Annotated in this window: 48 protein-coding genes, 1 tRNA gene and 1 pseudogene (2 of these 50 only partly in view); 17 read left to right on the top strand and 33 right to left on the bottom strand. The window is 72.6% G+C overall.

From position 1 onward, the window contains the following. The 8 genes from AB0K17_RS04160 to AB0K17_RS04125 all read right to left on the bottom strand — a co-directional run. Positions 1-930, bottom strand: the 5' portion of a protein-coding gene (locus AB0K17_RS04160; RefSeq protein ID WP_365968943.1) for a DNA polymerase III subunit delta'. 261 nt of this gene lie to the left of the window's left edge; only the first 930 of its 1,191 coding nucleotides appear in the window; it begins with the start codon at positions 928-930; its stop codon lies off the left edge, out of view. A 466-nt stretch (positions 931-1,396) separates the two neighbouring features. Next, the gene (gene tmk, locus AB0K17_RS04155) at positions 1,397-4,651 is read right to left on the bottom strand and encodes a dTMP kinase (protein WP_365982029.1); all 3,255 of its coding nucleotides are present in this window, start codon (positions 4,649-4,651) and stop codon (positions 1,397-1,399) included. Between the two features lie 168 nt (positions 4,652-4,819). After that, positions 4,820-7,651 (bottom strand): type I DNA topoisomerase, encoded by a 2,832-nt coding sequence (topA, locus tag AB0K17_RS04150; protein WP_365982028.1) that lies wholly within the window; start codon positions 7,649-7,651, stop codon positions 4,820-4,822. A gap of 329 nt (positions 7,652-7,980) precedes the next feature. Next, on the bottom strand, positions 7,981-9,519 hold the full coding sequence (locus AB0K17_RS04145) for a methyltransferase (RefSeq protein WP_365982027.1): 1,539 nt from the start codon (positions 9,517-9,519) through the stop codon (positions 7,981-7,983). Positions 9,520-9,590: 71 nt separating this feature from the next. Then, positions 9,591-10,163 (bottom strand): small secreted protein, encoded by a 573-nt coding sequence (locus AB0K17_RS04140; protein WP_365982026.1) that lies wholly within the window; start codon positions 10,161-10,163, stop codon positions 9,591-9,593. Between the two features lie 228 nt (positions 10,164-10,391). Next, positions 10,392-12,824, bottom strand: coding sequence for a sodium-translocating pyrophosphatase (locus tag AB0K17_RS04135; RefSeq protein ID WP_365982025.1), 2,433 nt, complete (start codon positions 12,822-12,824; stop codon positions 10,392-10,394). Positions 12,825-13,399: 575 nt separating this feature from the next. Continuing rightward, positions 13,400-13,912, bottom strand: coding sequence for an ATP-binding protein (locus AB0K17_RS04130; protein WP_365982024.1), 513 nt, complete (start codon positions 13,910-13,912; stop codon positions 13,400-13,402). A gap of 166 nt (positions 13,913-14,078) precedes the next feature. Further along, positions 14,079-14,420: an STAS domain-containing protein gene (locus AB0K17_RS04125; protein WP_344433233.1), complete on the bottom strand. Its 342-nt coding sequence runs from the start codon at positions 14,418-14,420 to the stop codon at positions 14,079-14,081. Positions 14,421-14,474: 54 nt separating this feature from the next. On the opposite strand from AB0K17_RS04125, the gene AB0K17_RS04120 reads away from it, so the two are divergent. After that, a complete protein-coding gene (locus tag AB0K17_RS04120; RefSeq protein ID WP_365982023.1) occupies positions 14,475-16,982 on the top strand; it encodes a DEAD/DEAH box helicase in 2,508 nt (835 codons plus the stop codon). Positions 16,983-16,995: 13 nt separating this feature from the next. On the opposite strand, the gene AB0K17_RS04115 is transcribed toward AB0K17_RS04120, so the two are convergent. From AB0K17_RS04115 to ssd, 7 genes are all read right to left on the bottom strand, one after another. Beyond that, on the bottom strand, positions 16,996-17,325 hold the full coding sequence (locus tag AB0K17_RS04115) for an Rv3654c family TadE-like protein (RefSeq protein WP_365982022.1): 330 nt from the start codon (positions 17,323-17,325) through the stop codon (positions 16,996-16,998). A gap of 28 nt (positions 17,326-17,353) precedes the next feature. Continuing rightward, positions 17,354-17,698, bottom strand: coding sequence for a TadE family type IV pilus minor pilin (locus AB0K17_RS04110; protein ID WP_365968933.1), 345 nt, complete (start codon positions 17,696-17,698; stop codon positions 17,354-17,356). Beyond that, entirely contained in the window at positions 17,685-17,882 is a 198-nt protein-coding gene (locus tag AB0K17_RS04105; RefSeq protein WP_365968953.1) for a DUF4244 domain-containing protein, read from the bottom strand. The genes AB0K17_RS04110 and AB0K17_RS04105 overlap by 14 nt, the downstream gene beginning before the upstream one ends. A gap of 139 nt (positions 17,883-18,021) precedes the next feature. Then, positions 18,022-18,633 (bottom strand): type II secretion system F family protein, encoded by a 612-nt coding sequence (locus AB0K17_RS04100; protein ID WP_365982021.1) that lies wholly within the window; start codon positions 18,631-18,633, stop codon positions 18,022-18,024. A 182-nt stretch (positions 18,634-18,815) separates the two neighbouring features. Further along, positions 18,816-19,622: a type II secretion system F family protein gene (locus AB0K17_RS04095; RefSeq protein ID WP_365982020.1), complete on the bottom strand. Its 807-nt coding sequence runs from the start codon at positions 19,620-19,622 to the stop codon at positions 18,816-18,818. A gap of 98 nt (positions 19,623-19,720) precedes the next feature. Beyond that, positions 19,721-20,878, bottom strand: a complete 1,158-nt coding sequence (locus AB0K17_RS04090) for a TadA family conjugal transfer-associated ATPase (RefSeq protein ID WP_365982019.1) — start codon at positions 20,876-20,878, stop codon at positions 19,721-19,723. After that, the gene (gene ssd / locus AB0K17_RS04085) at positions 20,875-21,984 is read right to left on the bottom strand and encodes a septum site-determining protein Ssd (protein WP_365982018.1); all 1,110 of its coding nucleotides are present in this window, start codon (positions 21,982-21,984) and stop codon (positions 20,875-20,877) included. Before ssd ends, AB0K17_RS04090 begins: the two co-directional genes overlap by 4 nt. A 449-nt stretch (positions 21,985-22,433) precedes the next feature. Here ssd and AB0K17_RS04080 point away from each other — a divergent pair, with 449 nt between their 5' ends. Beyond that, on the top strand, positions 22,434-23,345 hold the full coding sequence (locus AB0K17_RS04080; protein WP_365982017.1) for an HAD family hydrolase: 912 nt from the start codon (positions 22,434-22,436) through the stop codon (positions 23,343-23,345). 238 nt (positions 23,346-23,583) lie between these two features. On the opposite strand, the gene AB0K17_RS04075 is transcribed toward AB0K17_RS04080, so the two are convergent. Beyond that, positions 23,584-24,405 (bottom strand): oxidoreductase, encoded by an 822-nt coding sequence (locus tag AB0K17_RS04075; RefSeq protein ID WP_365982016.1) that lies wholly within the window; start codon positions 24,403-24,405, stop codon positions 23,584-23,586. Positions 24,406-24,506: 101 nt separating this feature from the next. On the opposite strand from AB0K17_RS04075, the gene AB0K17_RS04070 reads away from it, so the two are divergent. From AB0K17_RS04070 to AB0K17_RS04040, 7 genes are all read left to right on the top strand, one after another. Then, positions 24,507-25,496, top strand: coding sequence for an ATP-binding protein (locus AB0K17_RS04070; protein WP_365968926.1), 990 nt, complete (start codon positions 24,507-24,509; stop codon positions 25,494-25,496). 243 nt (positions 25,497-25,739) lie between these two features. Then, complete coding sequence (locus AB0K17_RS04065) at positions 25,740-27,257, top strand: carbonic anhydrase (protein ID WP_365982015.1); 1,518 nt, start codon at positions 25,740-25,742, stop codon at positions 27,255-27,257. Positions 27,258-27,350: 93 nt separating this feature from the next. Then, positions 27,351-29,336 carry an acetate--CoA ligase gene (gene acs / locus AB0K17_RS04060; RefSeq protein ID WP_365968924.1) on the top strand — a complete coding sequence of 662 codons (1,986 nt, stop codon included), beginning with the start codon at positions 27,351-27,353 and terminating at the stop codon, positions 29,334-29,336. 271 nt (positions 29,337-29,607) lie between these two features. After that, the gene (nhaA, locus tag AB0K17_RS04055; RefSeq protein WP_365982014.1) at positions 29,608-31,005 is read left to right on the top strand and encodes a Na+/H+ antiporter NhaA; all 1,398 of its coding nucleotides are present in this window, start codon (positions 29,608-29,610) and stop codon (positions 31,003-31,005) included. Between the two features lie 108 nt (positions 31,006-31,113). Beyond that, the gene (locus AB0K17_RS04050; protein WP_344433219.1) at positions 31,114-31,572 is read left to right on the top strand and encodes a phage holin family protein; all 459 of its coding nucleotides are present in this window, start codon (positions 31,114-31,116) and stop codon (positions 31,570-31,572) included. Next, complete coding sequence (locus AB0K17_RS04045) at positions 31,569-32,567, top strand: alpha/beta hydrolase (protein ID WP_365982013.1); 999 nt, start codon at positions 31,569-31,571, stop codon at positions 32,565-32,567. The genes AB0K17_RS04050 and AB0K17_RS04045 overlap by 4 nt, the downstream gene beginning before the upstream one ends. 115 nt (positions 32,568-32,682) lie before the next feature. Then, positions 32,683-32,901 carry a hypothetical protein gene (locus AB0K17_RS04040; RefSeq protein WP_365982012.1) on the top strand — a complete coding sequence of 73 codons (219 nt, stop codon included), beginning with the start codon at positions 32,683-32,685 and terminating at the stop codon, positions 32,899-32,901. A gap of 51 nt (positions 32,902-32,952) precedes the next feature. On the opposite strand, the gene AB0K17_RS04035 is transcribed toward AB0K17_RS04040, so the two are convergent. From AB0K17_RS04035 to nth, 3 genes are all read right to left on the bottom strand, one after another. Beyond that, complete coding sequence (locus AB0K17_RS04035) at positions 32,953-34,152, bottom strand: MarP family serine protease (protein ID WP_365968920.1); 1,200 nt, start codon at positions 34,150-34,152, stop codon at positions 32,953-32,955. Between the two features lie 82 nt (positions 34,153-34,234). Beyond that, complete coding sequence (locus AB0K17_RS04030; RefSeq protein WP_365968952.1) at positions 34,235-34,942, bottom strand: CoA pyrophosphatase; 708 nt, start codon at positions 34,940-34,942, stop codon at positions 34,235-34,237. Between the two features lie 56 nt (positions 34,943-34,998). Then, positions 34,999-35,931 carry an endonuclease III gene (gene nth / locus AB0K17_RS04025; RefSeq protein ID WP_365982011.1) on the bottom strand — a complete coding sequence of 311 codons (933 nt, stop codon included), beginning with the start codon at positions 35,929-35,931 and terminating at the stop codon, positions 34,999-35,001. A 378-nt stretch (positions 35,932-36,309) separates the two neighbouring features. On the opposite strand from nth, the gene AB0K17_RS04020 reads away from it, so the two are divergent. Beyond that, positions 36,310-36,984 carry a Crp/Fnr family transcriptional regulator gene (locus AB0K17_RS04020; protein WP_004939715.1) on the top strand — a complete coding sequence of 225 codons (675 nt, stop codon included), beginning with the start codon at positions 36,310-36,312 and terminating at the stop codon, positions 36,982-36,984. Between the two features lie 73 nt (positions 36,985-37,057). Here the strand turns inward: AB0K17_RS04020 and AB0K17_RS04015 are convergent, their stop codons facing one another. The 4 genes from AB0K17_RS04015 to AB0K17_RS04000 all read right to left on the bottom strand — a co-directional run bounded on the left by AB0K17_RS04015 (position 37,058) and on the right by AB0K17_RS04000 (position 39,514). Next, positions 37,058-37,888: an MBL fold metallo-hydrolase gene (locus tag AB0K17_RS04015; protein WP_365968918.1), complete on the bottom strand. Its 831-nt coding sequence runs from the start codon at positions 37,886-37,888 to the stop codon at positions 37,058-37,060. Then, the gene (locus AB0K17_RS04010) at positions 37,885-38,790 is read right to left on the bottom strand and encodes an NUDIX hydrolase (protein WP_365982010.1); all 906 of its coding nucleotides are present in this window, start codon (positions 38,788-38,790) and stop codon (positions 37,885-37,887) included. Before AB0K17_RS04010 ends, AB0K17_RS04015 begins: the two co-directional genes overlap by 4 nt. 92 nt (positions 38,791-38,882) lie before the next feature. Further along, entirely contained in the window at positions 38,883-39,359 is a 477-nt protein-coding gene (locus AB0K17_RS04005; RefSeq protein WP_365968916.1) for a RidA family protein, read from the bottom strand. Then, complete coding sequence (locus AB0K17_RS04000) at positions 39,356-39,514, bottom strand: DUF4177 domain-containing protein (RefSeq protein ID WP_003991873.1); 159 nt, start codon at positions 39,512-39,514, stop codon at positions 39,356-39,358. The genes AB0K17_RS04005 and AB0K17_RS04000 overlap by 4 nt, the downstream gene beginning before the upstream one ends. Positions 39,515-39,585: 71 nt before the next feature. Between AB0K17_RS04000 and AB0K17_RS03995 the strand changes: the two are divergent. Continuing rightward, positions 39,586-40,563: pseudogene (locus tag AB0K17_RS03995) on the top strand (ArsA-related P-loop ATPase); the annotation flags it as partial. Positions 40,564-40,807: 244 nt separating this feature from the next. Then, positions 40,808-42,178 carry an ArsA family ATPase gene (locus tag AB0K17_RS03990; protein WP_365982009.1) on the top strand — a complete coding sequence of 457 codons (1,371 nt, stop codon included), beginning with the start codon at positions 40,808-40,810 and terminating at the stop codon, positions 42,176-42,178. A gap of 245 nt (positions 42,179-42,423) precedes the next feature. Here the strand turns inward: AB0K17_RS03990 and AB0K17_RS03985 are convergent, their stop codons facing one another. Next, positions 42,424-42,759 (bottom strand): WhiB family transcriptional regulator, encoded by a 336-nt coding sequence (locus AB0K17_RS03985; RefSeq protein ID WP_344433209.1) that lies wholly within the window; start codon positions 42,757-42,759, stop codon positions 42,424-42,426. A 386-nt stretch (positions 42,760-43,145) separates the two neighbouring features. Here AB0K17_RS03985 and AB0K17_RS03980 point away from each other — a divergent pair, with 386 nt between their 5' ends. Next, positions 43,146-45,476 carry a transglycosylase domain-containing protein gene (locus AB0K17_RS03980; protein ID WP_365982008.1) on the top strand — a complete coding sequence of 777 codons (2,331 nt, stop codon included), beginning with the start codon at positions 43,146-43,148 and terminating at the stop codon, positions 45,474-45,476. An 83-nt stretch (positions 45,477-45,559) separates the two neighbouring features. On the opposite strand, the gene AB0K17_RS03975 is transcribed toward AB0K17_RS03980, so the two are convergent. Further along, positions 45,560-46,024 (bottom strand): GatB/YqeY domain-containing protein, encoded by a 465-nt coding sequence (locus tag AB0K17_RS03975; protein ID WP_365968912.1) that lies wholly within the window; start codon positions 46,022-46,024, stop codon positions 45,560-45,562. A 151-nt stretch (positions 46,025-46,175) separates the two neighbouring features. Here AB0K17_RS03975 and AB0K17_RS03970 point away from each other — a divergent pair, with 151 nt between their 5' ends. The 3 genes from AB0K17_RS03970 to AB0K17_RS03960 all read left to right on the top strand — a co-directional run bounded on the left by AB0K17_RS03970 (position 46,176) and on the right by AB0K17_RS03960 (position 48,008). Beyond that, on the top strand, positions 46,176-47,102 hold the full coding sequence (locus tag AB0K17_RS03970) for a metallophosphoesterase (RefSeq protein WP_365982007.1): 927 nt from the start codon (positions 46,176-46,178) through the stop codon (positions 47,100-47,102). Positions 47,103-47,139: 37 nt separating this feature from the next. Next, complete coding sequence (locus AB0K17_RS03965; protein WP_365982006.1) at positions 47,140-47,889, top strand: Pr6Pr family membrane protein; 750 nt, start codon at positions 47,140-47,142, stop codon at positions 47,887-47,889. A 45-nt stretch (positions 47,890-47,934) separates the two neighbouring features. Further along, positions 47,935-48,008, top strand: a tRNA-Pro gene (locus AB0K17_RS03960). A gap of 113 nt (positions 48,009-48,121) precedes the next feature. Here the strand turns inward: AB0K17_RS03960 and AB0K17_RS03955 are convergent. Continuing rightward, positions 48,122-48,532: a MazG nucleotide pyrophosphohydrolase domain-containing protein gene (locus AB0K17_RS03955; RefSeq protein ID WP_365965144.1), complete on the bottom strand. Its 411-nt coding sequence runs from the start codon at positions 48,530-48,532 to the stop codon at positions 48,122-48,124. Next, entirely contained in the window at positions 48,529-49,713 is a 1,185-nt protein-coding gene (locus tag AB0K17_RS03950; RefSeq protein WP_365965143.1) for an FAD-dependent monooxygenase, read from the bottom strand. The genes AB0K17_RS03955 and AB0K17_RS03950 overlap by 4 nt, the downstream gene beginning before the upstream one ends. A 267-nt stretch (positions 49,714-49,980) precedes the next feature. On the opposite strand from AB0K17_RS03950, the gene AB0K17_RS03945 reads away from it, so the two are divergent. Beyond that, complete coding sequence (locus AB0K17_RS03945) at positions 49,981-51,795, top strand: prolyl oligopeptidase family serine peptidase (RefSeq protein WP_365965154.1); 1,815 nt, start codon at positions 49,981-49,983, stop codon at positions 51,793-51,795. Here the strand turns inward: AB0K17_RS03945 and AB0K17_RS03940 are convergent. The 6 genes from AB0K17_RS03940 to AB0K17_RS03915 form a co-directional block, all read right to left on the bottom strand. Continuing rightward, complete coding sequence (locus AB0K17_RS03940; RefSeq protein WP_365965142.1) at positions 51,710-52,561, bottom strand: SURF1 family protein; 852 nt, start codon at positions 52,559-52,561, stop codon at positions 51,710-51,712. The genes AB0K17_RS03945 and AB0K17_RS03940 overlap by 86 nt on opposite strands. Positions 52,562-52,649: 88 nt before the next feature. Then, entirely contained in the window at positions 52,650-53,768 is a 1,119-nt protein-coding gene (locus AB0K17_RS03935; protein ID WP_365965141.1) for a hypothetical protein, read from the bottom strand. After that, positions 53,765-54,412 (bottom strand): SigE family RNA polymerase sigma factor, encoded by a 648-nt coding sequence (locus AB0K17_RS03930; RefSeq protein WP_365965139.1) that lies wholly within the window; start codon positions 54,410-54,412, stop codon positions 53,765-53,767. Before AB0K17_RS03930 ends, AB0K17_RS03935 begins: the two co-directional genes overlap by 4 nt. Before the next feature lie 454 nt (positions 54,413-54,866). Beyond that, the gene (locus AB0K17_RS03925; protein WP_365982005.1) at positions 54,867-55,985 is read right to left on the bottom strand and encodes an aspartate-semialdehyde dehydrogenase; all 1,119 of its coding nucleotides are present in this window, start codon (positions 55,983-55,985) and stop codon (positions 54,867-54,869) included. Beyond that, positions 55,982-57,253 carry an aspartate kinase gene (locus tag AB0K17_RS03920; RefSeq protein WP_365965137.1) on the bottom strand — a complete coding sequence of 424 codons (1,272 nt, stop codon included), beginning with the start codon at positions 57,251-57,253 and terminating at the stop codon, positions 55,982-55,984. Before AB0K17_RS03920 ends, AB0K17_RS03925 begins: the two co-directional genes overlap by 4 nt. Before the next feature lie 100 nt (positions 57,254-57,353). Further along, positions 57,354-57,671 carry the end of an alpha/beta fold hydrolase gene (locus AB0K17_RS03915; RefSeq protein WP_365982004.1) on the bottom strand. Its footprint extends 513 nt past the window's final position, so only the last 318 of its 831 coding nucleotides appear in the window; its start codon lies beyond the right edge, outside the window — the gene reads right to left on this strand; it ends in the stop codon at positions 57,354-57,356.

The raw sequence follows: 57,671 nt of genomic DNA, 5'->3' as shown, positions 1-57,671 counted from the left end.
ACGCGTCGCCCGCCGCTTCTGGCGGTCCTGCAGCTCCTTCATCGCCCCCGCCGTACCGCGCGGCAGCCGGCCACCGGTGCCGGCCGCGGCACCGAGCGCCGCCCGCAGCTCCTCGGTCTCCTTGACGTCGACCTCCTCCGCCACCTGCTTGGCGTCCTCGGCAGCCGCGTCGATCAGCTCCTGGGCGGCCTTCAGGCAGCCCCCCACGTCCGTCACCCGCAGCGGCACCCGCAGCACGGCCTCCCGGCGGGCGCGCGCCCGCTCGTCCGTCGCCAGCCGGCGCGCCCGGCCGATGTGGCCCTGCGTCGCCCGCGACACCCGCGCGGCCAGCTCCGGCTCCACCCCGTCCCGGCGCACCAGCACGTCCGCCACCGCGGCGGTCGGCGGCGTCCGCAGCGTCAAGGACCGGCACCGCGAACGGATCGTCGGCAGCACGTCCTCCAGCGACGGCGCGCACAGCAGCCACACCGTCCGCGGGGCCGGCTCCTCCACCGCCTTGAGCAGCACGTTGCCGGCGCCCTCCGTCAGGCGGTCCGCGTCCTCCAGGACGATCACCTGCCAGCGGCCGCCCGCCGGCGACAGCTGCGCGCGCCGCACCAGGTCACGGGTCTCCTTGACGCCGATCGACAGCAGATCGGTACGGACGATCTCCACGTCGGCGTGCGTACCGACGAGTGTGGTGTGACAGCCCTCGCAGAAGCCGCACCCCACATCACCCGTGGGAGTGACGCACTGCAGCGCGGCGGCGAAGGCACGGGCGGCGGTGGCCCGGCCGGAACCCGGCGGACCGGTGAACAACCAGGCATGCGTCATGCGGGAAGCGCCTTCGGGCGCACCGCCCGCCGAGACGAGGGCGCCGGCGTCGTGCGCGGCAGCGGCGAGCTGCTCGATCACCCGGTCCTGGCCGACCAGGTCCTCCCACACGCTCATGCGCCGCCTCCCTCATGGTTCACTCACGCCGCCGTCCCATTGTGGGCCACGGCACTGACACGCCGGGCGGGCCCGTCCGGCCCGTCCGGCGTTCGAGGACACCGCGCGAAGCGCGGTCCGGGGATGCGAGGGGGCGAAGCCCCGCCCGCCGGAAGCCCCGCCCGCCGCAGGCGCCGCCCAGGCCGTGTCCGGCGGATCATGCAGTGCCCCGTAGGGGCGCGGGGCGGTGTCGATCTGCGGCTGCGCCGCGTGGGCGCGATCGGCCGACGACGGCCCGCAGCTGACACGCCACCCCGGGGTCCGGGCAATCTGCGGGCCCGTCGTGGCTTGTCGCGCAGTGTCCCGCGCCCCTACGGGGCGCCGTGGCGGCTTGTCGCGCCCGCGCGGCGGCACCCGCACATCGACACCGCCCCGCGCCCCTTCGGGGCGCCGTGGTGGCGCGTGACGACGATCCGCCGGACAGGCCCTAACCGCGCCGCTTGCCGTCGTCCTCGCCGTCCCGGCGGCGGCCGAGCAGCTCGTCCGCCAGCGTCGGCGCATCCTCCGCCCACTCCGGGCGACGGCGACGCGGCTGCGGCTGCGGCGCCTCGTCCTCGATCCGTGGCAGCTCCCGCGTCGCGTCGACCCCGTCGGCGTCGGCGTCGGCCGCGCCCTCCGGCTCGCGCTCGAACAACCACTGCGGCACCCGGTCCGCCGGGTTCTCGGGTCGGCCCTGCGGCCCCACCGGCTTCGGCAGCACCGCCGTCTCCTCCGCATCGGAGGAGGAGGACGAGGGCGCGGGCGGCTCGACGCCCCACGTCACCCGCTGGTTCGGCGGAAGCACCGGCACCGGCGGCAGCAGTGCCGTCTCGTCGTCCGGGTTGGACCGCGGCGCCGGCGGCGGGGCCGGCGTCTCGACGGTCGGCGCGTCCGCGGCAAAACCCTCCCGCCGCTTGCGCAGCGCATGCGAAGGAGTCCCGACCACGGGGGCGCGCCCCGCGTCCTTGTCCGCCACCGCGGCCTCCGCGGCCCTCGCGGCCTCAGCAGCCTCAGCGGCCTTCGCGGCTTCCGCGGCCCTCGCGGACTCCGCGGCCCTCGCGGCCTCAGCCGCCTTCGCGGCTTCCGCGGCCTCCGCCGCGATGCGTGCCCGTTCGGCGCGCAGGAGTGCCTCCTCGGCCTCCCGCTGCTTCTCGCGGCGCCGTTCCTCGGCCTCGGCGCGCTCGCGCGCCTCCTCCTCGGCCCGGCGGCGCAGGCGCTCCTGTTCCTCGGCGCGGGCGCGCTCCTCCGCCTCGCGGCGGCGGCGCTCCTCCTCCGCGGCCTTGGCGGCGGCTTCGGCGGCGGCTGCTGCGGCCGCTTCGGCGGCCTTGCGCGCCTCCTCGGCCTCGCGCCGCTTGCGTTCCTCCTCGTCGGCGCGCAGCTTGGCGAGCTGTTCCTGCCGCTCGCGTTCGAGGCGCTCCTGTTCGGCCTTGCGGGCGGCCTCCTCGGCCCGGCGCCGGGCCTCTTCCTCCGCCTTGCGGCGGGCTTCCTCCTCGGCCGCCTTGCGGGCGGCTTCCTCGGCGGCCTTGCGGGCGGCCTCGCGTTCGGCCTTCTCGGCCTCGGACAGCGGCAGGACCTGGCCGAGCCGGTGGCGGACGACGGCCGTGATCGCGTCCGGTTCCTGGGCGGCGTCGACGACGAGGTAGCGCGCCGGGTCGGCGGCGGCCAGGGTGAGGAAGCCGGTGCGCACGCGCTGGTGGAACTCGGCGGGCTCCGACTCCAGCCGGTCCGGGGCCTCGGTGAACCGTTCGCGCGCGGTCTCGGGCGAGACGTCGAGCAGCACGGTCAGGTGCGGGACGAGCCCGTCGGTGGCCCAGCGGGAGATGCGGGCGATCTCGGTGGGCGACAGGTCGCGTCCGGCGCCCTGGTAGGCGACGGAGGAGTCGATGTAGCGGTCGGTGATGACGACGGCGCCGCGGGCGAGCGCGGGCCGGACGACGGAGTCGACGTGTTCGGCGCGGTCGGCCGCGTACAGCAGGGCCTCGGCCCGGTCGGACAGGCCGGCGGAGGAAACGTCGAGGAGGATGGCGCGCAGCCGCTTGCCGATGGGCGTGGCGCCCGGCTCGCGGGTGACGACGACCTCGTGGCCCTTGGCCCGCAGCCATTCGGCGGCCGCCTGGACCTGCGTGGACTTCCCGGCGCCGTCGCCGCCCTCGAAGGCGATGAAGAAGCCGGTCGGGGAGGTGCCCTCGCGGGCGTCGCCGCCGCGCACGACGTCCATCAGGTCGCGGTGGAAGGGCACGCCGTGCCGGTCGTCGGTGCGGCCGAGGACGATCGCGCCGACGGGCAGCAGCAGGGCGCCGACGAGCATGAGCGTGAAGGCGGCGCCGCCGTGCGCGAAGACGAAGCTGCCGGACTGCACGCGGTGCGGGCCGATGGCGGCGGCGAGGACGGGGGCGGCGACGGCGCCCAGCGCCACGGTGACGCGGACGACCGCGTGCAGGTGCTCGGTGGTGGCGGCCCGGCGCTCCTCCTCGGTCTCCTGGTCGAGCAGGGTGTGCCCGGTGTTGGCGGCGACGCCGGCGGCCACGCCGGCCAGCGCGACGAGCAGCAGCACGGTGGTGGCGTCGGGCACCAGGCCGGCGGCGAGCAGGGCGGCGCCGGTCAGGGCGAGTGCCAGGGCGAGCAGGCGGCGGCGGGAGAAGCCGGGGAGCACCTTGCGGGCGCCGCGGATGCCGAGGACGGGTCCGCCGGCGAGGGCGAGGACGAGCAGCCCGAAGGCGACGGGACCGCCGCCCAGGTCGACGGCCTGCAGGACGGCCACGGCGACGGCCGCGGCGACCGCGCCGGCGATGGCGGCGCAGGCCAGGACGAGGACGGGGACGGCCCCGGTGCGGCCGCGGTCGGCGGCGCCGTGGGCGTCCTTGGGGCGGCGCAGGCCCTCCAGCGGGGAGCGCACGTGCGGCGGCTTGGCGCCCTGGGGCGGCTGCGGCAGCTCGAAGCGGTGCAGGATCGCCGCGGAGACGGCGAACAGCGCGGCGGCGAGGTAGGAGCCCAGGGCCGCCTGGTGCGTGTGGAACCAGCCGATGCCGGCGCCCAGCAGGTTGCCGACCAGCGTGACGGCCACGAACGCGGCGGCCGCGACGGGCAGCGCGACGTACGCCGTGCGCAGCGACAGGCGCCGCAGCGCGTCCTCGTGGTCCGGCAGCGGCCGGACCGCGGCGCCCTCCGGCGGCGGGGCCGGCAGCAGGGCGGGGACGACGCCGTCCTTGGCGACCGTCCACACGCGCTCGGCGGCGCCGGTGACGAAGGCGGTGACCAGCAGCCAGACCAGGGCCCTGCTGCCCGTCCAGTCGATCCAGGTGGGTGCGACGGCGAGCAGTGCCAGCCGTACGCCGTCCGCGCCGATCATCGTCCAGCGGCGGTCGAGCCGGCCGGCCGGGGCGAGGAGCGAGGACAGCGGACCCAGCAGGACCGCGCCGGCGAGCAGGGTGGCGAGCAGGCGTACGCCGATGACCGCGGCGACCGCGAGGGCCGCGCCGCGGTATCCCCCGCCGAAGGACCCCGCCACGACCGCCGCCTGCAGTGCCAGCAGCAGCAGGACGAGGACGGCGAGGCTGTCGCCGACACCGCCCGTGAACTGGGCGTTCCACAGCCGTCGCAAGGGGCGGAAGCGCAGCAGGGCGCGGACGGCACGCTCGCGGGAGTCCGCGGCCAGTGCTCCGGAGGTGGGGCTCTCCACTGGTGGCTGCTCGGCTCGCGTCATCCTGCCAGCCTATCCGGAACGCCCGGATAGTGACTGTCAATACGAACGCACAAGCGAACACACAGACGGGTGGATGTTCCGGAGCGAATGCGACAAAGTGCCGCGGTACGACGAGAAGGGGCGGTGGACCGGAACCCGGTCCACCGCCCCTGTCCTGGATGCAGTGCGTCAGTCGGCGGCGTTCGCGGCGGCCGTCTTCTTCGCGGTCGCCTTCTTGGCCGTCGTCTTCTTCGCGGCGGTCGTCTTCTTCGCCGCCGTCTTCTTCGCGGTCGCGGTCTTCGCGGTCGTGGTCTTCTTGGCGGCGGTCTTCTTCGCCGGCGCCTTCTTGGCCGTCTTCTTGGCCGGACCCTTCGCCCGCTTCTCCGCCAGCAGCTCGTAGCCGCGCTCCGGCGTGATCGTCTCGACGTCGTCGTCCCGGCGCAGCGTCGCGTTGGTCTCGCCGTCGGTGACGTACGGGCCGAAGCGGCCGTCCTTGACCACGACCGGGCGCTCGCTGACGGGGTCGGTGCCGAGCTCCTTCAGCGGCGGCTTGGCCGCGGCCCGCCCGCGCTGCTTGGGCTGCGCATAGATGGCGAGGGCCTCCTCCAGGGTGATGGAGAAGATCTGGTCCTCGGTCTCCAGGGAGCGCGAGTCCGTGCCCTTCTTCAGGTACGGACCGTAGCGGCCGTTCTGCGCGGTGATCTCGACACCTTCGGCGTCCTTGCCCACGACGCGCGGCAGCGACATCAGCTTGAGCGCGTCCTCAAGGGTCACCGTGTCGACGGTCATCGACTTGAAGAGCGAGGCCGTACGCGGCTTGACCGCGTTCTTGCCCGTCTTCGGGGTGCCCTCGGGGAGGATCTCCGTGACGTACGGGCCGTAGCGGCCGTCCTTGGCGACGATCTCGTGACCGGTGGCGGGGTCGGTGCCCAGCTCGTAGTCGCCGGTCGGGCGGGCCAGCAGCTCCTCGGCGTACTCCACCGTCAGCTCGTCCGGCGCCAGGTCGGTCGGGACGTCGGCGCGCTGGTGGCCCTCGGCGTCCTTCTCGCCGCGCTCGACGTACGGCCCGTAGCGGCCGACGCGCAGCACGATGTCGTTGCCGACGGGGAAGGAGGACACCTCGCGGGCGTCGATCGCGCCCAGGTCGGTGACGAGCTCCTTCAGGCCGCCCAGGTGGTCGCCGTCGCCGTTGCCGGCGTCGGCGGCGCCGCCTTCCGGCCCCTCGCCGAAGTAGAAGCGGCGCAGCCACGGCACGGCCTGCGCCTCGCCGCGGGCGATGCGGTCGAGGTCCTCCTCCATGGAGGCGGTGAAGTCGTAGTCCACCAGCCGGCCGAAGTGCTTCTCCAGCAGGTTGACGACGGCGAAGCTCAGGAAGGACGGCACGAGGGCCGTGCCCTTCTTGAAGACGTAGCCGCGGTCGAGGATCGTGCCGATGATCGACGCGTACGTCGACGGACGGCCGATCTCGCGCTCCTCCAGCTCCTTGACCAGCGAGGCCTCGGTGTAGCGGGCCGGGGGCTTGGTGGCGTGGCCGTCGGCGGTGATCTCCTCGGCCGTCAGCGCGTCACCCTCGGTGACCGACGGCAGCCGGCGCTCGCGGTCGTCGAGCTCGGCGTTCGGGTCGTCGGCGCCCTCGACGTAGGCCTTCATGAAGCCGTGGAAGGTGATCGTCTTGCCGGACGCGCTGAACTCGGCGTCCCGGCCGTCGGCTGCCCGGCCGCCGATCTTCACGGTGACGGAGTTGCCGGTCGCGTCCTTCATCTGGGAGGCGACGGTCCGCTTCCAGATCAGCTCGTAGAGCCGGAACTGGTCGCCGGTCAGACCGGTCTCGGCGGGCGTGCGGAAACGATCACCCGAAGGGCGGATCGCCTCGTGCGCCTCCTGGGCGTTCTTGACCTTCCCGGCGTACGTGCGCGGCTTCTCCGGCAGGTAGTCGGCGCCGTACAGCTGCGTCACCTGCGCCCGGGCGGCGGTGATCGCCGTGTCCGACAGCGTGGTGGAGTCCGTACGCATATAGGTGATGAAGCCGTTCTCGTACAGCTTCTGCGCCACCTGCATGGTCGCCTTCGCACCGAAGCCCAGCTTGCGCGAGGCCTCCTGCTGCAGCGTCGTCGTGCGGAAGGGGGCGTACGGGGAACGGCGGTACGGCTTGGACTCCACCGAGCGCACCGCGAAGGACGCGTCGGCCAGGGCCGCGGCCAGCGCGCGGGCGTTCGCCTCGTCCAGGTGCAGCACCTGGGCACTGTCCTTGAGCTGCCCGTTCGCACCGAAGTCACGGCCCTGGGCGACCCGCTTGCCGTCGACGGCGGCCAGGCGCGCGGTGATGCTCGCCGGCTCGGCGGCGTCGCCGGCGCGGCCGGTGCCGAAGGTGCCGGTCAGGTCCCAGTACTCGGCGGAGCGGAACGCGATGCGCTCGCGCTCCCGCTCGACGACGAGACGGGTCGCCACCGACTGCACGCGGCCCGCCGACAGCCGCGGCATGACCTTCTTCCACAGCACCGGCGAGACCTCGTAGCCGTAGAGGCGGTCGAGGATGCGGCGGGTCTCCTGGGCGTCGACGAGCTTCTTGTTCAGCTCGCGCGGATTGGCCACGGCGGCCTGGATCGCGTCCTTGGTGATCTCGTGGAAGACCATCCGGCGGACCGGGACCTTGGGCTTGAGCACCTCCTGCAGGTGCCAGGCGATGGCCTCGCCCTCGCGGTCCTCATCGGTGGCGAGGAAGAGCTCGTCGGACTCGGCCAGCAGCCCCTTGAGCTTCTTGACCTGGTCCTTCTTGTCGGCGTTGACGACGTAGATGGGCTGGAAGTCCTTCTCGACGTTCACGCCGAGGCGCGCCCAGGGCTCGCCCTTGTACTTCGCCGGAACCTCGGCGGCCCCGTTCGGCAGGTCACGGATGTGCCCGACGCTCGCCTCGACGACGTATCCGGGGCCGAGGTAGCCCTTGATCGTCTTCGCCTTGGCAGGCGACTCGACGATGACGAGTCGGCGGCCGCCCTGTGCGGTCTCGCTGGTCGGGGACAACTTCGCTCTTCTTCCGGTCGACACTCGGTGTGGGCGTTTCGGTGTGGGCGTTGCGTGACGCTGCGGAGTGTGACGGTACATCCCGCCCCCGTGTCAAACGGAAAAAGCCCGCAACGCCACTCGAACGGTAACCCGACAAGCGTCCTGTCTGCCGCCCGGACCGTCACACCACCGGCCCGGAGGCCCCGCGGTCACATTCGGGCCGCGGTGCCGGGCCCGTCAAGACGGGCGGCGGGGGACACCCCTCGTCAAACATGACGCGAACCCGCCCCCTCTTTCTTCCCCTCTCGCGCGTCGTCCGGCCCCTTCCCCCCTCCCACCTGCGGCGATCAGGAACCGGCCGGTGCCAGGAAGCCCTGTTCGACGAGCATCCGGATGGCCTCCGGCGTACGGTCCCGCAGCAGGACCGGGTCCTCGTCCACCAGCTGGGCGATGGCGTCCAGGATCCGGCCGGCGGGCAGTGTGCCGTCGCACACGCCGGCGAAACCGGCACCGACCGTGTCCACCTTGGTGGCGCGGCGCATCCCGCGGTTCTGCCGCAGGACGACGTGCTCGGGGTCCTCCGCGCCCGGCAGCCCCACCTGCTCCTGGACGACCTCGTCGGCCAGCCGGAAGCGGGTGGCCAGCAGCGCCGCGTCGTCGTGCGTGCGCAGGAAGTCCTGGCGCTCGAAGTGCGCGCGCACCGTCTCCCCCAGCGGCTGCTCGACCGGGTGCGGCCACTCCTCCGCGATCACCGACGGGCGCTGCGAGCCGGTACGGCGCAACGTGATCCAGCCAAATCCGACGCCCTTGGTCCGCCGCGCCTCGAACTCCGCCAGCCACGCGTCGTAGCGGGCGGCGTACTCCTGCGGGGACGTACGGTGGTCGCCCGCGTCGCGCAGCCACAGCTCCGCGTACTGCGCGACGTCCTGGACCTCGCGCTGCACGATCCACGCGTCGCAGCCGCGCGGCACCCAGGAGGACAGGCGCTCGCGCCAGTCCTCGCCCTCGACGTGCTGCCAGTTCGCCAGCAACTGGCAGTAGCCGCCCTCGTTCAGCCGGTCGGCCGCCTGCTCCACCAGCGTCCGGCACAGGTCGTCGCCGCCCATGCCGCCGTCGCGGTACGTCAGACGGGCGCCCGGGGAGATCACGAACGGCGGGTTGGAGACGATCAGGTCGAAGGTCTCGCCCGCGACCGGCTCGAAGAGCGAGCCCTGCCGCAGATCGGGCTCCGGCGCGCCGGAGAGTGCGAGCGTGAGCCGCGCGAAGTGCAGCGCGCGCGGGTTCAGGTCGGTGGCCGTGACCCGGTCGGCGTGCCCGGCCGCGTGCAGCGCCTGGATGCCGGAACCGGTGCCCAGGTCCAGGGCGCGCCCGACGGGCTTACGGACGGTGATCCCCGCCAGCGTCGTGGACGCGCCGCCCACGCCGAGGACGAGCTCGGACCGCGGCACCCCCGCCGGACCCCCGCTGTCGCCGCCGATGCCGCCGGCCCCGCCGACCGCGCAGCCGAGGTCGGAGACGATCCACCAGTCCTGGCCCTCCGGGCCGCTGTAGGGGCGCACGTCGACGCCGGCGCGCACCTGCTCCGCGTCCGCGGGATCGGGCAGCAGCCAGCCGTCGGCCAGGCAGTCCTCCAGCGGCAGCGCGGCGGCCGCCCGGGCCCGTGCGACGGACTGCTGCAGCAGGAACAGCCGCACGAGCGTCTCGAGCGGTCCGTCGCCGCGCGTGGCGCGCAGGGCGGGCACGGTCTCGCTGCGGGCGAGCGCGGCGTAGGCGGGGGCGCCCAGCAGCTCCAGGAGGCCGTCAGCGGTGAAGGCCGCCCGGAGCAGGGCGTCGCGCAGCCGAGCGGTGCGCGCAGGATCGGCAGTGGGCAGGTGCGTCGTACTCACCGGACCATTGTCAGGGTGAGCGCAGCACCGGCGCGCTGCCCCCGCCGGTGCTCCGTACCGGGCGGCGCCCGTTACGCCTTCTGCCCCGGTGTCGTGCTCGCCGCCGGCACCCTGCAGCCCGGCTGCTTGGTCATGGCCTTGCCGACGTCGCCGGACTGCAGCTTCTTGAGGGCCTCGTTGCTCTGGCTGCTGAGCTTGAGCATGTCGGACGCGATGCCCTTGAGGCCGTCGCCGAACTTGTTCTTGTCGCCGGTGTCCATCGAATCGACGCGCTTCTTGAGGTTCGCGTAGGCGACCGAGAGGTCGTTGAGCGCCTTGACGGCGTTCTTCTGGTTGGTCTCGCCGTCCTTGACCGGCGGCGCGCCGGCGCGGTCGACGGAGGCGGCGAGCGCCTTGTAGGCGTCGACGTTGGTCTGGAAGGCGGCGGAGTCCGTCTGCTGGACCTTCTTGGAGTCCACCTCGCTCTGCATCGTGGCGATGGAGGCGTTGGCTTCGGTGATCTTCTTCACCTGCGGCTGCATCTGGTCGCAGGCCTTCTTCGCCCAGTCGTCCAGCTTCTTGCCGTTGTCGTCACCGCCGCAGCCCGTCAGCGCCAGGACAAGTGCCGCCCCGCCGGACAGTGCAGCCACAAGCTTCTTGTTCACCGGATTGGTCCCTTCAATGGCTCTCGGCCCCGGAACTTACACGTCCAGGCGGCGAGGGCCGGGAGCCGAGCACACCGTATGCCCGCATTTCAAGCCTTTTGCACCCTGCTGGGCGTGGCATTCACCGCACCCGCACAACGATGCGGCATGGGCACACGGCGCGCTCGCCGGAACCGGCGTCCGGTCCCGGTCCGGGGACCGGGGCTACGAAACCGGCTACGACACCGGCTACGACACCACAGCCGGGTCGACCGGCTCGGCCGACCGCGCGGCGTCGCCGTCGTCCACAGCGACACCGCGCCGCTTGGAGAGGTAGACCGCCACCACGATGACGGCAACGGCCAGCAGCGCGACGGTGATTCGCAGCCCCTTGTTGGCATCGGCCCCGTAGGAGAACTTCACGACGGCGGGCGCAATGAGCAACGCCACCAGGTTCATCACCTTCAGCAGCGGGTTGATGGCGGGACCTGCGGTGTCCTTGAACGGGTCGCCCACCGTGTCGCCGATGACCGTCGCCGCGTGCGCCTCGCTGCCCTTGCCGCCGTGGTGACCGTCCTCCACCAGCTTCTTGGCGTTGTCCCACGCGCCACCGGAGTTGGCGAGGAAGACCGCCATCAGCGTGCCCGTACCAATGGCCCCGGCGAGGTACGCACCGAGCGCGCCGACGCCCAGCGAGAAGCCGACCGCAATCGGCGCCATGACCGCCAGCAGCCCGGGAGTGGCCAGCTCGCGCAGGGCGTCCTTGGTGCAGATGTCCACCACGCGCCCGTACTCCGGCTTCTCGCTGAAGTCCATGATCCCGGGGTGCTCGCGGAACTGCCGGCGCACCTCGTAGACCACCGCACCGGCCGACCGCGACACCGCATTGATCGCCAGGCCGGAGAAGAGGAAGACGACGGCCGCGCCGAGCACGAGGCCCACGAGGTTGTTGGGCTGGGAGATGTCCAGCCTCAAACCCATCGCGTCCGCCTTCGCGCCGACGTCGGACACCGCCGTCTTGATCGCGTCGGTGTACGAGCCGAACAGCGCGGCGGCCGCGAGCACGGCCGTGGCGATGGCGATGCCCTTGGTGATGGCCTTGGTGGTGTTGCCCACGGCGTCGAGGTCGGTGAGCACCCGGGCGCCGGCGCCCTCGACGTCACCGGACATCTCGGCGATGCCCTGGGCGTTGTCGGAGACCGGGCCGAAGGTGTCCATCGCGACGATGACCCCGACCGTCGTCAGCAGGCCCGTGCCGGCCAGGGCCACGGCGAACAGCGCCAGCATGATCGACGCACCACCGAGCAGGAACGCTCCGTACACGCTCAGGGCGATCAGCACCGCCGAGTACACGGCCGACTCCAGCCCCACCGAGATGCCCGACAGCACCACGGTCGCCGGACCGGTCAGGGACGACTTGGCGACGTCCCGCACGGGCCGCCGGCCGGGCTCGGTGAAGTAGCCGGTGAGCTGCTGGATGAGCGCCGCGAGGACGATCCCGATCGCGACCGCGACGAGCGCGAGCACGCGCGGGTCGCCGTCGTGGTCGCGGACGACGGCGTCGGTGACACCGGCCAAGTCGGCGTAGCTGGAGGGCAGGTACGCGAAGACCGCGATCGCCACGAGGACGAGCGAGATGACCGCCGAGACGAAGAACCCGCGGTTGATCGCGGTCATGCCGCTGCGGTCCTTGCGGCGCGGTGCGACGGCGAAGATGCCGATCATCGCCGTGACCACGCCGATGGCGGGCACGAGGAGGGGGAAGGCCAGACCCGCGTCGCCGAACGTCGCCTTGCCGAGGATGAGCGCGGCCACGAGGGTCACGGCGTAGGACTCGAAGAGGTCGGCCGCCATGCCCGCGCAGTCGCCGACGTTGTCGCCCACGTTGTCGGCGATGGTGGCGGCGTTGCGCGGGTCGTCCTCCGGGATGCCCTGCTCTACCTTGCCGACCAGGTCGGCGCCCACGTCCGCGGCCTTGGTGAAGATGCCGCCGCCGACACGCATGAACATCGCCAGCAGCGCCGCCCCGAATCCGAAGCCCTCCAAGACCTTGGGCGCGTCGGCCGTGTAGACGAGGACGACGCAACAGGCACCCAGCAGGCCCAGGCCCACGGTGAACATGCCGACGACGCCACCCGTACGGAACGCAATCCTCATGGCGTGGTGGGAGACCGCCGTCAGATCCCGCTCGGGCTCGCCCTCGACCTCGCTTGTGGCCGCGCTTGCGGCCCCGCTTCCGACCTTGGTGCCGACGCTCGCCTCACGCGCCGCTGCCGCCACCCGCACATTGCTGCGCACCGCGAGCCACATGCCGATATAGCCGGTGGCGGCGGAGAACAATGCGCCGATGAGGAAGAACAGCGAACGACCCATGCGCTGCGACCAGTTGTCGGCCGGCAACAGCATGAGCAGAAAGAACACGAACACGGCGAAGACGCCGAGGGTGCGCAACTGCCGGGCGAGATAGGCGTTCGCGCCTTCCTGTACCGCCGCGGCGATTCTCTTCATGCTGTCGGTGCCCTCACCGGCCGAAAGCACCTGCCGCAGCAGCACCACGGCCACGACGAGCGCCGCGATCGCCACCGCCGCGATCACCATGACCAGGGTGCGGTTGCCGTCGGTCAGCTCGACCGCCAGATTCCGGGTGTGGTCCACCTGTTGAGGGGTAAGAGGCCCCGCCATTCGTCCTCCCTGACGTTTGGCACATGGGCGCACGTAACCGGCCCGCGGCCGTGGAGCAGGGCCGCAGGACAGCCGCTGCGCTCAGGCGTCCTGAGCTCAAGATGGACGGATTGTAGGGAGCATGGCGAGATCAAAACAGAGCGCGGGAAACGGAATGAGTCTGCCGCGGTGAAGATCAGGAAAAGGAGGCGGAGGGGGAAGCGGAGGGAAATGCACAACCGTGAAGATCGACGGTGGTCCGGCGGTGCGGGCGGTTTGCCGAGGCCCGCATTCCGGGCCGTGGCAGAGCCGGGAGGTGAAGATCGAAAATGTGGCGCCGATGCGGGTGGCGACCCCGCCGGAGACGGCGAATACGGCCCCGACCGGGCCCCGCACTACAGCAGGAAGCGGCCGGAACCCTACGGCGGGACACCGCACGGCACGGCGAGGCGGTACGGCGACACAGGTGAGCCGGGCGCTACGGTGACCGCGGCGGAACGGGAGGACGCCGGGCCACGCCGCTGGGCCGGGACGGCGCAACGGGCAGCACTCCCTGCGCGGGACCCACCGCCGGCACGGGCAGCCCGCGCGGCCGGCTACGCCGGAACCGGCGGTGTCGTGGTCGGCCAGCTCATGCGGATCAGCCCGCCGGACTCGCCCGCCGTCACCTCGACGTCGTCGACCAGCCCGCTGATCACGGCCAGGCCCATGTCGTCCTCGCTCTCGGCGGCCTCGTCGGCAGCCGTGGCACCGGAGGGCCCACCGGACGGCGCGGAAGCGGAAGACGAAGCGGAGGCCCCCGAGGACGCCGCGACGGGCTGCCGGCCGGCGCCCGCGGTCGACACGACCGCGGTGGGGTGAGGCGCCTCGTCGGCCACCTCGATGGAGAACTTCTTCTCGTCCTCGGTGAGGACGACCTTCACGGGGCTGGTGAGCCCGTGACCGGTGTGCAGGCTCACCGCGCGCGAGCAGGCCTCGCCCACGGCCAGCCGGACCTCGTCCAGCACGGCCTCGTCGACCCCGGCCCGGCGCGCCACCGCGGCCGCCACGAGCCGGGCCGTGCGGACGTGCTCGGGAAGGGCGCTGAAGAGCAGTTCGACGGTGGCCATGCCATCCCCCTCGGTGGTACGTGCCCTTGTTCCCTCTGCCGGAACAGGGCGGGCTCGCGGAGGGGCCGGAGCCTCGTGGCCACGCCCCCCGGCGCGACTATACGGCGATGCCCGGGGCGGGCGGACGGCCCTCCCGGCCGGCCGGGGCCGTACCGCCGCCCGGACGTCAGTCGGTCGCCTGAACCGCTTCCTCGACCGACGTGTGGATCGGGAACACCTTGGTCAGACCGGTGATCCGGAAAATCTTCAGGATGCGCTCCTGGTTGCAGACCAGCCGCAGCGAGCCCTCGTGGGCCCGTACGCGCTTGAGCCCGCCGACCAGGACGCCGAGCCCGGTGGAGTCGAGGAAGTCGACGCCCTCCATGTCCACGACGAGGTGGTAGTTGCCGTCGTTGACAAGCTCGACCAGCTGCTCACGCAGCTTGGGCGCGGTGTACACATCAATCTCGCCACCGACCCGGACAACCGTGCGGTTGTCTACGGTCTCGGTCGACAGGGACAGGTCCACGGATCCTCCAGCACCTTGCATCGAGCGGTCGCCCCCCATGGATCGGCAGCCGCGATGGCATTCAATCACTTACCGGCAGGCGCGCACGACGCCTTGACGCCATTGTCCGTCAAGCCAGTGACACACTCGATGTCGATGGCCAACGATCAACTCCCGCCGGAGGCGGGCGTGCACCCCTCTCCCCGAACGATCCTGGACCGGCTCGCCACGGGGCCGGGCAGGGCTGCACGCATCACTCATACGGAGCACTTGCCCCCTCGTCCCGGACGTCATGCTCCCTGGCCCGAGAAGATCCGGCCGGAAGTGATCGAGGCCATCCGCACCACCGGCATCGAGCGCCCCTGGGCGCACCAGGCACTCACCGCGGAGCACGCCCTGCGCGGCGAGTCCGCCGTGGTCGCCACCGGCACCGCCTCGGGCAAGTCCCTCGCCTACCTGGCACCCGTGCTCAGCACCCTGCTGGACGGCGCGGAGGCCCCCAACGGGCGGGGCACCACCGCGCTGTACCTCGCCCCCACCAAGGCCCTCGCCGCCGACCAGCGCCGCGCCGTGCGCAGCCTGGCCACCCCCTTGGGCAAAAGCGTGCGCCCGGCCGTGTACGACGGCGACACGCCGGTGGAAGAACGCGAATGGGTGCGCCAATACGCCAATTACGTGCTCACCAACCCGGACATGCTCCACCGCTCCGTCCTGCCCGCCCACCCCCGATGGGCCTCCTTCCTGCGCGCCCTGCGCTACGTCGTCATCGACGAGTGCCACACCTACCGCGGCGTCTTCGGCTCCCACGTCGCCCAGGTGCTGCGCCGGCTGCGGCGCCTGTGCGCCCGCTACGGATCCGAACCCGTCTTCCTCCTCGCCTCCGCCACCGCCTCCGACCCCGCCACCGCCGCCGGCCGGCTCACCGGGCTGCCGGTCGCCCAGATCACCGACGACGCCTCCCCGCGCGGTGAGGTCGTCTTCGCCCTGTGGGAACCCCCGCTCACCGAGCTCCACGGCGAGCGCGGCGCCCCCGTCCGCCGCACCGCCACCGCCGAGACCGCCGACCTGCTCACCGACCTCGCCGTCCAGGGCGTGCGCACCGTCGCCTTCGTCCGCTCCCGACGCGGCGCCGAGCTGGTGTCCCTGATCGCCCAGGAACGCCTGGCCGCCGTCGACCGCTCCCTCCCCTCCCGCGTCGCCGCCTACCGCGGCGGCTACCTCCCCGAGGAACGCCGCGCCATCGAACGGGCCCTCCACACCGGTGAACTCCTGGGCCTGTCCGCCACCTCCGCCCTGGAACTGGGCGTCGACGTCGCCGGCCTGGACGCCGTGCTGCTCTCCGGCTACCCGGGCACCCGCGCCTCCCTGTGGCAGCAGGCCGGCCGCGCCGGACGTACGGGCCGCGGCGCCCTGGCCGTCCTCGTCGCCCGCGACGACCCCCTGGACACCTACCTGGTCCACCACCCCGAGGCGCTGTTCCGGCAGCCCGTGGAGTCCACCGTCCTCGACCCGGACAACCCCTACGTCCTGGCTCCCCACCTGTGCGCGGCGGCCGAGGAACTCCCCCTCTCCGACGCCGACCTCTCCCTGTTCGGCCCCGAGGCCAGGGGCGTCATCTCCCAGCTGGAGGCCCGCAAGCTGCTCCGCCGCCGGGGCTCGGTGTGGCACTGGACCCGCCGCGAGCGCGCCGCCGACCTCACCGACATCCGCGGCGAGGGCGGCCGCCCCGTCCAGGTGGTGGAGGAGGGCACCGGCCGGCTGCTGGGCACCGTCGACCGGTCGGCCTCCCACTCCACCGTCCACGAGGGCGCCGTCCACCTCCACCAGGGCCGCAGCTACCTGGTGCGCCACCTGGACCTGGAAGCGTCCGTCGCCCTGGTCGAGCAGGCCGACCCGCCGTACTCGACCACGGCCCGCGACACCACGGCCATCAGCATCCTGGAGACCACCACCGAGGTGCCCTGGGGCGACGCACGGCTGTGCTTCGGCTCCGTCGAGGTCACCAACCAGGTCGTCTCCTACCTGCGCCGCCGTCTGATCACCGGCGAGGTGCTGGGCGAGACCAAGCTCGACCTGCCGCCCCGCACCCTGCGCACCCGGGCCGTGTGGTGGACCGTCACCGAGGACCAGCTCGACGCCGCCCGGATCGACCCCGAATCCCTGGGCGGCGCCCTGCACGCCGCCGAACACGCCTCCATCGGCATACTCCCCCTCTTCGCCACGTGCGACCGCTGGGACATCGGAGGCGTCTCCGTGCCCCTCCACCCCGACACGCTCCTGCCCACCGTCTTCGTCTACGACGGCCACCCCGGCGGCGCCGGCTTCGCCGAGCGCGCCTTCCACACCGCCGCCCGCTGGCTGGACGCCACCCGGGAGGCGATCGCCTCCTGCGAGTGCGAGGTGGGCTGCCCCTCCTGCATCCAGTCACCCAAGTGCGGCAACGGCAACGATCCCCTGGACAAACGGGCGGCCCTGCGTCTGCTCACCCGCCTCCTGAAGGACGCCCCGCCGGCCCGGGCCGCCCAGTCGGCCCAGTCGGCCCAGTCGGCCCAGGAAGACGGGGAAGGTGGGGAAGACGGGTGAGGCGCTGACAGGCCTACGGCATCACCCCCGTGAGGGCGCCCGGCACGTAGGCCGCCTCCGGCGGGCCCGCCCGGGCCCGGACCCGTAGGGTCCAGGGGCCGGCCCCGGCCTCCGCCGCCACCTCGGCGATCTCGCCCCTCACCCCGCAGCGCACCACCGCGGCCCCTTGGGCGGCGGCGACCCTGCGGGCCAGCCCGCAGGCCGCGGCCTGCCCCTCGAGGGCGTGGTCGGCGGCGGCCAGCACCGCCAGGTCTGCCGCTCCTCCCGCACGGTGCCGCGCCAGCACCACCTGCCCCATGGCCAGCAGCGCGGCGAACACCGCGCAGAACGCCGTCGCGGCCACGGCCACCCATACGGAAGCCAGTCCCCGGTCATCCCACCGTCTCCTCTGCAAGAGCCACCGCCTCCCCGGTCAACCGCACCGCCAAAGGCCCCGGACCGACCGCCCGGGCCTCGACCCGCACCCGCACCATGTCCCCCTCCCGCATCACGGCGACCCGCGCGTCGCGCGGAGCGGCCGACCTGGCCGCCGCGACGACGGCCGGCGGGGGATCCTGCCGGGCCGCGGCCCGTGCCCCCGCCCGGGCCGCGTCCACGCACTGGATCTGCGCGGACGCGGCCATCAGGCCCCAGATCAGCGCCAGGGCGAAGAACGCCAGCGCGGGCAGCGCGACCGCGGCCTCGGCAGTTACATAGCCGCCGTCAGAACGTCGCATGGAGCGCCTTGACGATCAGCTGCTGCAACGCCCCGCTGACCGCCCCGCTGGTGACCACCTTGTAGAGCACGGCCGCCAACGCACAGGCGGCCAGCGTGCCCACCGCGTACTCCGCCGTCGTCATGCCCGCCTCGCGATCGGTCCGCATCCGCGACCGGCGTGCCGACCACCACGACGTGACCATCGCCGCCACCATTGCCATAACAACCACTCCCCCATCTCCTGGTCGTGCATCTTTGGGTCGTGCATCTCTTGGTCGTGCACATCGCTTCCCGACGCACCGTCAGGTGCGCTTTTGTGCCCTGCCGCAGACCCTCCGGGCCTCAGCCGGTCCGTATGAGGCCCTCGGCCAGGCCGATGACCACGGGGACGACACCGACCGTCAGGAATGCCGGCAGGAAGCACAGCCCGAGCGGTGCGGTCGCCTGCACGCCCGCGCGCCGGGCCCGCATGCCGGCGGTCCTGGCCTGCTCGGCGCGCAATCGCGCGGCAAGCCGCGCCATGGGTTCCACGGCCGGAACTCCCGTGGCCTGGGCCCGTTCAAGGCAGCCGGCCAGCGGAGCGGCGCCCGGCAGGGCGCCCAGCCGTCCCCAGGCGACGGCCGGCTCGGCCCCGAGCCGCACCTCGGCAGCCGCCCGGGCCAGCCCGGTGCCCACGGGCCCGCCCAGCGAGGAGCCCACCGCCTCCGCCGCCTCACGGGGACCGGCCCCCGCCGCCAGACAGGCCGCCAGGAGATCGGCCGCCAAGGGCAGTTGCCGTGCGGCCTCCTCACCCGGCGCCTCCTCGGCGGTGCGCTCGGCCCGCCGGCCGCGGCTCCACAACCCCCAGGCCGCGACGAGCCCGGCGCCCGCCCCGGTGAGCCCGGCCACCAGCCCGAGGATCCCCGTCCCGACGACGGCGACCGCCACGACCACCCGACCGTCGGGTGCCGCCACAGCCCGCCGCAGCCCCCGCCCCCGCCGAGCCTTCTCCTCTCCGGGCGGTGGCACGCCCAGTACGGAGGCCAGCCGGCGGCGCCCTGATCTACCCTGAATGGCTCTCTTGCCGATGGCGCTCACGCATCCTGCCGCCACCAGAGCAAGCACCACCGCCCACAGGCTGTGGACAACATTCGCGCTCACTTTCCCCTCCCGCTCCGCGGCCCCTCCGCCGCCCCGACGATCCGCCGCGTCCAGGCGATCCCCGCGCACTCGAGCAGCCCGCCGAGAGTGAGGCAGCCCAGCCCCGCGGGGGTGTGCAGCAGCACTCGCAGCGGATCCGCGCCGAGGGCCGCGCCCATCAGCAGGGCCAGCACCGGCAGCAGGGCGAGCATCACCGCCGTGGACCGGGTACCGGCGAGCTGGGCCCGCAGGTCCTCCCGCTGGTCGCGCTCGGCGCCGAGCGCGGCGGCCACCCGTTCCAGCCCGGCGGCGAGCCCCGCACCCCCGTCGACTGCGACCCGCCAGCACGCGGCGACGCCGTTGAGCCCTTCCGCACCGGGGCGCCGGCCGGCCTTGCGGAGCGCCTCGGGCACGTCCCCGCCGAACCGCGCGGCCGCCGGCACCGCCGACCAGCCCGGCCCCAGCCCGGCACCGGACCACGCCGCCACCGCCGCACCGGGATGCCGCCCGGCCCGCAGGTCACCCGCGACGGCACCGCACAGGTCGATCACGGCCGCCTGGCTGCGCTCCCGCTCCCGTTCGCGCCTGACCCCGGCCAGCCGGTGGCGCACAAGGGGCACGGCCGGCAACGACACCAGCAGGGGCAACACCGAACGGCCCAGCAACGCCAGCGCGCACCCGGCCGGCAGGCACCACAGCTCGGGCCGGCCCCGCACGGCCCGGAGCAGGCGCTCGGCGCCCTGCCGAGCCCACCCCGGCAGCAGTGCAGCCGGACTCCCGGCCACCGCACCCCCACCGGCCAGCAGCAGCCGCGCCCTGCGCACCGCCGGCTCCTGCCGGAACCGAAGGCCGGCGACCGCCAGAGCGCACAGCAGCAGAAGAACCAGGCACCCCGCACCCGCCGGGCCGGACCACCACGCCGTCACGGCGCACCCCCGCCACGCCCGCACAAGGCGGCCAGCCGCTCCCAACCGGCGGCTCTTTCGAAGCCGCCTTCGCCCCAAACGGCGGCCGGAACGGTCGTCACGAGCCCGCCGGAGTCGCGGGCGAGGACGTGCACCTCGGCGACCCGGCGCCGTCCGCCGCGGTCGCGCACCAGGTGGACGACCACCGACAGCGCGGCAGCGAGCTGGCTGTGCAGCGCCGCACGGTCCAGCCCGGCCGTGGAGCCCAGGGCCTCCAGCCGTGCCGGAACATCCGAGGCGGCATTCGCGTGGACCGTGCCGCAGCCGCCTTCGTGGCCCGTGTTGAGGGCGGCGAGCAGGTCGGTGACCTCGGCGCCCCGGACCTCGCCCACGACCAGCCGGTCCGGGCGCATGCGCAGCGCCTGGCGGACCAGATCCCGCAAGGTCACCAGGCCCGTTCCCTCCTGGTTGGCCGGACGGGTCTCCAGGCGCACCACATGCGGGTGGTCGGGGCGCAGTTCCGAGGAGTCCTCGGCGAGGACGATCCGCTCCCCCGGCGCCACCAGCCCGAGCAAGGTCGACAGCAGTGTCGTCTTACCCGAGCCCGTCCCGCCGGAGACGAGGAACGACAACCGGGCGTCCAGCACGGCCTGCAGGAGCCGGTCGCCGCCGGGCGGCAGGGTGCCGGCCCGCACCAGCTCCTCCAGGGTGAAGGCGCGGGGACGCACCACGCGCAGGGAGAGACAGGGAGAGCCGACGGCGACGGGCGGCAGCACCGCGTGGAGGCGGGTGCCGTCGGGCAGGCGGGCGTCGACCCAGGGTCTGGCGTCATCGAGGCGGCGGCCGGCGATGGCGGCCAGGCGCTGGGCCAGGCCCCGTACGGCAGCTGCATCAGGGAAGGCCACGTCGGTGAGTTCGAGGCCGGAGCCGCGGTCGACCCAGACGCGGTCGGGCGCGGTGACGAGCACGTCGGTCACGTCGGGAGCCGCCAGGAGTGGTTCGAGCGGCCCGCTGCCCACCAGCTCGGAGCGCAACCGGGCGGCGACGCCGAGCACTTCGGCGTCCCCCAGCAGGCGTCCTTCCCGGCGCAGTGCCTCGGCGACGCGGGCGGGCGTGGGCTCGGCGCCACTCTCGGCGAGCCGCAGGCGCACGGCGTCCAGCAGGTCATGGCTCATACCGGCGCTCCCGCGCTCTCCGCCAGGGCCTGCGCCCAGAATCCGGCGCTGAAGCGGGCGAGCGGACCCCGGTCGCCGGCGCCCGGCGGCCTGCCGGCGTCCAGCCCTCCGGCCAGCCCCGGCTCGGGGGGCAGCTCCCCGGCGAGCGGTAGCCCGAGGATCCGCGCGATCTCCTCGGGCACGAGCCCGGAGCCGAACGGCCCGCGCACGACCAGCCGGATGTCGCGCAGCAGCATGCCCAGCATCGAAGCCGTCCGGTGGGCGGCCGCCACGGCCCGCAGCTCCGCCGGCACCACCAGCAGCCCCACGTCGAGCTGCCCGATGGCTTCGGCGGCGGGGGCGTCCAGCCTGCGCGGCAGGTCGACGACCACCACCCCGCCGCGCCGACGGGCGGCCGCCAGGACCGCGCGCACGGCCTCGGGCGGGACGGCGGTGCACTCGCCGCGATCCCAGCTCAGGACCCGCAGGGAGTGGAGCCGGGGCAGCGCCTCCTCGAGCGCCCGGCCCGCCACCCGGCCACAGGAGTCGGCGAACGCCGGCCAGCGCAGGCCTTCGGCCCGCTCCCCGCCCAGGAGCACGTCCAGACCCCCGCCGAGCGGGTCGCCGTCGATGAGCATGGTGCGCTGCCCGGTACGGGCGGCACCGACGGCAAGAGCACAGGCGAGGGTGCTGGCGCCCGCCCCGCCCCGGCCGCCGATCACGCCGACCGTCAGGGCGGGGCGGCCCACCCCCTCGACGGCGTCGGCGATGCGGTCGACCAGCCACGCCTCGCCGTCGGGCAGCAGCGCCACGTTGCGGGCGCCCAGGCCCACGGCGCGCCGCCAGATCCCGGAGTCGTCCATGTCGTTGCCGACGAGCACCACGCCGTCACGGCGGGCGGCCCCGCCCAGCCGGGCCGCGCAGTCGTCCCCGACGAGGACGAGCGGCGCGGTGTCCCAGCCGCTGCCGCGTGCGGGGGTGCCGTGGACGACCTCGGGGACGGCCCCGGCAGCCGCGCACAGTCTGAGCAGGTCGTCGAGCAGCCCCTCGTCCTCCGTGACGATCAGCGGGCACCGCTGCCTGGCGTCCCCGGCCGGGGCCCAATCGGATGTGCGGGATCCGGTCACGGTCCCTCCCCTCTCACTACGCGCTCTCGCATCCGCGAACGTCGCGGAACTCGCGGGGAATCACCGTGCAACGGACCGGGAAATCGTGTGGATCTTGGTGAAAAACTGTGGACAACTCAACGGATGTGAATATCCCGCTCACCTATACCGGTGACTTCCAGAGAGCAGCCTGTTGATTACCCTCAGTAACGGGTATCAAGGTCTTGGCTCGCGCGCACACCTGCGCGCTCAGGAGGGGAGGGGCCCGATGGCGACGCCCGAAACGCATCCGGACATGCGACGACCCCCGCCGGGGGGGAGAGCGGGGGTCGTCCCCACGGCCGACTCGGGGGGGGAGGAGTCGGGCCGGGTTAGGCACGGTCGCGAACGATCCGTGACTTCCATGGTGTACCCGAGAGCCTTCTCAGGCAAACCCACACGCCTCAGCTTACGCCGAATGGAGGCCCCCTATGCTCGGCGACGTGGAAAACCACTCCTTGCCCCGGGCAGCCGCCTTCTTTGATCTGGACAAGACGGTCATCGCGAAGTCGAGCACCCTCACCTTCAGCAAGTCCTTCTACCAAGGCGGGCTGATCAACCGGCGGGCCGCGCTGCGCACCGCCTATACCCAGTTCGTCTTCCTCGCCGGCGGCGCCGACCACGACCAGATGGAACGGATGCGCCGGTATCTGTCGGCCCTCTGCAAGGGCTGGAATGTCCAGCAGGTTCGGGAGCTCGTCGCCGAGACCCTGCACGAGCTGATCGACCCGATCATTTACGACGAGGCCGCCTCGCTCATCGAGGAACACCACGCCGCGGGCCGCGACGTGGTCATCGTCAGCACCTCGGGCGCGGAGGTCGTGGAGCCCATCGGCACCCTGCTCGGCGCCGACCGGGTCGTGGCCACCCGCATGGTCGTGGAGGACGGTGCGTTCACCGGCGAGATCGAGTACTACGCGTACGGCCCCACCAAAGCGGAGGCGGTCAGGGAGCTCGCCGAATCCGAGGGATACGACCTCTCACGGTGCTACGCCTACAGCGATTCGGCGACCGATATTCCGATGCTGGAGGCCGTGGGGCACCCGCACGCCGTCAACCCCGACCGCGCCCTGCGCCGCGAAGCCACCGCGCGGGACTGGCCCGTTCTCACTTTCAACCGTCCGGTGCGCCTGAAGCAGCGGCTTTCCTCCCTGCCGATGCCCTCCCGCCCCGCACTCCTCGCCGCAGCCGGACTGGGCGCCGCCGCGGCCACCGTGGGCCTCGTATGGCTGGCCGGCCGGCGCGGCATGCCCCTGCCTGCATTGCCCGGTTTTGCGGGCAGAAGGAAAAGAACTGCGGGCTCGACTTCCGCTTCCGCCGCGACAGGAGTAAAAAGGACTTAACGGCCCGCGAGACCAGGGACATCCGAGAGGATGCCCTCCACGCACCAAGGCCCCACGGACCGCGCACGGAAGCCGGGCACCCACGCGACGCCGACCCGTCGAATACGGGCCAGCCGCACCAGGCCAAGGGCAAAGCAACCCGGTCTGATGGGCAAATATCGTGCACGCATGGTAACCCGGCCGATGTGCCAGCGGCGGTACCCGAACGGGTGCCGCCGCAACCCATGTCCGGGCCCGTTCAGGCCGCTCCGCGCTGCAACGCCTCGCAGACGGCCGTGCTCTCCCTGACCCCCAGCTCGACCGCACGACCGCAGTGCGCGATCCAGGCCGCGAGCCCCTCGGGCGTCCCGGAGACATAGCCCTCCAGTGCGGTCAGGTACGCCTCCCTGCCCAGCTCGGCATGGCCCACTTCGGCCGGGCAGATGGACTTGGGGTCCAGGCCGCTGCCGATCAGCACGATCCGCTCGGCCGCCCGCGCCACCAGCCCGTTGCACGAACGGAAGGGCCGCAGGGCCAGCAGCTCACCGTGCACCACCGCCGCCGTCACCAGTGCCGGCGCCGAGGTACCCGCGATCAGCAGGGCCGCCAGGCCGTCCAGCCGCCCCGAGACCTCGTCGGCACTCGGCAGCTCCAGTTCGACCAGGGGCTCGGCGACGGACTCGCCCGCCAGCCGCGGACGCCCCACCGACTCCTCCGGCCGGTCCCCACCCGCCGCGACCAGGTGCAGCCGTGCGAGGACACGCAGCGGCGACTGCCGCCAGATGCTGAGCAGTTGGCCCGCCTCGGCGGTCAGGCGCAGCGCCGCCCCCACCGTCCTGGGCTCCCCGTCACCGCTGAAGTCGGTACGGCGGCGGACCTCTTCGAGCGCCCAGTCCGCTCCGGACAGCGCGGCCGAAGCCCGGGCGCCGCGCAGCGCCGCCTCGGAGGTGATCTCGTTACTGCGGCGGCGCATCACCCGGTGGCCGTACACCCGGTCCACCGCCTTGCGTACGGATTCCACGGCGTCGGCGACGCCCGGGAGCGAGCCCAGGGCGGCGAGCGGATCGGCTGTCGTACTCATGGGTACGACACTACGCACTTCGGCTCTACACCCCTCGAAAGAGTGGTCCTCTTCACTCACGATTCTCACTCAGCGCTCCCCTGCATCTACGCTAGGTGAACATGAAGATCGCTTTCGTGGGGAAGGGCGGCAGCGGCAAGACCACGCTGTCCTCTCTCTTCATCCGTCGCCTCGCGGCCGGCCGCGCACCCGTCATCGCCGTGGACGCGGACATCAACCAGCACCTGGGCGCAGCGCTCGGACTCGACGAGCAGGAGGCCGCCGCGCTGCCCGCGATGGGGGCCCGGCTGCCCCTGATCAAGGACTACCTCCGGGGCGGCAACCCGCGCATCACCTCGGCCGACACGATGATCAAGACGACTCCGCCGGGCCGGGGCTCGCGACTGCTGCGCATCGACGAGGACAATCCCGTCTACGCCGCCTGCGCCCGCACCGTCCCGCTGGACGAAGGGGCCGTGCGCCTGATGGTCACCGGCCCGTTCACCGAGTCCGACCTGGGCGTGGCCTGCTACCACTCCAAGGTGGGCGCGGTCGAACTGTGCCTGAACCACCTCGTGGACAGCCGCGACGAATACCTGGTGGTCGACATGACGGCGGGCAGCGACTCCTTCGCCTCCGGAATGTTCACCCGCTTCGACATGACCTTCCTCGTCGCCGAGCCCACTCGCAAGGGCGTGTCCGTCTACCGGCAGTACAAGGAGTACGCGCGGGACTTCGGCGTCGCCCTGAAGGTCGTCGGCAACAAGGTCCAGGGCCAGGACGACCTCGACTTCCTGCGTGCCGAGGTCGGCGAGGACCTGCTCACCACGTTCGGCCACTCGGACTGGGTGCGGGCGATGGAGAAGGGTCGCCCTCCACGCTTCGAACTCCTCGAGGAGGCCAACCAGCAGGCGCTGCGTGTCCTGCAGGACGCCGCCGACGCGTCGTACGAGCAGCGCGACTGGCAGCGCTACACCCGCCAGATGGTCCACTTCCATCTCAAGAACGCCGAGAGCTGGGGCAACGCCAGGACGGGCGCGGACCTCGCGGCCCAGGTGGACCCCTCCTTCGTGCTGGATGAGAGGGCCCTGGCCGCACCCCAGCCGGCCTGACTGCGCGGGCGCTGGGCACCGGCAGCACGACCCGGCCGGCGTCATTGAGCCGGCGCCATTGAGCCGTGGCCATCGAGCCGTGGCCATCGAGCCGCAGCCATAAAGCCGGCCATAAAGATGCCTATTCACTCGTTCGACGGACGCTCACGGGGTCGAGACCTCAAACCCTTTACTCTCCATTACCATTCATTTACTCGGAGTTGATGCTCGCTCGCCCGGACCTCCTTGCAGACGGGACCGACCATGCGCACGCACACCAGCCGGCTACGGGATCTGTCCGCCTCCCTCCCCACCGCACTCGCCGCGCTCACCGTCGCGCTGGGCGCCGCCCTTGCCGCCGCGGCCCCCGCCCTGGGTGGCCCGGCGGCCATGGCAGCAGGCGCCATCGCCGGCGGGCTGCTGGTGCGCAGGGCACGGCAGGCAGCCGGCCTCACGGTCGTCGCGGTGATGGCCTCGGCGGAACTGGTGCACCACTTCGGCTGGCGGACCACGAGCGCGGTCGTCGCACTCACCGGCCTGGCCCTGCTCGCCCTGGGTACGACCCGCACGGCAGCCGCGCTCCGGGCGGTGCACCCCGCGGCCGTGCAGGGACTCCTGGCCGGCACCGGCATCACGATCGCCCTGGCTCCCGTCCTGCCCGTGCCCCGGCTGACGGCCGCGGGTCATGGCCTGTGGGCGGTGCCGGGGCTGCCGGAGATGCCCGTGCTCACGCTCTTCGCCTCGGTGCTCGCGGCGACGCTCGCCGTCGCTCTCGAAGCCCTGAAGGCCACGGCGCCGTCCGCACCCGCCGCAGCACGCCGCTTGGCCGGGGTGGCCGTCCCGTCACGCCTCCCGTCGGACATCCCGTCACGCCCCCCGTCGGACATCCCGGACCGCCATGCCGCCGCGTCCATGTGGCCCAAGGCTCGTATCCTGCATGCCGCCCTGTTCGCCGCGGCGACCGGCTCCGTCGTCCTGTTCGGTGTCGTGCCCGCCCTCGCCGGGGTGGCCCTGAGCGTCGTGCTCGTCCTCCTGCCCGGGTTCGCACGGCGCCTCCGGCCCCACCACCCCCTACCGACGGACGAACCGGCAGGCCTTCCTGTGCCCATCGCCGCCCCTGCCCACCACGAGCCGGGACCACCGCCGGCAGCGCAAGGCACCCACCTCGTGCTGGCCTGCACCGACTCCGCCCCGGACCCCGCCGACACCACCCCCGACGGCGCCTACTCCCTGTGCAATGTCGGCAATCTCGTGCCGCCGCCCCGCGACGACGGCCGGCTCGACTGGGTCACCGCCGCCCTGCAGTACGCCGTCGAGACCCTGGAGGTCGCCGCCATCACCGTGCGCGGGCACTCCGACTGCGCCGCCATGCGGGCGCTCCTGGACCTGCCGCCACCGCGCCCGGGCACCCGGGCGACCGGCTCCCCCGCCGCCCCGGCCCCTCTCACGGCCTGGCTCTCCCACGGCCGCCCGAGCCTGGCCCGGATGCAGCGCATCAGCAGGCGCGGACGCGGAGACGTGGCCCTCGCCGGCCGCGCCGTGGCAGACGACGTGGAACGGCTGGCCCTCGTGAACGTCATGCAGCAACTGGACCACCTGATGGCCCACGCCTGCGTGGCCCGCCGGGTGGCCGAGGGGTCGCTGTTGCTGCGTGGCACCTATCTCCACGCCGGAGAGGAGACGACCTACGTCCTGGACCGCCGCTCGCACACGTTCACGGCTCCCCGGGCCTCCGCGCCACCCTGTCTGACCTCGGCCGATCACCTCGGGCAACAGGTCTAAACCAGTTTTTACCAACAACCCTTGTCAGGGTGCACCCCGGCCTGATGAGCTAGGGCCCGGGACGCAACGAAGCCCCTGGGAAAGGGAGATGTCGTGAGCAACGAAAGCCTGGCCAACCTCCTCAAGGAGGAGCGCCGCTTCGCGCCGCCTGCCGGCCTGGCCGCCGAGGCCAACGTCACGGCAGCGGCCTACGAACAGGCCAAGGCTGACCGGCTGGGCTTCTGGGCGACCCAGGCGCGCCGCCTGACCTGGGACACCGAGCCGACGCAGACGCTCGACTGGTCGAATCCGCCGTTCGCCAAGTGGTTCGCCGACGGCAAGCTCAACGTGGCGTACAACTGCGTCGACCGCCACGTCGAGAACGGCCTCGGCGACCGTGTCGCCCTGCACTTCGAGGGCGAGCCGGGCGACACCCGGTCGATCACCTACGCCGAGCTGCAGCGCGAGGTCTCCCGGGCCGCCAACGCCCTGACCGAGCTCGGTGTGCAGGCCGGCGACCGTGTCGCCATCTACCTGCCGATGATCCCCGAAGCCGTGATCGCCATGCTGGCCTGCGCCCGCATCGGTGCGCCCCACTCGGTCGTCTTCGGCGGCTTCTCCGCGGACGCGCTGGCCACCCGCATCAAGGACGCCGACGCCCGCGTCGTCATCACCGCCGACGGCGGCTACCGCCGCGGCAAGCCCTCCCCGCTGAAGCCGGCCGTCGACGAGGCCCTCGGCCGCCCCGGCACCGAGAACGTGCGCAGCGTCCTCGTCGTGCGCCGCACCGCCCAGGAGGACGTCGCCTGGACCGAGGGCCGCGACGTGTGGTGGCACGACCTGGTGGGCCGTCAGTCCGACCAGCACACCCCGCAGGCCTTCGACGCCGAGCACCCGCTGTTCATCCTCTACACCTCGGGCACCACGGGGAAGCCGAAGGGCATCCTGCACACCTCCGGCGGCTACCTCACCCAGACGTCGTACACCCACCACGCCGTCTTCGACCTGAAGCCGGAGACGGACGTCTTCTGGTGCACGGCGGACGTCGGTTGGGTCACCGGCCACTCGTACATCGTGTACGGGCCGCTGAGCAACGGCGCCACCGAGGTGCTCTACGAGGGCACCCCGGACACCCCGCACCAGGGCCGCTGGTGGGAGATCGTCCAGAAGTACGGCGTGACGGTCCTGTACACCGCCCCGACCGCCATCCGCGCCGCCATGAAGTGGGGCGACGACATCCCGGCCGGCTTCGACCTGTCCAGCCTGCGCATCCTCGGTTCGGTGGGCGAGCCGATCAACCCGGAGGCCTGGGTCTGGTACCGCGAGCACATCGGCGCCGGCCGCACGCCCGTCGTCGACACCTGGTGGCAGACCGAGACCGGCAGCATGATGATCACCCCGCTGCCGGGCGTCACCGAGACCAAGCCCGGCTCGGCCCAGGTGCCGCTGCCCGGCATCGCCGCCACCGTCGTCGACGACGAGGGCCACGAGGTGCCCAACGGCTCCGGCGGCTACCTCGTCCTCACCGAGCCCTGGCCGTCGATGCTGCGCACCATCTGGGGCGACGACAAGCGCTACGTCGACACCTACTGGTCCCGCTTCCAGGACCGCTACTTCGCCGGCGACGGCGCGAAGAAGGACGAGGACGGCGACATCTGGCTCCTGGGCCGCGTCGACGACGTCATGCTCGTCTCCGGCCACAACATCTCCACCACCGAGGTCGAATCGGCCCTGGTCTCCCACCCGAGGGTCGCCGAGGCGGCGGTCGTCGGCGCCACCGACCCGCAGACGACCCAGGCCATCTGCGCGTTCGTCATCCTGCGCAGCACGGCGGCGAACGCGGCGGGCGACGAGGCCGACGAGGCGGGCCTGATGGAGGAGCTGCGGGCGCACGTGGGCAAGCAGCTGGGTCCGATCGCCAAGCCGAAGCGGATCCTGCCGGTGGCGGAGCTGCCGAAGACCCGTTCCGGCAAGATCATGCGCCGTCTGCTGCGCGACGTCGCCGAGAACCGTGCCCTGGGCGACGTGACCACGCTGACCGACTCCTCGGTCATGGACCTCATTCAGGCCAAGCTCCCCGCGGCCCCCAGCGAGGACTGACAACCAGCAAGGACTGACGACCGGCAAGGACCGGCACCGGCGCGGGTTGTCACCAGCAACCTCCCTGGTCACAGGCCTACCGGCCATCGCATCGCCACGAAGGGCGCCCGGCTTCCACCGGGCGCCCTTCGCCGGTTCGGGCTACAGTGGTGAGGCGTCGCGTCAATTTCGCGACAAGAATTCAGGGCGCGCCGGGAAGTCTGGTCGGCAACAGCAGCACACGTGCATCCGCACGCGTGTCGCCGACAGCAGACCCAGGAGGTTCCCCACCGTGGCCGCGCCCAAGACCCGTCGTTCCGTCTTCCTCGGCAGGCTGCCCCTGCCCGAACGGAACTATCTCGCGGACGCGCTGCGGGCCGAGACCGTCGGCGGGGTCCTGCTGCTGGCCGCCGCCGTGACCGCCCTGATCTGGGCGAACACGCCACTGCGCGAGGGCTACGAGAGCGTCCGTTCGTTCCACGTCGGGCCCGCCGCGCTCGGGTTGGACCTCTCCGTCCAGCACTGGGCGGCCGACGGTCTGCTGGCCGTCTTCTTCTTCGTCGCCGGCATCGAGCTCAAGCGCGAGCTCGTCGCGGGCGAGCTGCGCGAGCCGAAGGCCGCGATCCTTCCCGTGGTCGCCGCGATCTGCGGCATGGCCGTGCCCGCGCTGGTCTATACGGCGGTCGCGGCGAGCGGCGGTGGTTCGCTCGGCGGCTGGGCGGTGCCGACGGCCACCGACATCGCCTTCGCGCTCGCCGTCCTCGCGGTGATCGGCACGTCGCTGCCGTCCGCGCTGCGGGCGTTCCTGCTGACCCTCGCCGTCGTCGACGACCTCTTCGCGATCCTGATCATCGCGGTCTTCTTCACATCGAAGCTGAACTTCGCCGCCCTCGGCTTCGCCTTCGTGGGCCTGGCGGTCTTCTGGCTGCTGCTGCGCAAGGGCGTGCGCGGCTGGTACGTCTACGTTCCGCTGGCGGTCCTCAACTGGGCGCTGATGTACAACAGCGGCGTGCACGCCACCATCGCGGGCGTCGCCATGGGCCTGATGCTGCGCTGCACCCGCCGCGACGGCGAGGAGCAGTCCCCCGGCGAGCACATCGAGCACCTTGTGCGGCCGCTGTCGGCGGGTCTGGCCGTCCCGCTGTTCGCGCTGTTCTCCGCGGGAGTGCGGGTCTCGGGAGGGGCGCTCGCGGACGTCTTCACCCGCCCCGAGACGCTGGGTGTGGTGCTGGGCCTGGTCGTGGGCAAGGCGATCGGCGTCTTCGGTGGCACCTGGGCGGCGGCCCGTTTCACCCGGGCGGAGCTCAACCCCGACCTGAAGTGGCCGGACGTCCTGGCCGTGGCCTCCCTGGCCGGCATCGGCTTCACGGTCTCGCTGCTGATCGGTGAGCTCGCCTTCGGCTACGACGAGGGCCTGGGCGGCGAGGTGAAGGCGGCCGTCCTCATCGGTTCGCTGATCGCGGCCGTCCTGTCGAGCACTCTCCTCAAGCTGCGCGACAACAAGTACAAGAAGCTGTGCGCAGAAGAGGACCGCGACGAGGACGAGGACGGCATCCCCGACATCTACGAACAGGACAACCCCGAGTTCCACTTGCGCATGGCCGCCAGGTACGAGGCGAAGGCAGCCGAACACCGCAGATTGGCGGAAGTCGCCGCAGGACGCACCACCGGGGACGACGGTCCGGCATGATCTGAGAGTCTTTACATTCACGGAGACCGCCGCCGAACCCGCCCCAACAGGGCGGACAGCGGCGGCCGTGCCGCGAGGACGAAGCCGATGACGATGAGGGAGCAGGCGATGAGCGCAGCCGACGACGGCGCGAACCGCAGCCTCGGCCAGCTGGTGGCGCAGGCCACCACCGAGCTGTCCGCACTGGTGCACGACGAGATCGCGCTGGCCAAGGCGGAACTGCGCCAGGACGCCCGGCGCCTGGGCATCGGCGGCGGCGCCATCGCCGCCGCGGGGGTGCTGGCGCTGTTCTCCCTGCCCGTGCTGAGCTTCGCCGCGGCGTACGGGATCCACAGCACCGGCCTCGGGCTCGCCTGGTCGTTCCTGATCACCGGCGGCGCCTACCTGGTGATCGCGGCGATCCTCGGCCTGCTGGCGATCGCCAAGTTCAAGAAGATCAAGAAGCCCGAGAAGAGCATCGCCTCGGCGAAGGAGACGGCGGCCGTGCTCGGCACCGTCAAGCCGCACCCCCGGCCCGTGGCCGACACGAGCCGGACGGACGCATCTGTGACACGCTCGTCCGTATGACGGTGCCCGATACCTCCGCAGCGCCCGCATCCCCCGACCCGCAACGACGTCCGGCGCCCGCATCGCCCGTCCCGGCGGCGCCCTCGCCCGCCGCGGTCGTACGTCCGGAGGGCCCCTGGACCCATCGGGACGTCGCCGCGAACGGAGCGCGGTTCCACATCGCCGAGATGGGCGAGGGGCCGCTGGTGCTGTTCCTGCACGGCTTTCCGCAGTTCTGGTGGACGTGGCGGCACCAGCTGCCGGCGCTGGCGGAGGCGGGCTTCCGGGCCGTGGCGATGGACCTGCGCGGAGTGGGCGGCAGCGACCGTACGCCCCGGGGCTACGACCCGGCGAACCTGGCGCTCGACATCACCGGGGTGGTCCGCTCGCTCGGCGAGCCGGACGCCGCACTGGTCGGGCACGACCTCGGCGGCTACCTGGCGTGGACGGCCGCGGTGATGCGGCCCAAGCTCGTGCGCAGGCTCGTGGTGTCCTCCATGCCGCACCCGCGCCGGTGGCGTTCGGCGATGCTCTCCGACCCTCGGCAGAGCGCGGCGAGCTCGCACATCTGGGGGTTCCAGCGGCCCTGGCTGCCCGAGCGGCGGCTGCTGGCGGACGACGCCGCGCTGGTGGCGCGGCTGATCCGCGAGTGGTCCGGGCCGCGGCTGCCCGACGACGAGACGGTGGAGACCTACCGGCGGGCCATGTCGATCCCCTCCACCGCGCACTGCTCGATCGAGCCGTACCGCTGGATGGTGCGCTCGATGGCGCGGCCGGACGGCGTCCAGTTCAACCGCCGCATGAAGCGGCCGGTGCGGGTGCCGACGCTGCACCTGCACGGATCGCTCGATCCGGTGATGCGGACGCGCAGCGCGGCGGGCTCCGGGGAGTACGTGGAGGCGCCCTACCGCTGGCGGCTCTTCGAGGGGCTCGGGCACTTTCCCCACGAGGAGGACCCGGCGGCCTTCTCGACGGAGCTCGTCAACTGGCTGAAGGACACCGAGCCGGACCGCTAGCGGGGGCACGCCGGTGTGAACATCCGTTCATCGAACGGCCATTTGCCTCGCGCATAGGCCAATTGCCGGTCCCACGGGCGATTACCGACCTCCGGCCCCGGGCAGAGCTTCAGGTATGGGCTGGACGCACGACTACCGTGACGCAACGGACGTGACCAATGTGACGCAGCAGCGCGGCGCCGAGGGCGACACCGCGCTCGCCGTCACGACCGCCCCCGACCGGGCCGCCCTGCGGCCACAGGCGGGGCCGGATCCCCGGATCGGCATTCCGCGCATCATCCGCCGCCGCGCCCGCTGGGTCTCGGCGCGGCTGCGGCACCCCCGCAGTCGCTGAACCGCCCGCCCCTCAGCCGTCCGCGCATCCCTGAGGGCCTCCCTCAAAGGCTCACAGGGCGCAGCTCTGGGTGTTGACCCTGCCCTCGGCCGTACGGCCGTACGCGGCGTCCTGGTGGACCTCGTCGGCCGTCAGCGCATAGCCGGTCTCGGCGTTGTCGAGGGACTTCGCGAAGACCACGCCGTAGACCTTGCCGTCCGGCGTGAGCAGCGGACCGCCGGAGTTGCCCTGCCGGACGGTGGCGTACAGCGAGTAGACGTCGCGGCGGACGTTGCCGCGGTGGTAGATGTCCGGGCCGTTGGCCTGGACCCGGCTGCGGACGCGCGCGGCCCGCACGTCGTACGCGCCGTTCTCCGGGAAGCCGGCGACGATGGCGCTCCTGCCGGTGTCGGCGTCGGACCCGGCGAACCGCAGCTCCGGCGCGTCCAGCGACGGCACGTCCAGCACCGCGATGTCGCGCTTCCAGTCGTAGAGCACGACCGTCGCGTCGTGCAGCCGGCCCCGGCCGCCGATCTGCACCGTCGGCTCGTCCACGCCGCCGACCACGTGCGCGTTGGTCATCACGCGGTGCGGGGCGAAGACGAAACCGGTGCCCTCGAGCACCTTGCCGCAGCTGGGGGCGTTGCCGACGACCTTGACGATGCTGCGCTGCGCCTCCACGGCGACCGGGCTGCCGGCCAGCGCGGGGTCGGGCGGCGGCACCGAGGTGATGGGCTCGGCGGAGAAGGGCGCGAAGACCTGCGGGAAGCCGTTCTGCGCGAGGGCGCTGCTGAAGTCCGCGAACCACGTGTTCGCCTGCGGCGGCACCACCCGCGCCACCCCGAGGAGCACCTTGGAGCCGCGGACCTCCCGGCCCAGCGTCGGCAGCGTCGTACCGGCCAGGGCCGAGCCGATGAGCCAGGCGACCAGCAGCATCGCGGTGACGTTGACGAGCGCCCCACCTGTCGCGTCCAGGGCGCGCGCCGGTGACCAGGTGATGTGGCGGCGCAGCTTGTTGCCCAGGTGGGTGGTGGCGGCCTGGCCGACGGAGGCACACAGGATGACGACGGCGACGGCGGCGACAGCGGCGATCGTGCCGGGCTGCGCGTCGTCCGTGGCACTGTCCCAGATCACCGGCAACGCGTAGACGGCGGCGAGACCGCCGCCGAGGAAGCCGATCACCGAGAGCACGCCGACGACGAAGCCCTGGCGGTAGCCGATGACCGCGAACCACACGGCGGCGACCAGCAGCACGATGTCCAGCACGTTCACCGAAGAATGCCTCGCATTGTCGTCGTCCGGGGGCGGCGCCGGGGTCCACGGCCGGCCGCCGGGGGCCACCGTCTCATGCCGGTCAGGCCCGTGCGTCCAGGGGGACCTCCCGCTCGCGGTCCCACGGCCGCTCCCAGCCGGCGAAGTGCAGGATGCGGTCGATCAGGCCGGCCGTGAAGCCCCACACCAGCGCCGGGCCCACCCGGAACGCCGGGCCGCGGTGGCCGCTGGGGTGCACCGCCATCGCGCGGCGCCCGGGGTCGGTGAGGTCGGCCACCGGGACCGTGAAGACGCGGGCGGTCTCCTGCGGCGAGACCGGCGCCACCGGGCTGGGCGTGTGCCACCAGCCCAGGACGGGCGTGACGACGAAGCCGCTCACGGGGATGTACAGCCGCGGCAGCACGCCGAAGAGCTGCACGCCCGAGGGGTCGAGGCCGGTCTCCTCACGGGCCTCGCGCAGGGCCGCCCGCAGCGGGCCGTCTCCCTCCGGGTCGCCGTCCTCCGGGTCGAGGGCACCACCGGGAAAGGACGGCTGGCCGGCGTGCGAGCGCAGCGTCCCGGCACGCTCCAGGAGCAGCAGCTCCGGGCCGCGCTCGCCCTCGCCGAACAGGATGAGCACCGCGGACTGCCGGCCCCCCGTCTCCGGCGGCAGGAACCGGCTCAGCTGGTGCGGCTCCACGTGCCGCGCGGCACGCTCCACCGGCTCCAGCCACGTCGGCAGCCCCTCGGCCGTCACCTCGACCCGGCCCTCCCGGTCCCGGGCCACCTCGTGGCCGTACGTCCTCGTCATCGCCTTCCCCCGGTCGTCGTCCTCGGCTGCGGTGCGGTCCTGCGGCTTGCGTCCGGTCACGCGGCTCCCAGAGGAGGCGCGGGCCGGCCCGGGTAGTCCGGCGGCGGCTTCAGCCGCTGGCCCGGCTGGCCGCCCAGCTCGTACTTGAGCAGCTTCCGGGCCTTCTCCGGATCCGTCTCGCCCTCGCCGAAGGAGGGGCACAGCGGGGCGATGGGGCAGGCGCCGCAGGCCGGCTTGCGGGAGTGGCAGACGCGGCGGCCGTGGAATATGACCCGGTGCGAGAGCATCGTCCAGTCGCTCTTCGGGAAGAGCGAGCAGACGTCGGCCTCGACCTTCTCCGGATCCTCGGCAACCGTCCACTTCCAGCGCCGCACGAGCCGGCCGAAGTGGGTGTCGACGGTGACGCCGGGCACGCCGAAGGCGTTGCCCAGGACGACGTTGGCGGTCTTGCGGCCGACGCCGGGGAGCGTGACGAGGTCCTCCAGCCGGCCGGGCACCTCGCCCCCGAAGCGGTCCCGCAGGGCGGCGGACAGGCCGATGAGGGACTTCGCCTTGGCCCGGAAGAAACCGGTCGGCCGGATCAGCTGCTCCAGCTTCTCCGGATCGGCCGCGGCCATCTCCTCGGGCGTCGGGTACGCGGCGAACAGGGCGGGCGTCGTCTGGTTGACCCGCAGGTCGGTGGTCTGGGCGGACAGCACCGTGGCGACCAGGAGCTGGAAGGGGTTCTCGAAATCCAGCTCGGGATGGGCGTACGGGTACAGCTCGGCGAGCTCGCGGTTGATCCGGCGGGCGCGCCGGACGAGCGCCGTCCGGGACTCGGACCAGGCGACGGCGGGCTTGCCGGCGGACTTCTTCGCCGCCGTCTTTTCGGCCGGCGGCCTCTCGGCTGCCGTCTTTTCGGCCACCGTCTTCTTTGCCGCTGCCCTCTTGGCTGTCTTCTTTGCCGCCGCCTTCTTGGCTGCCGCCTTCTTGGTCGGCGGCTTCTCCACCGGCGGCTCCGCGGCCGCCTTCGCCGCGCCTCTGGGCTCCGCGGCGGTGGACCGGCCCGCCACGGCCGCGCCCTGCGATTCGTTCGGTTTTGCGGTTTTCGCCTTCTTCGCGCCGGGGCGTTCGCCCACAGCGGAATCACGGGCCGCGCTCACCCTTCAGGCCCCCTTGCCCTGTGCTCTCACCGGCGTATTGGACACCGGCCAGACTAGAGCCCACCACCGACATCCGCCCCGGCCGCAGAAAAACCACAGCCCAATCGGACCCCTGCCGTAGGGGTTCCGGCGGCGATGCGCCACACTTGTGTTTGATCACACAGTTTTACCGACGGGCATCATGGGGACCACGGTCCTCTGTGCATGTCGACAAGGAGAGAACTCGTGGACGACGTTCTGCGGCGCGCCCCGCTCTTCGCGGCGCTCGATGACGAGCAGGCCGCCGAGCTGCGCGCCTCGATGGGCGAGGTCACGCTCGCGAGGGGCGACGCCCTGTTCCACGAAGGCGACCCGGGCGACCGCCTCTACGTGGTGACCGAGGGCAAGGTGAAGCTCCACCGGACCTCCCCCGACGGCCGCGAGAACATGCTGGCGGTCCTGGGCCCGGGCGAGCTGATCGGCGAGCTGTCCCTCTTCGACCCCGGTCCGCGCACCGCCACCGCCACCGCGCTCACCGAGGTCAAGCTGCTCGGCCTCGGCCACGGCGACCTGCAGCCCTGGCTCAACGCGCGCCCCGAGGTGGCCACCGCCCTGCTGCGCGCCGTCGCCCGCCGCCTGCGCCGCACCAACGACTCGATGTCGGACCTCGTCTTCTCCGACGTGCCCGGCCGTGTCGCCAAGGCCCTGCTGGACCTGTCCCGCCGCTTCGGCGTGCAGTCCGAGGAGGGCATCCACGTCGTGCACGACCTCACCCAGGAGGAGCTCGCCCAGCTCGTCGGCGCCTCCCGGGAGACGGTCAACAAGGCCCTCGCGGACTTCGCCGGCCGCGGCTGGCTCCGCCTGGAGGCCCGCGCCGTGATCCTGCTGGACGTCGAGCGTCTGGCCAAGCGCTCCCGCTGACACCGGCCCGGGGCTCCGCGGCGCATCAACGGCGCCGCGGGGCCCTTCGGCGTACCCGGGGGCCTGCGGGGCCTCAGATGAGCCCGTGCTCCTCCAGGTAGTCCAGCTGCGCCCGCACCGAGAGCTCGGCCGCCGGCCACAGGGCGCGGTCGACGTCCGCGTAGACCGCGGCGACGACCTCGGGCGCCGTGCGGTGGCCGTTCTCCACGGCCGTCTCCACCTGGGCCAGGCGCTTGGCCCGGTGCGCGAGGTAGTACTCCACGGCGCCGCGTGCGTCGTCCAGTACTGGACCGTGGCCCGGCAGCACCGTCGTCACGCCCTCCTCGACCGCCAGCAGGCGCAGCCGGCGCAGCGAGTCCAGGTAGTCGCCGAGCCGGCCGTCGGGGTGGGCCACGATCGTCGTGCCCCGGCCCAGGATCGTGTCGCCCGTCAGCACGGCGCCGTCGGCGGGCAGGTGGAAGCACAGGGAGTCCGCCGTGTGGCCGGGCGTGGAGACCACGTGCAGTTCGAGGCCGCCCGTGGTGATCACGTCGCCCACGCCCAGGCCCTCGCCGCCCAGCCGCAGCCCTGGGTCCAGCGCGCGCACGTGCGTGCCCGTCAGCTCGGCGAAGCGGGCGGCGCCGCCGGAGTGGTCGTGGTGCCCGTGCGTGAGCAGGGTCAGGGCCACGCGCTTGCCCGCGGCCTCGGCGGTGGCGACGACGTTGCGCAGGTGGGCCTCGTCGTCCGGCCCGGGGTCGACGACGACGGCGAGGTCGGAGTCCGGCTCGGCGAGGATCCAGGTGTTGGTGCCGTCCAGCGTCATCGCGGACGGGTTCGGTGCGAGGACACAGGTCGCCCGGTCGGTCGCGGGGCCGCCGATGGCGCCCGTGCGCGGCTGTCCCGGCAGGTCGGTGGCGTGCGTCATGCGTCGGCTCCCGCAGGTCCTCGGTCGGTCGGCCCGGCGATCCGGACGACGTCGATGTGCTTGGTGAACTCGTCGTGCCCGGGCCAGCTCAGCACGATCTCTTCCCCCTCCAGCCGCGCCTGTGCGAGGACGGGCGTGAGATCCCGCTCACCCGAGGCCGTCAGCACCTCGGCTGCGGTCGCATACGGCAGCAGGGAGCGCAGTGTGGAGATGGTCGGCGGCATCATCAGCAGCTCGCCCCGGTCGTAGCCGGCGGCCGCGTCCGCCGGGGCCGTCCACACCACGTGGTCGGCCTCCGTGGAGGCGTTGCGGGTGCGCTGGCCCTCCGGGAGGGCGGCCACGAAGAACCAGGTGTCGTAGCGGCGCGGCTCGAACTCGGGCGTGATCCAGCGCGCCCAGGCGCCCAGGAGGTCGCTGCGCAGCAGCAGGCCGCGCCGCTCCAGGAAGTCCGCGAAGGCCAGCTCCCGGCTGACCAGGGCCGCGCGGTCGGCCTCCCACTCCTCGCCCGTGGTGTCCGCGACGACCGTGTCCGGGGCGGGGCCGGCCAGCAGGACGCCCGCCTCCTCGAAGGTCTCCCGGACGGCGGCGCACACGATGGCCTGTGCGCCGGCAGTGTCGGTACCGAGCCGGCGCGCCCACTCCTCGGGCGCCGGCCCGGCCCAGGGCACGTCCCGCTCGTCGCGCGGGTCGACGGAGCCGCCCGGATACGCGTACGCGCCTCCGGCGAAGGCCATGGAGGCGCGTCTGCGCAGCATGTGAACGGCGAGCCCGTCGGCCGCCGCGCGCAGCAGCAGGACGGTCGCGGCACGGCGCGGCGCCACGGGCCGCAGCTCGCCGTCGGCGAGCGCTCTGATCCGGTCCGGCCACTCCGGCGGGTACCACTGGCCGTTCGAAGTCGACATGACCGGATGCTATGCGCTCACGTGCGGATGTTCGAGAGCACCGGGTCGGGAGCGGGCCCGAGGCCCACACCACCTGACCCGGGAGACCGGGATCAGTCCCGGACCTCCACCTGGATCTCGACCTCGACAGGGGCGTCCAGCGGCAGCACGGCCACGCCCACAGCGGAGCGCGCGTGCACGCCCTTGTCGCCCAGGACCTCGCCCAGCAGCTCGCTGGCACCGTTGATGACACCGGGCTGACCGGTGAAGTCCGGGGCGGAGGCCACGAAGCCCACGACCTTCACCACGCGGACGATCTTGTCCAGGTCGCCGATGACCGACTTCACGGCGGCCAGGGCGTTCAGCGCACAGGTGGCGGACAGCTCCTTGGCCTGCTCGGGGCTCACCTCGGCACCGACCTTGCCGGTCACCGGGATGGCGCCCTCGACCATGGGCAGCTGGCCCGCGGTGAAGACGTACGCGCCGGAGCGCACGGCCGGCTGGTACGCCGCGAGCGGCGGGACCACGGCCGGCAGTTTCAGGCCGAGCTCGGAGAGCCGTGCCTCGACGGCACCCGCTGCCGCGGTCACTGCTTCTCCCGCTTGAGGTAGGCCACCAGCTGCTCGGGGTTGTTCGGCCCGGGCACGACCTGGACGAGCTCCCAGCCGTCCTCGCCCCAGGTGTCCAGAATCTGCTTGGTCGCGTGGACGAGCAGCGGCACCGTCGCGTATTCCCACTTGGTCATGGCCTGACTGTAATGCCTCGCACCGACGGCCTCGTGCGTAGCCCGCCCGGCGACTGGTTAGGCTCCGCTTCATGAGCAGGCTCCATGTCGTCAGCGGCAAGGGCGGTACCGGCAAGACGACGGTCGCCGCGGCCCTCGCACTGGCCCTCGCGGCCGAAGGAAAGCGTGCTCTGCTGGTCGAGGTCGAAGGCCGGCAGGGGATCGCGCAGCTCTTCGAGACGGAGGCGCTGCCCTACGAGGAACGGAAGATCGCCGTCGCGCCCGGTGGTGGTGAGGTGTACGCGCTCGCCATCGACGCCGAACGGGCCCTCCTGGACTACCTCCACATGTTCTACAAGCTGGGCACCGCCGGACGGGCACTGAGAAAGATCGGCGCGATCGACTTCGCGACGACCATCGCGCCCGGGCTGCGGGACGTCCTGCTGACCGGCAAGGCGTGCGAGGCGGTACGCAGGAAGGACCGCAACGGACGCTTCGCCTACGACTACGTGGTCATGGACGCGCCTCCCACCGGTCGCGTCACGCGCTTCCTCAACGTCAACGACGAGGTGGCCGGGCTGGCCCGGATCGGGCCGATCCACAACCAGGCGCAGGCCGTCATGCGCGTCCTCAAGTCGCCGGAGACGGCCGTGCACTTCGTGACGCTGCTGGAGGAGATGCCCGTCCAGGAGACCCGGGACGGCGTCGCCGAGCTGCGGGCGGCCGGGCTGCCGGTGGGCGGGGTCGTCGTCAACATGGTGCGGCCGCAGGTCCTCGACGAGGACGCCGTGGACGCCGCCGCGCACACCCGGCGCCCGGATGTGGCCCGCGCCCTGGAGTACGCCCTGGAGCGCACCGGCTCCGGCGGCGCACGGCGCACGGGCCGCACCGAGCCGCTCGTGGAGCCCTTGCTGCAGGAAGCGCGCGAGCACACGGAGCGCCTCGCGCTCGAGCGCCGGGTCCGCGCCGACGTCGCCGGCCTGGGCCTGCCCACGTACGAACTGCCGCTGCAGGGCGACGGGATGGACCTGGCCGGCCTGTACCGCATGGCCCGCACCCTGCGCCGGCAGTGGACGCAGGGGCAGGCGCAGGCGCAGGAAACCCCGCAGGGGCAGGAAACCCCGCAGGCGCAGCAGATGCAGCAGGCACAGCAGCCGCCACCCGTACCGCGGGACCGGCGGCACACGGACGGTACGCCCGGGAGCGGCACGACCGGCCCCGACGCGGACGGCGCGCACGGCGCGCGTACGGGCGCGGCAGCCGCCCACGACACCACGACCGACACCCACGGCAGCACCACCAAGGAGTGAGCGGGTGAGCCTCGATCCGGCGGCGGAGCCGCTCGGCATAGATCCGATCCTGGACGACAGGCGCACCCGCATCGTGGTGTGCTGCGGTTCCGGCGGCGTGGGCAAGACCACCACCGCGGCCGCCCTGGGCCTGCGGGCCGCCGAGCGCGGCCGCAAGGTCGTCGTCCTGACCATCGACCCGGCCCGTCGGCTCGCCCAGTCCATGGGCATCGACGAGCTGGACAACGTACCGCGCCGCGTCCCCGGCATCGACGGCTCCGCCGGCGGCGAACTGCACGCCATGATGCTCGACATGAAGCGGACCTTCGACGAGATCGTCGAGGCGCACGCCGACAAGGACCGCGCACGGGCCATCCTGGACAACCCCTTCTACCAGTCCTTGTCGGCCGGTTTCGCGGGCACGCAGGAGTACATGGCCATGGAGAAGCTCGGCCAGCTGCGCGCCCGGGACGAGTGGGACCTCATCGTCGTCGACACCCCGCCGAGCCGGTCGGCGCTGGACTTCCTGGACGCACCCAGCCGCCTGGGGTCGTTCCTGGACGGCAAGCTCATCAAGCTGCTGATGGCGCCCGCGCGGGTCGGCGGGCGGGCCGGGATGAAGTTCCTGGGCGTCGGCATGTCGGTGATGAGCGGGCCCCTGAACAAACTGATGGGTGCCCAACTGCTGCAGGACGTACAGACCTTCGTCGGTGCGATGGACACCATGTTCGGCGGCTTCCGTACCCGGGCCGACGCCACCTACCGGCTGCTGCAGGCGCCCGGTACGGCCTTTCTTGTCGTCGCCGCGCCCGAGCGGGACGCGCTGCGGGAGGCGGCGTACTTCGTGGAGCGCCTGGCGGCGGAGCGCATGCCGCTGGCCGGTGTGGTGCTCAACCGGGTCCACGGCAGCGGGGCGGACCGGCTGTCGGCGGAACGGGCGCTGGCCGCCGCCGAGGCGCTGGAGGGTGGCCTGGTGAACGGCCACGGGGAATACACAGAAAATCTTGACGGCGACGGCATTGTGGATCGTGGCAGCGGGCAAGCTGGCTCACGTACCGCTGACGACCCTGGCACCCTCACTCCCACGGACACGTCCTCTCCCTCCCCCGAGAGGGGCTTCCCCCAGCCCACGTCCACGGGACCGAGTGCCGCGGAGCTCGCGGCGGGGCTGCTGCGGCTGCACGCCGACCGCATGCAGGTCATTGCCCGAGAGCAGCGCACCCGCGACCGCTTCACCGCGTTGCACCCAGACGTACCGGTGGCGGAGGTGGCTGCGCTGCCCGGTGACGTGCACGACCTGGCCGGGCTCCGCTCGATCGGTGACCGGCTCGCCGACCAGACGACGACCGGGGGCCGGACGGCCGCCGATGCGACGGAACCAGCCGATCTGAACTGACACATGCAGGCTTGCTGCACCCGCAGGCCTGTGGCGCCGGGGCCCGGAGCCGTCACCGCGGAGGGAGCCGCAAGGGTGCGGGAGGGCGGTCGCGGCACCGGCCGTACGTGCGCGCGAAGTCGGCCGTACGCGGGGCGCGGGACGTACCGTGGCGGGGCCGTACCGTGGGCGCCGTACGCCAGCCGTGGGCGCCGTACGCCGCTGCGCCGACGCGACAGCGTGCGCCCGCCTGCGGGCCCGCGGGCCTATCCGACCGCGGCGTACTCGTCGTAGCCCGGCTCGCCCAGCGGCAGCATCCCGGCGCCGCGCTCGTACTCCGTGCGCGCGGTCTCCAGGAGCCGGCGCCACGACGTCACCGTGGGCCTGCGCCGCAGCAGGGCCCGGCGCTCGCGCTCGGTCATCCCACCCCACACGCCGAACTCGACGCGGTTGTCCAGCGCGTCGGCGAGGCACTCGGTGCGCACCGGACAGCCGGTGCAGACCGCCTTCGCCCTGTTCTGCGCTGCGCCCTGAACGAAAAGTTCATCCGGATCGGTCGTGCGGCAGGCGGCCTGCGCACTCCAGTCGGTTACCCAGCCCATGCTGGCGCCGTCCTCTCCCGAATCGAGGCTCCCCCACGGCGGCAGCGGCATATTCACCGTTGCCAGTTGAGGACGTTACGGAAGCCCGACAGGGGGCAACACCCCCTGCGGGCCCAATCTTGAATGGCCCGAACGGACTATGCGTACGCGGCAGATCACCCAACGGAGTGAGCTGGCGACATGCGGGACCATTCCCTCCATAGAGGGGCAGTCCACCCGGGGAGCGACGGGCAACCACCATCAGAGGCGGCAATACGGACACCTCTCATCACTCACAAGAGTGAGCGTGAAGGTGATGCGGGAGAGTGCCTGAAGTGACTGGCGTGAAACAGCGTAGGCGAACACACCTGCGCCTGTCCTCGGAATGAGAACGTAGGCTTCGCACCATGGCTATGAAGCGCTCGGGCGAGGGTCCCTCCAGGACCCGACAGGCCGCGAAATTCCTCGGCGTCAGCGTGCTCTCGGGAGTCGTGCTGGCAGGTCTGGCCCTACCGGGCATCGGCGCGTTCGGCCTCGTGGCCAAGGGCACCGTCGAGGGCTTCGACGAGATCCCGGCCAACCTCAAGACGCCGCCGCTCAGCCAGCGCACCACCATCCTCGACGCCCAGGGCGGCGAGATAGCCAAGGTCTACTCCCGCGACCGCACCGTGGTGCCGCTGAACGACATCTCGCCCTACATGCGCGAGGCAATAGTGGCAATCGAGGACGCGCGCTACTACGAGCACGGCGCGATCGACCTCAAGGGCGTCCTGCGCGCCGTCAACAAGAACGCACAGTCCGGCGGCGTCTCCGAGGGCGCCTCCACGCTCACCCAGCAGTACGTCAAGAACGTCTTCGTCGAGGAGGCCGGCGACGATCCCGAGAAGGTCGCCGTCGCCACCCAGCAGACCCTCGGCCGCAAGGTCAAGGAGCTGAAGTACGCGATCCAGGTCGAGAAGGAGCTGGGCAAGGACCGCATCCTCAACAACTATCTGAACATCACTTTCTTCGGGCAGCAGGCCTACGGCGTCGAAGCCGCCGCGCAGCGCTACTTCAGCAAGCGCGCCAAGGACCTCACCCTCGGCGAGTCCGCGCTGCTGGCCGGCATCGTCCAGTCGCCGAGCCGCTACGACCCCGTGCGCGCCCCGAAGGAGGCCACCAAGCGCCGCAACACCGTGCTGCAGCGCATGGCGGACCTGAAGTACATCAAGCCGGAGGAGGTCGCGGCCGAGCAGGCCAAGCCCCTCAAGCTCAACGTCTCCCGCCCCAAGAGCGGCTGCATCACCGCCGTCGACAACGCCGGCTTCTTCTGCGACTACGTGCGCGAGACGTTCCTGCAGGACCCCGTCTTCGGCAAGACCAAGGAGGCCCGGGCCAAGCGCTGGAACGAGGGCGGTCTGGTCATCCGCACCACCCTCGACCCGCAGACCCAGAAGTCCATCCAGAAGTCGATCAACGATCACGTCTACCAGAGCGACTCGGTGGCCACCGCCGTGACCATCGTCGAGCCCGGCACCGGCAAGGTGCTCGGCATGGCGCAGTCCCGCCCGTACGGCTTCGGCGAGCACCAGACGCAGATCAACCTCTCCGCCGACAAGTCCATGGGCGGCTCGACCTACGGCTTCCAGGTCGGCTCGACGTTCAAGCCGATCGTCGCGGCGGCCGCGCTGGAGCAGGGCACCTCGCCGTACCAGACGTACTCCTCGCCGTTCCGCATGCCGTACCCCGAGGAAGTCGAGACCTGCGGCAAGCCGTGGAAGAACAGCATCGGCGAGACCGTCCAGAACGAGAACCGCAGTGAGGTCGGCCCGTACGGGATGCGCGAGGCGCTGGCGAAGTCGGTCAACACCTACTTCGTGCAGATGGTCGGCGACCTGGGCCTGTGCCCCGTGATCAAGATGGCCGGCAAGATGGGCATCAAGCCGGCAAGCGGCGGGAAGTTCGACGAGAACCCCTCGCTCACCCTCGGCGGCTCCGCGGCCGGCATGTCCCCGCTGACCATGGCCTCCGCCTACGCGACGTTCGCCAACCGCGGTACGTACTGCACCCCCGTACTGATCGGCTCCGCCACCGGCCCCGACGGCAAGGCGCTGAAGGTGCCGCAGACCAAGTGCTCGCGGGCCATGTCCGAGCAGACCGCCGACACCATCAACGGCCTGCTCAAGGGCGTCGTCGAGGACGGCACCGGCAAGGAGGCCGGTCTCAGCGGCCGCGACAGCGCGGGCAAGACCGGTACGACGGACGAGCGCAGGGCCGCCTGGTTCGTCGGCTACACCCCCAACATGGCGGGCGCCGTGTGGGTCGGCGGGCCGGAGGACAAGGTCGAGATGGAGAACATCACCATCGGCGGCGTCTACCACGACAAGGTCTACGGCGCCGACACCCCCGGCCCCATCTGGCGCGACGCGATGACCGGCGCCCTGGACGGCAAGGACGCCCCCTCCTTCGGCGGCGCGGCCGTCGGCGGCGGGGACAACGCCGGCGGCGACCCGGCCGCCGGCGACAAGCGCGGCACGGGCCGCGGCGGCCGCAAGCCCGGCAACGGTACGGGCGGTACGGGCGCGGGCGGCGGCAAGCAGGGCAACAAGCCCGGCACCGGCAAGCCGGGTCACGGCAAGCCCGCCACCGGCACCCTCGACAGCAAGCCCGAGACGCCCGCCGTGCCCGCCCTGCCCGCCGACGGCCTGCCCGGCGGCACCCCGGCCGGTACCCCGGGCGACACTCCCGGCCAGGGCTGATCAAGGATCCGGAAACCGGAAGAGGGGCGCCCCCACCGTCGTGACGGTGGGGGCGCCCCTCTTTACGTACGGTGCTGCCCGACTCAGCCGACCAGGCGGCGCTTGACCGCGGCCGCCACACGGCCGCCCTCGGCACGGTCACCGACCTTCGGCTTCACGATCTTCATGACGGCGCCCATGGCCTTCGGCCCCTCGGCACCGGCCGCCGCGGCCTCGGCCACGGCCTCCGCCACGATCGCGTCCAGCTCCTCGTCGGACAGCTGCTCCGGCAGGTAGGAGGCGAGCACCTCGCCCTCGGCGCGCTCGCGCTCCGCCGAGTCCGCCCGGCCGCCCTTGGCGAACGCCTCCGCGGCCTCCTTGCGCTTCTTCGCCTCGCGCACGATCACCTTGAGCACCTCGTCGTCCGAGAGCTCGCGCGCCTGCTTGCCCGCGGTCTCCTCGTATCCGATCGCGGAGAGGGTGAGGCGGAGCGTGGAGGCGCGCAGCTCGTCGCGCGTCTTGATGGCGGTCGTGAGGTCGTCCTGGAGCCTGGACTTCAGCGTGGTCATGGCGCAATCTTCGCATCCCGCCCCGGCGGACGCCCCGTATTAAAGGCCCGGGTGAGGCCCGCGTGAGGCCCGGGTGAGGCCCGGACGTCCACCGGAGCTTCCAACTCCCCTACGTGCGCTGGCACCCCCGCGGTCTGGGACGATGGACGACATGCGTGCGCGATACGGAGTACCCCTGGGAATCACCGCGGTCGGCGCGGCGGGCCTCGCCTATGCCGCCGGCTTCGAAGTCCGCTCCTTCCGGCTGCGACGGGTCACCGTACCCGTGCTGCCGCAGGGCATGCGGCCGCTGCGGGTGCTCCAGGTCTCCGACATCCACATGGTCGGCGGCCAGCGCAAGAAGCAGCGCTGGCTGCAGTCGCTGGCCGGGCTGCGCCCCGACTTCGTCATCAACACCGGCGACAACCTCTCCGACCCGCAGGGCGTCCCCGAGGCCCTCGACGCCCTCGGCCCCCTCATGCGCTTCCCCGGCGCCTACGTCTTCGGGTCGAACGACTACTACGGCCCCAAGCTGCGCAACCCCGCCCGCTACCTGGTCGAGCGCATGACCGGCCGGCACGGCCTCAACGGGAACACCCCCGTCGTCGGCGCGATCCACAACCCCTGGGAGGAGCTGCGCGACGGCTTCGACGCGGCGGGCTGGGTCAACCTCACCAACACCCGCGGCAGCCTCAAGATCGACGGGATGGAGATCGCCCTCACCGGCCTCGACGACCCGCACATCAAGCGCGACCGCTACCAGCAGGTGGCCGGCGGCCCCGAGGCCGGCGCCGACTTCTCCATGGCCGTCGTCCACGCCCCCTACCTGCGCGTTCTCGACGCCTTCACCACCGACCGCTACCCGCTGATCCTCGCCGGTCACACCCACGGCGGCCAGCTGTGCATCCCCTTCTACGGCGCCCTGGTCACCAACTGCGACATCGACACCGACCGGGTCAAGGGCCTGTCCACCCACACCGCCGGCGGGCACCGCTCCTACCTGCACGTTTCCGCCGGCTGCGGCACCAACCGCTACACCCCGGTCCGCTTCGCCTGCCCCCCGGAGGCCACCCTCCTCACCCTCGTCCCCCACAGCTGACCAGGGGCTCCACAGAGCCCCCGCATACGGTGGGGGGATGACCGACCCGACATCCCCCACCACCACGCGCCCCGCCCTGCCCGACACGGCGGACGCGCCGGCGCCCACGGGCCGCCGCCCCTACGCGGCGGCCTTCCGCGCGCTCATCGCCCTGGCAGCGCTCACCGGCGTCGTCCTGGACACGATCGACTCCGACGACCTCGGCCGGCTCTTCAGCTACTTCACGATCCAGTCCAACCTCCTGCTGGCGATCGCCTGCGCCTGGTCCGCCCACCGCGCCTGGACCGCCCGCCCCGCCCTCTCCCCCCGCATCACCGGCGCAGCGCTGCTCTACATCTCCATCACGGGTCTGGTCTTCCACTTCGTGCTGTCGAACGACGCCAGCGGCTTCGCCATGACCAGCCAGCGCACCCCCCTCGAATCGGTCGCCAACCAGCTCCTGCACACCGTGACCCCCCTCACGGCCGCCCTCGACTGGCTCCTGCTCACCACACCCGGCGGCTTCCTGATCCGCCATGCCTGGCAGTGGCTGGCCTACCCCTTCCTCTACCTCCCCTTCGCCCTCATCCGCGGCGCCCTCCTCGCCCCCGGCACCGACGGCCGCTACCCGTACCCCTTCCTGGACGTCGACCTCCACGGCTACGCCGGCATCGCCATCAACGCCGTCGTCTTCGGCCTGGCCTTCTACGCCCTGGCCCTCACCCTCGTCCTCCTCGACCGCATACGCCCCCATCTGCAGCCCCGGCGGAACCGGATTTCGCCTACGGCCTCCGGTCGGCTAAAGTAGTCCTCGTTGCTCCGGAGCCCGCAAAAACGGGGGCCGGTCGCACATCGGGGTGTAGCGCAGCTTGGCAGCGCGCTTCGTTCGGGACGAAGAGGTCGTGGGTTCAAATCCCGCCACCCCGACAGGTGAAACACCAGGTCAGGGCCCTGATCCTTTCGAGGATCAGGGCCCTGACGCGTTTCCGGCGCCGGAATCCGGTGGGGGGGAGGGGCCTACGCGGCCCCTCCCTGTTGGATCAGTCGGTCGTCGGGGGTTGCCAGCCCTGGGTTCGGAGGGTTTCGGCGATGTCCGGGGGCTCGTAGTGGGGGCCCTTGAGGACCTTGCCGTCCTGGCGGAGGACCGGGTGGCCGTCCGGGGTCAGTTTGCTCATGTTCGCGCGGTGGACCTCGGCGATCACGGCGTCCAGGTCGATGCCGTGCACGAGGGCGGTGCCGTACGCGACGTACACCACGTCGGCCAGCTCGTGGGCCAGGCGGTCCAGGGGGCCGTCGACGGCGACCTCCGCGACCTCGGCCACCTCTTCGGCCAGGAGGTCCTGGCGGTGGGCGGCCAGTTGCGGGGGGATCTCCGTGGGGGTCATGCGGGCGTCCAGACCGAAGGCGCGGTGGAACTCGCGGACCTTCCCGGCCGGGGAGGGGTGGGTCACTGGTAGTCCTTGAGGCTGAGGGAGTTGACCACTTTCGCGAAGTCCATCAGATCCTGTTCGGCGTTCGGGTCGGCGGCCTGGCCCGTGAGGGCGGACACCTCGGACTCCCAGCGGGCCTTGTTGGCCAGGGCGAGTTGCTGGTTCAGGCCCACGTACTCGCGCAGTTCGCTCTCGTACGCGGCGAAGGCGGTGCGGTGGTCGCCGTCGGCGGCGCGGAGTTCGCCGGCCAGGACGTACGCGCCCACCATCGCCATGCTCGTGCCCTGTCCGGACATCGGCGAGCCGCAGTAGCCGGAGTCGCCCAGCAGGACCACCCGGCCGTGTGACCAGCTGTCCATGTGGATCTGGCTCATCGAGTCGAAGTGGAAGTCGGGGGCGTTCCACATGTGGGTCAGGGCGTTGGGGAATTCCCAGCCGCCGTCCGCGAGGCGGTCGGCGAGGAGCTTCTTGTGGGAATCGGTGTCGCGGTAGTCGTACGCCAGCGGCTCCTCGGGCTCGAAGCCGAGGTAGACCCGGGCCTCGGTGTTCTCGCGGACGCTCATGGCGCCGCCCCAGGTGCCGTCGTCCCGTACGCACATGGTCTGCCAGCGGTCGAGGCCGAGGAAGTTGGGGGCGGTGAAGACGGCGAGGTAGGTGCCGAGGTGGCGGATGAACCGTTCCTCCGGACCGAAGGCGAGCCGGCGGACGTTGGAGTGCAGGCCGTCGGCGCCGACGACGAGGTCGAAGGTGCGCGGGGCGCTGTTCTCGAAGGTGACCGCGACCTCGTCCTCGTTCTGCTGGAGGGAGGCGATGGAGTCGCCGAAGAGGTATTCGGGGCCGTCCGTGCCGCCGGCGGCGTCGAAGATCAGGCGGCTGAGGTCGTCGCGCATGACCTCGATGTCGGGGCTGTCGAAGTCGAGGTCGGTCAGCGTGCGTTCCTCGCTGCGGTAGAGCTCCTTGCCCGTCTCGTCGACCAGCGACATGCCGCGGATGCCGGTGCGCAGGGCGCGGATGTCGTCGAGGATGCCCATCTTCTCCGCGACGCCGAGTGCGGGGCCGCGCACGTCGATGGCCTGGCCGCCGGGGCGCAGGCCGGGCGAGCGCTCCACCACCGTGACGTGGAAGCCGTACCGGTCGAGCCAGTAGGCGAGGGCGGGGCCACCGATGCTGGCGCCGGAGATGAGGATTCTGGTGTTCTTCACGGGTCTGGGCTCCCCCTGTGCGTGGTCGACGCCGCCCGGGCTGCTGGCGCCCGGCGTCGGCGCGAGGATGATCAAGAACGCGGGGGCCGCACGTCAACCGCATTTACGAAGACCCGGGCGTAGGACCCTGGCGGGTGACGGCGTTGTCCACAACCGGCGAGTACTCCACAGACTGCGGCGGCCCCCGCCACGTCGTCGGACCAGCGGCGCAGAATGGTGGGCATGACTGAGAGCAAGGGGTCCTCGCAGGGCAACTCGACCGCATCCATGCCGGACTGGGAAAAGAGGTTCCGGGCGCCACGCACAGGCCTGCCCCGGTGGGCGGAGGACGCCCCCGACCGCTCGTTGTTCACCTCGAACGCGACGGGGACCTTCGAGCTGTACACCTGGGACCGGGCCACCGGCACCCGGCGGCAGGTCACCGACCGGCCGAACGGCACGACCGGCGGCCTGCTGTCGCCGGACGGCGAGTGGATCTGGTGGTTCTCCGACACCGACGGCGACGAGTTCGGCGTGTGGGTCCGCCAGCCCTTCCACGGCGGCCTGGACGAGCCGGCGGCGCCCGGCCTCGCGCCGTCCTACCCGGACGGCCTGGCCCTGGGCCGGGACGGCACCGCCGTCATCGGCCGCTCCACCGACAAGGGCGGTTCCTCCGTGCACGTCGTGCGCCCGGGCGCCGAGCCGGTGGAGATCTACCGCCACGAGCAGTCGGCCGGCGTCGGCGACCTCTCCCACGACGGCTCGCTCGTCGCGATCGAGCACACCGAGCACGGGGACGCCATGCACTCCGCGATCCGCGTCGTGCGGCTCGACGGCACGACCGTGAGCGAGCTCGACGACAGCGAGGGCGGCACCCGGGAGCTGGGGCTGTCGGTGATGGGCTTCGCCCCCGTGGACGGCGACAACCGGCTGCTGGTCGGCCACCAGCGCCGGGGCCGCTGGGAGCCGATGCTGTGGGACGCCGTCACGGGCGAGGAGACGCACCTGGCCATCGACCTGCCCGGCGACCTGGACGCCGACTGGTTCCCCGACGGCACCGCGCTGCTCATCGACCACAACTTCCACGCCCGCAGCGAGCTGTGGCGCTACGACCTGGCCGACGGCGGGCTGACCCGCCTGGACACGCCGCAGGGCACGGTCTCGGGAGCCCTGGCCCGGCCGGACGGGACGGTGGAGTTCCTGTGGTCGTCGGCCGCCGAGCCGCCGGTCGTCCGCTCTACGGCCGGCCACGTCGTCCTGGAGACGCCCGCGACGCCGCACGGCATCGACCGGGCGCCGAGCTCGGTGCCGGTCACGGACGTGTGGGTGGAGGGGCCCGGCGGCGCGGTGCACGCCCTGGTGCAGAAGCCGGCGGGCGAGGGGCCCTTCCCCACCGTCTTCGACATCCACGGCGGCCCGACCTGGCACGACAGCGACGTGTTCGCGGCCGGCCCGGCGGCCTGGGTCGATCACGGGTTCGCCGTCGTACGGGTCAACTACCGGGGCTCCACCGGGTACGGCCGGGCCTGGACGGACGCGCTCAAGCACCGCGTCGGGCTGATCGAGCTGGAGGACATCGCGGCCGTACGGGAGTGGGCCGTGGCCTCCGGGCTCGCCGACCCGCGGCAGCTGGTGCTGTCCGGCGGCTCCTGGGGCGGCTACCTGACCCTGCTGGGCCTGGGCACCCAGCCCGAGGCCTGGGCCGTCGGCCTGGCCGCCGTGCCGGTCGCGGACTACGTCACGGCCTACCACGACGAGATGGAGGCCCTCAAGGCCCTGGACCGCACGCTGCTGGGCGGTACGCCCGAGGAGGTGCCGGAGCGCTTCGCCGCCTCGTCACCGCTGACGTACGTCGACCAGGTGCGGGCGCCCGTCTACATCTCGGCCGGCGTGAACGACCCCCGGTGCCCTATACGCCAGGTGGAGAACTACGTGGCGCGGCTGGAGCGGCGTGGCCACCCGCACGAGGTCTACCGCTACGACGCCGGGCACGGGTCGCTGGTGGTGGAGGAGCGGATCAAGCAGCTCCGGCTGGAGATCGCTTTTGCCCAGCGGCATCTTCCCCGGGCTGCGGCGCCTGCGGCAGCTGTTCCTCGGGCGTGATGCCGAGCGCCAGGTCCTTCGCGGCCTCGGCCTCACGGCGGAAGAGCCGGAACCACATGAAGACGACGAAGCCGGCGAAGACGAACCACTCACCGGTGTAGCCGAGGTTCTGGAACGCCTTGAGGTCCAGGCCGGTGTTGGGCGCGGCGGCCGGCGGCACCGGGGTCAGGGGGGCGGGGGCCTTCGCGACGGTGACCCACGCGTCGTACACCTCGTACGGCACGAGGTTCACCAGCGAGGCGGCGCTGATCACGCCGAGCTGTCCCTGCGGCAGCCCGCCGGAGGGGCCGACGCCCTTGGAGGTCCGGCTCTCCGAGGGCTGCAGGGCGCCGGTGACGCTCGTCTCGCCCGCGGGCGGCGCCGGCACCTTGGCGGCGTCGGCCGCCGAGCCGGCGTCGCCGGGCAGCCAGCCCCGGACCACCGGCAGGGCCTTGCCGCCGTCGGTGCGCAGCATGGTCAGGACGTAGAAGCCCTTGCGGCCGTCGAGGTCGCGGTCGGGGACGAGCAGTTGATGCCCGGTGTCGTACCGACCGGTCGCGGTGACCTGGCGGCCGGAGGTCTCGGTGGTGACGGGAAGGAGGTCGCGCAGCGGCGCGGAGGCGGCCGTGCGGGCGTCGTCGGCCTGGGTCTGCTGCTCACGGTGCGAGTCGACGCGCGTCTCGAACCGCCCGAGCTGCCAGCTGCCCATGAACAGGCACAGCGGGATGGCCAGCACGGTGAAGACGTTGATCGCCCACCAGCGAGGAGTCAGCAGGAACCGATACACACCACCACGGTACGGGCACGGCAGCGGTTGCCGTCCGCCGGGGCGGCCTCGCCGCCCGACCACCCTGCGTCCCGCAAGCTCCCGTCGCTCAGGGCTTCGCCGGAGTCGTCGCCAGGGGGCCCGTCCGGTAGACCGTGCCCGCGCAGGCGTCCGGGATGGTGGCGTCGGCCGCCTTCGGCTCCCCGGCGTCCGGGACATGGGAGAGGACGACGCTGCCCGGTGCACTGGCGCTCTGGGCGGCGACCTGCTGGGCGGTCTGCGGTTTCTGTTCCGCCGCGGCCGCCGACGGGGCGGAGGAGGCGCCGGCCGCCGGGGTGGGCGAGGGCTCCGGCCGGTTGCAGCCGCTCTGCCCGTCCGCCGCCGGCACCCAGGCGAACCGGATCTCGTACGCCTGGCCCGGCTGGAGGATCACCTGGCTGGGCACGGTGCCGGGGTCCGGCAGCCCGGGGGCCGCGTCGCCGGAGGTGTGGTCGACGACGGAGACCCGTGAACCGTCGGCACCGCCCTGGGCGTGTGCGGCGACGACGCCGGAGCCGGCGACGGCGCAGACGGTGCGGGAGACGTTGACGACGCGGAAGGCGCCGTAGACCTTGCCGTCCTTGTCCGCGTTCTCGACGCTGCTGCTGCCCCGGCCGAGCTGGTCCCGGTCGCAGGTCGGCGAGGACGCGACCAGGGTCGGCCCGGGGGCGGGGACGCCTGCCCCCGTGCTGCCGCCGGGGCCGGGGGTGGCGGTGCCATCGCCGTTCCCCGGGCGGTCCGTGCCCTTCTCCTCTCCCTTGCGGGAGGCGTCGGGGCCGGCGGAGGTGCCCTCGTCGGCTCCGTCGTCCGCGCGGCCGTCGTCATGCCGGCCGTCGGCGAGCTGGTGGGTGCGCTGCCGGCTGCTGGCGGCGTTGGCGGCGCGGTCGTCGCCGGTGGCGGCGGTGGTGGCGACATGGATCAGCGCGGGCAGCGCCGTGGCCGCGAGGATCACGGCGGCAGCGGCGCCGACGACGGCCTGCCGGCGCCGGGTACGCCGGGCCGGCACGGCGTCCCGCAGCCGCTCGAGCGCGTCGGAGCGCGGTTCGAGATCACCGACGGCACCCTGCAGCATCCGCCGCAGCGCGTCCTCGTCGAGGGAGCTGTTGCCGAGGGGGGTGGGAGTGCCTCCGAGCGGGCTGTCCGCCTGCGGCTCCTCCCCCGTCGGGTCCTGCGGGAAGTGGTGGCTCATACCGGCGCCTCCATCGCGACACGGAGGGCGGCGATGCCGCGCGAGCCGTACGCCTTGACGGAGCCGAGGGAGAGGCCGAGGGTCTCGGCGACCTGGGCCTCGGTCATGTCGGCGAAGTAGCGCAGGACGAGAACCTCGCGCTGTCGGCGCTGCAGTCCACGCATGGCTTTGATCAATTGGTCCCGCTCCAGCTGTTCGTACGCTCCCTCCTCGGCACTCGCCATGTCGGGCATCGGCTTCGAGAGCAGTTTCAGCCCGAGGATGCGGCGACGGAGCGCGGAGCGGGAAAGATTGACGACAGTCTGCCGCAGATAGGCGAGGGTCTTCTCCGGGTCGCGCACGCGGCCGCGGGCGGAGTGCACCCGGATGAAGGCCTCCTGCACCACGTCCTCGCAGGAGGCCGTGTCGTCGAGGAGCAGGGCGGCGAGACCGAGCAGCGACCGGTAGTGGGCGCGGTAGGTCTCGGTGAGGTGGTCGACGGTGGTGCCCGCTGCCATCGCCTCGTCAGCGTCCCCGGTTCGGGGCGTCGCCGGCGCGGGCGTCCGTACGGCGGGAGGTGTGGCGGGCCGGTCCTGGGCGGGTACGGGGGCGGGTGCCGGGGACTGTCCGGGGCGGGCGGCCGGCCAGGGCGCGATCACCGGCATACCGCCCGGTGTGCCGGCACGCGGGCGCACCGCGGCGCTGCCGCGCCGTGGGACGGTTGCGATGCTGATGACCTCTGCCACGCCTGTTGGACACGCTTCCCCCCGTCAGGGTTGTACGCGCGGGGCAGCGTCCTCCTCCGCGCGCCGTGCGCCACGCCGCATGACGCGGCGTCAGGTGCCCTCATGCGTACCAGCTCTTCCCTCAATGCCCCGGTTCGTCTGCCGTGGTTCCAGCGCCGCCCGCGGATGTCGCCCGCGGATGTCGCGCGTCACCGCCGTGGGAGACGTAGACGCGCCCCACCGACGTCACGGTTGCGGCGGTTCCCCGGCACCGCGCGGCCCCGGCCGGCACACCGGAGCGCATGGTCGAACGGATCCGGTCACCGACTCAAGAGGTCTGGACCAACGAGTTGATCACAGCACCTTCACACGTTCGGTGGACGGTCAGCAAGTATTACCGAGCGGTCAGCCCGGCCGCCACGAGTTCCGCGATCTGCGCGGCGTTGAGCGCGGAGCCTTTGCGGAGATTGTCCCCGCAGGCGAAGAGTTCCAGGGCGCACGGGTCGTCCAGGGAACGCCGCACCCGCCCCACCCACGTCGGATCGGTGCCCACCGCGTCGACCGGAGTGGGGAACTCCGCCTCCTCCGGGCTGTCGCACAGCACCACGCCCGGCGCGTTGGCCAGGACCTCGTGAGCCCGCTCGACGTCCACCTCGCGCTTGAAGCGCGCGTGCACGCTCACCGAGTGCGTGGCGACCACCGGTACGCGGACGCACGTCGCGCTCACCGGCAGCTCCGGCAGCCCCAGGATCCTGCGGGTCTCCTCGCGGATGGCGAGTTCCCGCGACGACCAGCCGCCGTCCGCCGGCTCCCCGGCCCACGGCACGACGTTCAGCGCCACCGGTGCCTGGAACGGCCCCATCCGGTCGCCGACCGCCCGCCGTACGTCGCCCGGGTGCGTCCCGAGCTCCCGGCCGCCGCCCGCCACCACGGCGAGCTGGGCGCGCAGGGCATCCACGCCGGCCCGGCCGGCGCCGGAGACGGCCTCGTAGGAGGAGACGACCAGTTCGCGCAGCCCGAAGGCCGCGTGCAGCGCGCCCACCGCGACGATCATCGACAGCGTGGTGCAGCCAGGGCTGGCGATGATGCCGCGGGGACGCAGGCGCGCGGCACTGGCGTTCACCTCGGGCACCACCAGCGGTACGTCCGGCTGCGCACGGAAGGCGCCCGAGCTGTCCACGACGAGCGCACCCCGGGCGACCGCGACGGGCGCCCAGCGCGCCGCCACCCGCTCGGGTACGGCGAACAGCGCGACGTCGACGCCCTCGAACGCCGCCTCGTCCAGCGCGACGACCTCGGTCTCCACGCCCCGCACGACCAGCTTCCGCCCGTGCGAGCGGGGGGAGGCGACGAGTCGGATCTCGCCCCAGATGTCCGCGTGCTGGGACAGGATCTCCAGCAGCACCGCCCCCACGCCGCCCGTCGCACCGACGACGGCCAGCGTGGGAGCACCTCCATGGCCGGAGGGACCACCCGTCGGGCCCGGACGGCCCTCCGGGTGGGCGCCGGTCATCGGCCGGTGCCGCCGTAGACGACAGCCTCGTCGTTCTCGCTGTCCAGGCCGAAGGCCGTGTGGACGGCGCGGACGGCCTCGTTCACGTCGTCGGCACGGGTGACCACCGAGATGCGGATCTCGGAGGTCGAGATCAGCTCGATGTTCACGCCGGCGTTGGACAGCGCCTCGAAGAAGGTCGCCGTGACGCCCGGGTTGGTCTTCATCCCCGCGCCGACCAGCGAGATCTTCGCGATCTGGTCGTCGTAGCGCAGCGAGTCGAAGCCCACGCGGGACTTGGTCTTCTCCAGCGCCTCGACCGCCTTGGCGCCCTCGGTCTTGGGGAGGGTGAAGGAGATGTCGGTCAGACCGGTCGACGCCGCGGAGACGTTCTGGACGACCATGTCGATGTTGATGTCGGCGTCCGCGATCGCGCGGAAGATCGTCGCGGCCTCGCCCGGCTTGTCCGGCACCCCGACGACCGTGATCTTCGCCTCGGAGGTGTCGTGCGCGACGCCCGAGATGATCGCCTGCTCCATCGGCTCGTCCCCTTGCGGTTCGTTGCTGACCCAGGTGCCGCGCAGCCCGGAGAAGGACGAGCGGACGTGGATCGGGATGTTGTAACGGCGCGCGTACTCCACGCAGCGGTGCAGCAGCACCTTCGAACCGGAGCTGGCCAGCTCCAGCATGTCCTCGAACGAGATCCAGTCGATCTTCCGGGCCTTCTTCACCACCCGCGGATCGGCGGTGAAGACGCCGTCGACGTCGGTGTAGATCTCGCACACCTCGGCGTCCAGCGCCGCCGCCAGCGCGACGGCGGTGGTGTCGCTGCCGCCACGGCCCAGGGTGGTGATGTCCTTCTTGTCCTGGGACACACCCTGGAAGCCGGCCACGATCGCGATGTTGCCCGCATCGAGCGACTGCTGGATCCGGCCCGGCGTGACGTCGATGATCCGCGCTTTGTTGTGGGCCGAGTCGGTGATGACTCCGGCCTGGCTGCCGGTGAACGACTGCGCCTCGTGACCGAGGTTTTTGATCGCCATCGCCAGCAGCGCCATGGAGATCCGCTCTCCGGCGGTCAGCAGCATGTCGAACTCGCGGCCGGCCGGCATCGGCGAGACCTGCCCGGCGAGATCGATCAACTCGTCCGTCGTGTCACCCATCGCGGAAACCACGACGACCACCTGGTGGCCGTTCTTCTTGGCTTCGACGATTCGCTTGGCAACCCGCTTGATGCCTTCGGCATCGGCAACGGAGGAGCCTCCGTACTTCTGCACGACAAGGCCCACGTGCGCTCCTCGCAGCTATACGTAATGCGGTCCGCCTCAGTCTAACGAGGGGCCGGAATGGGCCCTGCCGGTGTCACATCGTGAGACAACACGGGAAATATCACCGTCCCTGGCCGTCGAGGCCGCCGACTTCGCGTACGGAATCGGCGACGGCCCGGAAGTCCTTGCGCAGGATCGCGCCGTGATTGCTCGCGACCTTGGCGCCGATGCGGATGTTCGCGTTGCGGGCGGTTGCCGCGTCGAGGCCGGCGCGTATGCGTTCCTGCTCGTCGCCGCGGCTGCCGAAGGACGTCCCCGACGCCACCACGTACCGCACCGGCACGGTGATGTCGTCCAGTACGGGCCCCAGCTCGCGCTCCCGCGAGAGCCTGCCGAGCTCGATGTTGCTCTCCGCCTGCTGGGCGGCGGTCATACGCGG

This window comes from Streptomyces sp. NPDC049585 (assembly GCF_040675615.1).
Lineage (GTDB): Bacteria > Actinomycetota > Actinomycetes > Streptomycetales > Streptomycetaceae > Streptomyces > Streptomyces luteosporeus.
The sequence above is the reverse complement of the archived record's forward strand: the minus strand, read 5'-3'. Positions and strand labels throughout refer to the sequence as shown.

Excerpts from the sequence above, each read along its gene's own strand:
- tmk (WP_365982029.1), bottom strand. The coding sequence starts at position 4,651 with ATGACGCGAGCCGAGCAGCCACCAGTGGAGAGCCCCACCTCCGGAGCA.
- AB0K17_RS04135 (WP_365982025.1), bottom strand. The coding sequence starts at position 12,824 with ATGGCGGGGCCTCTTACCCCTCAACAGGTGGACCACACCCGGAATCTG.
- AB0K17_RS04130 (WP_365982024.1), bottom strand. The coding sequence starts at position 13,912 with ATGGCCACCGTCGAACTGCTCTTCAGCGCCCTTCCCGAGCACGTCCGC.
- AB0K17_RS04120 (WP_365982023.1), top strand. The coding sequence starts at position 14,475 with ATGGCATTCAATCACTTACCGGCAGGCGCGCACGACGCCTTGACGCCA.
- AB0K17_RS04110 (WP_365968933.1), bottom strand. The coding sequence starts at position 17,698 with ATGCGACGTTCTGACGGCGGCTATGTAACTGCCGAGGCCGCGGTCGCG.
- AB0K17_RS04105 (WP_365968953.1), bottom strand. The coding sequence starts at position 17,882 with ATGGTCACGTCGTGGTGGTCGGCACGCCGGTCGCGGATGCGGACCGAT.
- AB0K17_RS04090 (WP_365982019.1), bottom strand. The coding sequence starts at position 20,878 with ATGAGCCATGACCTGCTGGACGCCGTGCGCCTGCGGCTCGCCGAGAGT.
- AB0K17_RS04080 (WP_365982017.1), top strand. The coding sequence starts at position 22,434 with ATGCTCGGCGACGTGGAAAACCACTCCTTGCCCCGGGCAGCCGCCTTC.
- AB0K17_RS04075 (WP_365982016.1), bottom strand. The coding sequence starts at position 24,405 with ATGAGTACGACAGCCGATCCGCTCGCCGCCCTGGGCTCGCTCCCGGGC.
- AB0K17_RS04070 (WP_365968926.1), top strand. The coding sequence starts at position 24,507 with ATGAAGATCGCTTTCGTGGGGAAGGGCGGCAGCGGCAAGACCACGCTG.
- AB0K17_RS04065 (WP_365982015.1), top strand. The coding sequence starts at position 25,740 with ATGCGCACGCACACCAGCCGGCTACGGGATCTGTCCGCCTCCCTCCCC.
- AB0K17_RS04050 (WP_344433219.1), top strand. The coding sequence starts at position 31,114 with ATGAGCGCAGCCGACGACGGCGCGAACCGCAGCCTCGGCCAGCTGGTG.
- AB0K17_RS04045 (WP_365982013.1), top strand. The coding sequence starts at position 31,569 with ATGACGGTGCCCGATACCTCCGCAGCGCCCGCATCCCCCGACCCGCAA.
- AB0K17_RS04040 (WP_365982012.1), top strand. The coding sequence starts at position 32,683 with ATGGGCTGGACGCACGACTACCGTGACGCAACGGACGTGACCAATGTG.
- AB0K17_RS04030 (WP_365968952.1), bottom strand. The coding sequence starts at position 34,942 with ATGACGAGGACGTACGGCCACGAGGTGGCCCGGGACCGGGAGGGCCGG.
- AB0K17_RS04015 (WP_365968918.1), bottom strand. The coding sequence starts at position 37,888 with ATGACGCACGCCACCGACCTGCCGGGACAGCCGCGCACGGGCGCCATC.
- AB0K17_RS04010 (WP_365982010.1), bottom strand. The coding sequence starts at position 38,790 with ATGTCGACTTCGAACGGCCAGTGGTACCCGCCGGAGTGGCCGGACCGG.
- AB0K17_RS04000 (WP_003991873.1), bottom strand. The coding sequence starts at position 39,514 with ATGACCAAGTGGGAATACGCGACGGTGCCGCTGCTCGTCCACGCGACC.
- AB0K17_RS03985 (WP_344433209.1), bottom strand. The coding sequence starts at position 42,759 with ATGGGCTGGGTAACCGACTGGAGTGCGCAGGCCGCCTGCCGCACGACC.
- AB0K17_RS03980 (WP_365982008.1), top strand. The coding sequence starts at position 43,146 with ATGGCTATGAAGCGCTCGGGCGAGGGTCCCTCCAGGACCCGACAGGCC.
- AB0K17_RS03975 (WP_365968912.1), bottom strand. The coding sequence starts at position 46,024 with ATGACCACGCTGAAGTCCAGGCTCCAGGACGACCTCACGACCGCCATC.
- AB0K17_RS03970 (WP_365982007.1), top strand. The coding sequence starts at position 46,176 with ATGCGTGCGCGATACGGAGTACCCCTGGGAATCACCGCGGTCGGCGCG.
- AB0K17_RS03965 (WP_365982006.1), top strand. The coding sequence starts at position 47,140 with ATGACCGACCCGACATCCCCCACCACCACGCGCCCCGCCCTGCCCGAC.
- AB0K17_RS03945 (WP_365965154.1), top strand. The coding sequence starts at position 49,981 with ATGCCGGACTGGGAAAAGAGGTTCCGGGCGCCACGCACAGGCCTGCCC.
- AB0K17_RS03935 (WP_365965141.1), bottom strand. The coding sequence starts at position 53,768 with ATGAGCCACCACTTCCCGCAGGACCCGACGGGGGAGGAGCCGCAGGCG.
- AB0K17_RS03930 (WP_365965139.1), bottom strand. The coding sequence starts at position 54,412 with ATGCCGGTGATCGCGCCCTGGCCGGCCGCCCGCCCCGGACAGTCCCCG.
- AB0K17_RS03925 (WP_365982005.1), bottom strand. The coding sequence starts at position 55,985 with ATGACCGGCGCCCACCCGGAGGGCCGTCCGGGCCCGACGGGTGGTCCC.